The sequence below is a fragment of the Streptomyces sp. NPDC090119 genome (assembly GCF_044747085.1).
Taxonomy (GTDB): domain Bacteria; phylum Actinomycetota; class Actinomycetes; order Streptomycetales; family Streptomycetaceae; genus Streptomyces.
Genome location: NZ_JBIVDK010000004.1, coordinates 559,762 through 617,432, shown reverse-complemented (window position 1 = coordinate 617,432; position 57,671 = coordinate 559,762). Strand labels below are relative to the sequence as shown.

Genomic DNA, 57,671 nt, shown 5'->3' with positions numbered 1-57,671 from the left:
GACCAAGGACGGTCTCCATGTGTGGGAGGACCACTTCTATCCGGAGGTGGTGGACCCGATCACCGGTGAGGTGCTGCCGGAGGGCGAGCGGGGCGAGCTGGTGTTCACCTCGCTGACCAAGGAGGCCATGCCGATCGTCCGCTACCGGACGCGGGACCTGACCCGGCTGCTGCCGGGGACGGCGCGGGTGTTCCGGCGGATGGAGAAGATCACCGGACGCAGCGACGACATGGTGATCCTGCGCGGGGTCAATCTGTTCCCGACCCAGATCGAGGAGATCGTGCTGCGCACCCCCGGTGTGGCGCCGCACTTCCAGCTCCGGCTGACGCGGGAGGGCCGCATGGACGCGCTGACCGTACGGGCTGAGGCGCGTCCGGGTGCCACGCCGAAGGTGCGGGAGGCGGCGGCCCGGTCGATCGCGGCGGCGGCGAAGGACGGGATCGGGGTGTCGGTGTCCGTGGAGATCGTGGAGCCGGAGTCGCTGGAGCGCTCGGTGGGCAAGATCCGCCGCATCGTGGATCTCCGCCCCAGCTAGCCGAGTTGGTCGCGCAGCTCGCGCTTGAGGATCTTGCCGCTGGCGTTGCGCGGGAGACCGTCGACGAAGTGGACGCGCTTCGGGGTTTTGAAGGCGGGGAGGTGCTCGCGGACGTGGACGATCAGCGCGTCCTCGGTGACCTCGCTCCGGGTCACGACGACGGCGGTGACGGCCTCGATCCAGCGCTCGTCGGGCAGCCCGATGACGGCGGCCTCGGCGACCGCGTCGTGGGTGTAGAGGGCGTCCTCGACCTGGCGGGAGGCGACCAGGACGCCGCCGGAGTTGATGACGTCCTTCACCCGGTCGACGATCGTGAAGTAGCCGTCGGCGTCCCGGACCGCGAGGTCGCCGGAGTGGAACCAGCCGTCGCGGAAGGCGTCGGCGGTCTCCTCGGGCTTGTCCCAGTAGCCCTCGCAGAGCTGGGGTGAGCGGTAGACGATCTCGCCGGGGGTGCCGTCGGGCACGTCCTGGCCGTCCTCGTCGACGACGCGGGCGTCGACGAACAGCACGGTGCGACCGCAGGAGTCGAGGCGCCCCTTGTGCTCGTTCGGGGCGAGGACGGTGGCGAGCGGGCCGATCTCGCTCTGCCCGAAGCAGTTGTAGAAGGCGAGCTTGGGCAGGCGTTCGCGCAGCCGCTCCAGGACGGGCACCGGCATGATCGAGGCGCCGTAGTACGCCTTGCGCAGGCCGCTCAGGTCGCGGTCGGCGAAGTCGGGGCGGCCCGCGAGCGCGATCCACACGGTGGGCGGGGCGAACAGGCTGTCGCAGCGGCCCGCTTCGACCAGGTCGAGGAGGCGGTCGCCGTCGGGCGCGTCGAGGATCGTGTTGGTGGCGCCGACGGCGAGGTAGGGCAGCAGGAAGACGTGCAGCTGCGCGGAGTGGTAGAGCGGCAGCGCGTGCGCGGGGAGGTCGCCCGCGCTCAGGTCGAGGGCGGTGATGGCGCTCAGGTACTCGTGGACGAGCGCCCGGTGGGTCATCATCGCGCCCTTGGGCAGCGCGGTCGTGCCGGAGGTGTAGAGCAGTTGGACGAGGTCCTCGGTGCGCGGCTCGGGCCCGTCGTACGGCTCGGTGTCGGCCAGCCGGGCGAGGAGGGAGTCGTCGGCGTCGCGCAGCGGGAGGGTGCGGGTGCCTGCCGGGAGTTGGTCGGCGAGGTCGGGGTCGGTGAGGGTGAGGGCGCTGCCGGACTGGTCGAGCAGATAGGCGAGGTCGGTGCCGGTCAGGTTCTGGTTGACGGGGACGTGGACGAGGCCCGCGCGGGCGCAGCCGAGGAAGGCGATGAGGTAGGCGTCGGAGTTGTGCCCGTAGGCGGCGACCCGGTCGCCCTTCTTGACCCCCTCGGCCAGCAGCAGGGCGGCGGCTCGGGAGACGGCGTCGTCCAGTTCCGCGTAGGTCCAGGAGCGTTCCGCGTACGTGAGCGCCACGCGGGCCGGGGTGCGGCGGGCGCTGCGGCGCAGCACCCCGTCGACGGTGCTGCCGTGTCCCTGTGTCATGAGAGCCGATCCTCGGGCCGCCCGGTCCCGAGGTCAAGATCTTCGGCGGTGGCCGTCACTCCCCCAGTACGGCCATCGCCGCGTTGTGTCCCGGTACTCCGCTGACCCCGCCGCCGCGCACCGCGCCCGCGCCGCACAGCAGGACGTTGGCGTGCCGGGTCTCCACGCCCCAGCGGCCGGTGCCGTCCTGGGCGTAGGGCCAGGTGAGGGTGCGGTGGAAGATGTTGCCGCCGGGCAGGCCGAGGTCGCGTTCCAGGTCGAGCGGGGTCTTGGCCTCGATGCAGGGGCGGCCGTCGGCGGCGGTGGCCAGGCAGTCCGCGAGGGGTTCGGCGAGGTGGGCGTCGAGCTGGGCCAGGGTGGACTTCAGCAGTTCCTCGCGTACGGCGTCGTTGTCGTGGGTGAAGAGCCGGGCGGGGGTGTGCAGGCCGAAGAGGGTGAGGGTCTGGTAGCCGCGTTCGGCGAGGTCGGGGCCGAGGATGGTGGGGTCGGTCAGGGAGTGGCAGTAGATCTCCGAGGGCGGGGCGCTGGGGAGTCGGCCCGCGGCGGCCTCGGTGTGGGCGGTGGCGAGCTGCTGGTAGCCCTCGGCGATGTGGAAGGTCCCGGCGAACGCCTCGCGCGGGTCGACGGAGCTGTCCTTGAGCCGGGGCAGCCGCTTCAGCAGCATGTTGACCTTGAGCTGGGCGCCCTCGGCGGGCTCGGGCGCCACATCGCCGGTGAGGGCGGCCAGTTCGCGCGGGGAGGCGTTGACGAGGACGTGCCGGGCGGCGGCGACGCCCTCGCCTTCGGCGGTGCGGTAGGTGACCTCGACGGTGCGGCCGTCGGTGTCGATCCGGATCGCCTCGTGCCCGGTGGCGATCTCGGCTCCGGCCGCGCGGGCCGCCCCGGCGAGCGCGTCGGTGAGGGCGCCCATGCCGCCGACGGGGACGTCCCAGGCGCCGGTGCCGCCGCCGATGACGTGGTAGAGGAAGCAGCGGTTCTGGGCCAGGGAGGGGTCGTGGGCGTCGGCGAAGGTGCCGATCAGCGCGTCGGTGAGGACGACACCCCGGACCAGGTCGTCGTGGAAGTTCTCCTCGACGGCGACCCCGATCGGCTCCTCGAACAGGGCCCGCCAGGCGGCCCCGTCGGCGACGCGGGTGCGCAACTCGGCGCGGCTGGGCAGCGGTTCGGTGAGGGTGGGGAAGACCCGCCGGGCGACCTCGCCGGTCATGCCGTAGAAGCGCTGCCAGGCGCTGAACTCGCGCTCGTCGCCGGTCAGTTCGGCGAAGGCCCGCCGGGTGCGCTCCTCGCCGCCCCCGACGAGCAGCCCGGTGGCGCGGCCGCCGCGCTCGACGGGGGTGTACGAGGAGATGGTGCGGCCCTGGACCCGGAAGTCCAGCCCGAGGTCGCGGACGATCTTGTCCGGCAGCAGGCTGACGAGGTAGGAGTACCGGGACAGCCGGGCGTCGACCCCGGCGAACGGGCGGCTGGACACGGCCGCGCCCCCGGTGTTGCCGAGGCGCTCCAGCAGGAGGACCGAGCGTCCGGCGCGGGCCAGATAGGCGGCCGCGACCAGGCCGTTGTGTCCCCCGCCGACGATGACGGCGTCGTACGTCCGAGTTCCCTCGTGTGCAGGCATGGTTCTTGGTAGCACGGTTGATCTTCGCGGGGTAGGGGCCGGCACCACACCGGTCCTGGTGACGGTCGCCGTACTAGAAGGCGCCGCGGATGTGGCCGCCGTCCACACGGAGGGTGGCCCCGGAGATGTAGGCAGCCTGCTCGCCCGCCAGGTAGGCGACGGCGGAGGCGATCTCCTCGGGGCGGCCGAACCGGTCGGCGTCGTTGGGAATCCACTCCCGGGCGGCGGCGGCTTCGATGTCCGGCCAGTCGCCCGTCCAGCCATGGTCGGGGGCGATGGCGCTGACCAGCTCCCGCACCGCGTCCACCAGGATCGCTCCGGGTGAGACGACGTTGGACGTGACGCCGGTGCCCTTGAGCTCTCGGGCGAGGGAGACGGCCAGGTTGTGCCGGGCGGCGAGCGACGCGTTGTAGTGCGGTTGCGTGGCCGTCGGCTGCACGGCCAGGCCGCCTCCGATGGTGATGACCCGCCCCCACCCCCGCTCACGCATCGCGGGAACGAGCCGCTGGATCATCCGGACACCGGACACCACATTGATCTCGTACGTCTCGGTCCACTTCCGCGCCGTGGCCTCCTGCCACGGAAGCTGGTCGTAGACACCGGCGTTGTTGACCAGGATGTCCACGGGCCCGGCGCTCAGGGCCGCGTGCGCGACCACGTCGGCCCCCTCGTCGGTGGCCAGATCCCCGATGGCCGTCGTCGCCGTCCCGCCCGAGGCGGTGATCGCCTCGGCCACGTCCTGGGCGCGCCGTTCGTCCCGGCCGTGCACGACGACGTCCACGCCCTCGGCCGCGAGCCGCTGCGCCATGGCCGCTCCCAGCCCGCTGCTCGCGCCCGTGACCAGGGCGCGCCTGCCCTTCAGCTGAAGATCCATCGCACTGCCTTCCCACTTGTTTACAGCTGTATACATCTCTCAGTCTACACTCGTATACATGGCAACGGATTCTGCGGACGACGCGCCCCGCCCCTCGGACCGGCCGCGTCGCCGCGACGCCGCGGCAACCCGGACCGCGATCCTCGACTCGGCCGTACGGGCCTTCTCCCGGCATGGCTACGACGGTGTCGGCGTCCGGGAGATCGCGGCGGACGCGGGGTGTTCCGCGATGCTCGTCAACCGCTACTTCGGCTCGAAGGAAGGACTCTTCGAGGAGGCGGTGCACGCCGCCTTCGCGCCCCGCACCGTCATCCCCGAGTCGGACGCGCCGCTGGCACGCTCACTGGCCCGCCGACTGGTCGAGCGCACCGATCCGGACGCCGAGACGCTGTCGCCGTTCCTCCTGCTGCTGCGCTCCGCCGCCAATCCGCGTGCGGCGGCGATCATGGCGCGCGCGATCGAGCGGCATCCCCAACGCGCCCTGCGTGACCAGCTCGACGGCGAGCACCTCGATCAACGGGCCATGCTCGCCGACGCGCTCATCGCCGGAGTGTGGCTGATGCGCGCGGTGCTGGACGTCGCCGGTTCCGACGACGACGCGGACAGCCTCGCGCCCTACATCGAGCGCATGCTGGCCCCGGTCCTGGGCGAGGACGCCACGGCCGCGCCACGGGACTGAGAGCATCCGGGCGGCAGCGGAGCGCGGGAGCGGCTGGAGAGTTGCCGAAAAGGCCGGTCACGGCGGTCGAGAGTCCAAGAGCTGAAGCCTCGTCATGGTCGACACCGTCGCTGCACTAGTCCGTACAGCTTGCGAGTGTGTCGCTGCCGTCGGCGTTGGAACCGACCGTGACCTCGTAGCCGATGCCCTTGCCGGGGTCGGGTGCGGGTGACCGGGCGTCGAGCTGGAAGTCGACGGCGAGCACCAGATGGCGGCCGTCGGCGGTACGGGTCCAGCACGTGGCGTCGGCGCGGGAGACGGGGTCGCGGCGCCAGCCCTGGGCGGCGGCGACGCGGGCGTAGTGGTCGACGACGGCCCGGCGGGTGCCGGTGAAGGCGTAGACGCGGTCCGCGTGCAGCCACGCCGGACCCGGACTGTCGTCGTCGCAGCCGGTGGAGACGCCCACGCCCCGGTAGTTGGCGGGGTCGGTGGCGCCGTCGGGGGGTGAGGACAGCACCGGCTGGGCGGCGAGGTCCTTGCGCGCGGCGCCGGAGTCGTCGCAGCTCCCGCCGCTGTCGACGAGGGAACACCCACCGAGCAGGGCGGCGGCGAGGACAAGGACCACAGTGAGGGCGGTCCGACGAAGGGTGGGGAACAACTCTGCTCCTGAGGCCGGCTGTTGGGCGTGGTCCGCGTAGTCTCGCGTAGTGCATGCTCACAGGACTTTCCGGAACCCTCCCGCCCTCCCTCGCGAGGTGGTCGCCGAGACGCTGGAGCGGGCTCTGCGTGACCGCTCGGCGGAGGGCGAGGCGGCGGAAGTCCTGGTCGGGACCGCGCTGAACGACGACGACGTGGAGTTCGTCGAGCACTGGTGCGTGCGGGTGGGGACGCGGGCGGTGCCGGGAAGCCCCTTGCTCGGGCTGGCCGGTCTGTGTCTGGGCCACACCGCTCGACGCTTCGGACGTCTCAATGACAAGGCCCTGGCCCTGGCGGAGTCGCTCGCCGCGCGAGCCGAGGCGGACCCGACGGACGTGGACGGCCGCGCCCTCGACGGCTACGACGACGTCCGGAGCTTCCTGCACCTCTGGTGACGGCGTCGGCCCTGCCCGCGGGATGCCGCTAGCGGGGCACGCGCGCCGGATCGGGGCGGGCCGCCGGCCCAAGGCGGGCGACCGCGTGCAGGAGGTGCCGGGGTGGGGTCTGGCGGCGCAGGGTGCCGGGGATCGCGCGCAGGAGGTGGCCCGTGGTGCGGAGGTGGCGGGTGACCGTGGCGGGCGGGGGTGCGGGGCGGCCGTACAGGGCGTGGGCCCAGGTCGGCAGGGAGGCGTAGGCGAGTCGGGCGACGTGGCGCCAGAGCAGGGCGCGGGCCGGGACCAGGAGGGGGTGGGTCGGCGGGCGGAGCAGGAAGTCGTCGACCTCGCGGGCCTCGGGTCCGGCGGCCAGTTCGGGGCGGACCTGGTCGAAGTAGGCGTCGAGTGCGGCGCGGTCGGCGGGGACGTCGGCCGGGTCGAGGCCGACCAGGCGGGCGCTGACGCGGTGCTCGGCGAGGTAGCGGTCGGCCTGTGTGCCGGTGAGGGGGAATCCGGAGCGGCGCAGGACGTACAGGTAGGAGCTGATCTCGGCGCAGTGCACCCAGAGCAGCAGTTCCGGTTCGCCGATCCCGTAGCGCTCGCCGGTGGCGGGGTCGGTGGCGGTGAGCATGCCGTGGATCTTGCGTACGCGTTCCCCGGCGCGTTCGGCGTCCTCGGTGGTGCCGTACGTCGTGACGCCGACGAAATCGGCGGTGCGCAGCAGGCGCCCCCAGGCGTCGCGCCGGAAGTCGGAGTTCTGCAGGACGCCGCGTACCGCGCGCGGGTGCAGGGCCTGGAGGTAGAGGGCGCGGATTCCGGCGATCCACATCATCGGGTCGGCGTGCAGCTGCCAGGTCACCGAGGCGGGGGTGAACAGGCCGGGATCGCGTGCCCGGGCGTCGTCCATGCCCGCAGGCTACGCCGTGCGCCGTACCCCGGGACAGGGTCAGGCGGCGAGGGCCGCCATGAAGTCCACGCACGCCTGGGCGCAGGTGCGGCAGGCGGTGGCGGCGTTCTCGGCGCCGGGCTGGCCCTCGAACGCCTCGGCGGCCTCGACGCAGAGCGAGCGGCACCATTCCAGCTGGAGTCGGATCTCGTCCTCGGTGCCCTCGCCGTCCGCGCGGCCCTCCTCGGACAGCGCGCGGCAGGTGGTGTCGCACACCTCGGCGCACATGATGCCGAGGCGCCGGGCGCGCTCCTGCCCGGCGGTGCCGTACGAGCCGACGAGGCTGGCGCGCACCGCGCAGGCCCGCGCGCAGTCGGAGCACGCCTGGGCGCAGGCGAACCGGTCTTCCAGGAACTGGTAGAGCTGCTCTCGTGAGGGGGGCGGAGGTGTCACAGGGGGCGGGTAGCCGTGGCGCGGCGGCGTAAACGCGTGGGCAACGGCCCGGTGGGGGTGGGAGGTTCCAGGGCACGGCCGGTATGCGCATGGCCACGCAAGGTGTCCGATTCGTGCTGTTTGTACGGGGTACACAGCTGTTATGGACACCGCAATGACACAGTTGGCGGCACCGAGCGGGCTGATCAGCCTGGTGCTCTTCGTCGTGGCCGTTGGCGTGCTGGCGTTGCTCGCGGGCGGCTTCTGGATCAACGGCCGGATCAAGGACCGGGAGCCACTCCGCCCCAGCGCCGAGGAACAGCCGCATCTTCCGCCGGAGGGTGTGACCAGGGAGGTGCAGGAGAACCGGGAGCCGGACGAGATCCCGCGCACCCCCAAGGGCGGGCGCGCGCTCACCCCGTACGAACTGACCAACATGGGCACGAGAACGAGTGAGAACAAGGACCGTCCACGCTGGAGCAAGGGGTCGAGCGGCTCCTTCGGCGGAGGCGGCCTGGGCGCCCACTGACTTCTCGAGGCCCCCTCCTGCGGGACCGCCTCAGCGTGGCCGTGCGTCGAGCGAGTCGACGTGGGCCACGTTGCGGCGGTCCTCCTCGTCCTGGCTCGGCGCGGCCGCGAACCACGCGTCGAGGATCTCCCTCAGCAGCGGCTCCGAGGTGAGTCGCAGGCTGAGCGCGAGGACGTTGGCGTCGTTCCAGCGGCGCGCCCCGTCCGCCGTGGCCGCGTCCACGCAGAGCGCGGCGCGCACCCCCGGCACCTTGTTCGCGGCGATCGAGGCGCCGGTGCCGGTCCAGCAGCAGACGACCGCCTGCTCTGCCGATCCCTCGACCACGTCCCGCGCGGCGGCCGCCGAGCACACCGCCCACTGAGGGTCGGCCCCGGCCCGCAGCGCGCCGTGCTCGCGCACCTCGTGCCCCCGGCCGCGCAGCTCCGCCACGAGGAGACGGGCCACGGGTTCGTCCATGTCGGAGGAGACGGAGATCCGCACGAGCCAACCTCTTTCCGTTTCGCCTGCTCAGACCCCCACGCTACCCAACTAGGCCCCTCGGTCCGACAGATGGGATCGACGAGACCGGCAGATGGGATTGACGCCACCTCTTTTACTTAGAGTAGCCTTGCCTAAGTTGACCGGTTTCCGGAGGGTGGCTGGTGGGATCAGGGGAACCGTCGGGGCGCGATGTCCTGACACGCTCGGTCAGGGGGCAGGCGCGGCGCGTCGCGCTCGGCGCGGGGTTCGGCTGTGTGCACCAGCTGGGGGAAGCCCTGGTCCCGGTGCTCATCGGCGTCGTCATCGACCAGGCCGTGGCCGGGCAGGACGCCGGACGGCTGGTGGGGTGGCTGGCGGTGCTCGCGGTCATGTACGTGGTCTTGTCCTGGAGCTTCCGGCTGGGCGCGCGCTCGGGCGAGCGCGCCGCCGAGGAGGCCGCGCACACGCTGCGGCTCGCGGTGGTGCGCCGGGTGCTGGACCCGCGCGGCGGCGCGGAGGCGGGGCTGCTCCCCGGCGAGCTGGCGAACGTGGCCACCGAGGACGCCAAGCGGGTCGGCGCGGTCAACATGGCGCTGATGAGCGGCATATGGGCCGTCGCGGGCATCGCGGTGAGCGCGGTCGCGCTCCTGGTCACGTCCGTGCCGCTGGGGCTGATCGTGCTGGTCGGCACGCCGGTGCTGCTGTGGCTGGGGCATCTGCTCAGCAAGCCGCTGGAGCGGCGCAGCGAGGCCGAGCAGGATCGGGCCGCGCACGCCTCGGGGGTGGCCGCCGACCTGGTGGCCGGGCTGCGGGTGCTGAAGGGGCTGGGCGCCGAGCGGGCCGCCGTGGAGCGGTACCGCCGCACCAGCCGGGTGTCGCTGGCGGCGACGCTGCGCGCGGCCCGCGCCGAGTCCTGGCAGACCGGGCTCGTGCTGGCCCTGACGGGCGGCTTCATCGCGCTGATCGCCCTGGTGGGCGGGCGGCTGGCCCTCCAAGGGTCGCTGTCGCTCGGCCAGTTGGTGTCGGCGGTGGGACTGGCACTGTTCCTGCTGGGCCCGTTGGAGACCTTCGCCTGGGTGAACGCCGAGCTGGCGCAGGGACGCGCCTCCGCCGCCCGGATCGCCGGGGTGCTGGCCGCCGCGCCGGGTGTGAGCGGCGGTGACGACGCGATGCCGGAGCCGGTCCGCGGGGCGCTGCGGCTGCGCGGGGTCCGGCTCGGTGGCCCGGAGGGCGTCGACCTCGATCTGCCGGCCGGGCTCGTGACCGGCATCGCGGTGACCGACCCGGCCGGTGCCGAGGCCCTGCTGCGGCTCCTGGGCCGGGAGCACGACCCGGAGACCGGCTCGGTCGAGCTGGACGGCGTACCCCTGACCCGGCTGGACCCCGCCGCCCTGCGGGTCTCCGTCCTGGTCGCCGCGCACGACGCGGCACTGTTCGGCGGGTCGCTCGCGGCGAACGTGACACCGGACGGGGAGACCGACGGGCCCGACCCGCTCACCGAGCGGGTGCTCGCCGCCGCCCGCGTGGACGAGGTGGCCCGCTCCCTGCCGCACGGCACCGCGACCGAGGTCGGCGAGGGCGGTCGCTCCCTATCCGGCGGTCAGCGTCAACGCGTGCTGCTGGCAAGGGCGTTGCGCGCCGAGCCGCCCGTGCTGGTGCTGCACGATCCGACCACCGCCGTGGACGCGGTCACCGAGGCGCGGATCGCGGAGGGACTGCGGGAGCTGCGGCGCGGACGCACCACGGTCGTGGTGACCAACAGCCCCGCGCTGCTCGCCGTCACCGACCGCGTCGTCCTCCTCGACGGCGGCCGGATCGGCGCCGAGGGCACCCATGAACAGCTCGTACGGACGGACGCCGACTACCGGACGGCGGTGCTCACGTGACGGAGACCGAAGGCGCGGCGCTGCTGCCGACCGCCACCCCCGCCCGTACCCGTGCCGTGGTGCGTGAACTGCTGCGCCCGCACCGGGGGTTGGCGTTCGCCGGGTTCGGGCTGCTGGTGCTGGCCACCTCCGTGGGGCTGGTCACCCAGCCGCTGCTGGGGTACATCGTGGACCTGGTCACCGAGCACCGCGCCCCGGCCACGCTGACCTGGCCGGTGGCCGCGCTGGCCGGGGTGGCGGTGGCGCAGGGCGTACTGACCGCGCTCGGCATGTCGCTGGTGTCCCGGCTCGGCGAGACCGTGCTCGCCCGGCTGCGCGAACTCTTCGTGGAGCGGGCCCTCGCGCTGCCGCTGGAGCGGGTGGAGCGGGCGGGCTCCGGCGACCTGAACGCCCGTGTCACCCGCGACGTCTCCCGGGTCGCGGACGCGGTGCGCGGGGCGCTGCCCGAGCTGGCCCGCTCGGCGCTGTCGATCGTGCTGACCCTGGGCGCGCTGGCCCTGCTGGACTGGCGGTTCCTGCTGGCCGCGCTGCTCGCGGTGCCGGTGCAGGCGCACACCGCCCGCTGGTACGTGCGCAACGCGGTCCCGCTGTACGGACGCGAGCGGATCGCGGCCGGGGCTCAGCAGCAGCAGTTGCTGGACACCATCGGCGGCGCCCGGACGGTACGCGCGCACCGGCTCCAGGACGGCCACACCGAGCGGGTGACCGTCCGTTCGCGGGCGGCGGTGGAGCTGACGATGCGCGGGGTGCGGCTGGTGCTGCGCTTCTACTCCCGGCTGCACATCGCGGAGTACCTGGGCCTGGCCGCCGTGCTGGTCACCGGGTTCCTGTTGGTGCGCTCCGGTTCGGCGTCGGTGGGTACGGCCACGGCGGCCGCCCTGTACTTCCACAGCCTCTTCGGCCCGGTCAACACCGCGCTGGTGCTGCTGGACGACGCCCAGTCAGCGACCGCCGGACTGGCCCGCCTGGTCGGCGTGGTGGACGAGCCCATGGCGGAGGAGGCCGGGGCGGCGGACCTCGCGGTGCCGGACCCGTCGGTGACGCTCACCGGGGTGTCGCACGCGTATGTGCCGGGCCGTCCGGTGCTGCACGGGGTGGACCTCGAGGTGCGGCCCAAGGAGCGGGTCGCGCTGGTGGGCACCACCGGCGCCGGCAAGACGACGCTGGCCAAGCTGGTGGCCGGGCTGCACTCCCCCACGGCGGGCAGTGTCGACATCGGCGGCGCCGGACCGGACGTCTCCGGCCGTCTGGTGGGGCTGGTGACCCAGGAGGTCCATGTCTTCGCCGGACCCCTCGCCGACGACCTGCGGCTGGCCCGCCCGGAGGCGGGCGACGAGGAGCTGCGCGAGGCGCTGACTGCGGTGGGCGCCCTGGGCTGGGCCGAAGCGCTGCCCGAGGGCTTGGACACGGTCGTCGGCGACGGCGGGCACCGGCTCACCACCGACCGCGCCCAGCAGCTCGCGCTGGCCCGGCTGCTGCTCGCCGACCGGCCCGTGGTCGTCCTGGACGAGGCGACGGCGGAGGCGGGCAGTTCGGGCGCCCGGCTGCTGGACGAGGCGGCGGAGCGTGCGCTGCGCGGCCGTACCGCGCTCGTGGTCGCCCACCGGCTCAGCCAGGCGGCCGCCGCCGACCGGATCGTCGTCCTGAGTGACGGCCGGGTGGCGGAGAGCGGCACGCACGCCGAACTCCTCGCCGCCGAGGGCGCGTACGCCGCCCTGTGGCACGCCTGGTCCGGCAGCCGCTCCCCCGCCGAGGCGGGCCCCTGACCCCGCACCCCCACGCACAGGACCTTTCACCACGAAGAGAAGGATCACCGATGCCCCGCGCCACCAGAGCCTCCCGGCTGACCGGCCTGCTCACCTCCGTACTCCTGCTCGCCGTGACCGCGGTCGCCTGCGGCTCCTCCGACTCCGGCTCGGACTCGTCCGGCTCCGGCGCCAAGGGCTCCGCGAACACCGCGTTCCCGGTGACGATCGCCCACAAGTACGGCAGTACGACGATCAAGTCCGAGCCGAAGCGGATCGTCACCGTCGGCCTCACCGACCAGGACGCCGTGCTCGCGCTGGGCAAGGTGCCGGTGGGCACGACCGAGTGGCTGGGCGGCTACAAGGGCGCCATCGGGCCCTGGGCGAAGGACAAGCTGGGCTCCTCCCCCGCGCCGACCGTCCTGAAGGACACCGGCACCGGCCCCCAGGTGGAGAAGATCGCCGCGCTGCGCCCCGATCTGATCCTCGCCGTCTACTCGGGGCTGACCAAGTCGCAGTACGCGAACCTGTCGAAGTTCGCGCCGGTCGTGGCCCAGCCGAAGGAGTTCAACGACTTCGGGGTGCCGTGGCAGCGGCAGACCGAGGTGATCGGGAAGGCACTCGGCAAGGAGACCGAGGCGAAGAAGCTGGTGGCGGGCGTGCAGGACAAGTTCGCCGCGGCCCGCCAGGCCAACCCCGGCTTCACGAAGTCGGCCGCGGTGGTGGCCACTCCGTACGAGGGCACGTTCGTGTTCGGCAGCCAGGACCCGCGTTCCCGGCTGCTGTCCGACCTCGGGTTCGCGCTGCCGAAGGACCTGGACAAGGTGATCGGGGACAAGTTCGGCGCCAACATCAGCAAGGAGCGCCTCGACCTGCTCGACCAGGGCGTGGCCCTCTGGATCGTGCCGGACCTCACCACCGCCGTCACCAAGCTGCACCGTGACCCGGTCTACGGCGACCTGAACGTGGTGAAGCAGGGCCGCGAGGTGTTCGTGAAGGAGACCAGCGACTACGGCAACGCGGTCTCCCTGTCCACGGTGTTGAGCATTCCCTACGTCCTTGACCGCCTGGTCCCGCAGCTCGCGGCCGCCTCGGACGGCAAGCCGGAGACGAAGGTGGCGCAGCCCGCGTCCTGACACGCCTCCAGGCAGGGGGGCGGGCCCATGACGGGTCCGCCCCCCCTGGCTTTTTCAGGCTCCGTCGGCCATGGCCTCGATCAGGCTCTTGGGGCGCATGTCCGTCCAGTGGGTCTCGATGTGGTCGAGGCAGTCCTGGCGGGGCGCGGGGCCGTGGACGACGGTCCAGCCGGGCGGGACGGCGACGAAGTCGGGCCACAGGCTGTGCTGGCCCTCGTCGTTGACGAGGACGGTGTAGACGCCGTCGGGGTTCTCGAACGGGTTGCTCATGGCGGGCTCCTTGCCTTCCGGTCGGGGTGGGGCGGTCAGGGGCGGTGCTGGGCGGCTCGGCGTACCAGCGCCTCCAGCGCCCGGAACCAGGTGTGGGCCAGGTCGCGGACCTGCTCCTCGGTGAGGAGGCCGGCCGCGTAGGCCCAGTGGGCGCTGAGTTCGGGCCCTTCCGGGCGGTCCTCGGTGAGGGCGTTGAGGGTCAGGGCGTGCGACATCGGCATACCGGGGTCGGCGTCGAGGTCGGCGGCGGACTCCTCGGCCGCGTAGGACCAGTCGGCGGCCTCGGGGCGGTCGAAGCGGCCCATGTAGTTGAACTCGATCTGCGGATCGTCCAGTTGGGCCAGCTTCGGCGCGGTCTCCGGGTTGAGGTGGCGCAGCAGGCCGTGGCCGATTCCGGCCGCGGGGAGGGCGGCGAGATGCTCCCGGACGCGGGCCAGGGCGGCGTCCAGCGCGGGGCCGTCGTCGAGGGTGGCGTCCGGGCCGGGGTCGAGCCGTACCGGTACGACGCTGGTGAACCAGCCGACGGTACGGGACAGGTCGGCGTCGCCCGCGATCTCCTCCTCGCGGCCGTGCCCCTCCAGATCGACCAGTACGGGCCCGCCGGGACGGTCGGCGCCCAGGACGCGGGCCCGCCAGTCGCCCACGGCCAGGGCAAACGCGGTGAGCAGCACGTCGTTGACTCCGGCGCCGAACGCGGCCGGGGCCCGGCTGAGCAGGGGCTCGGTGATCTCCGGGGGCAGGGTCAGGGAGAGGTACCGGGTGGCGGCCACGGTGTCGCGGGCGGGGTCCAGGGGGCGGGCCAGCGGCAGCCCCGCGCCCTCGGCCAGGGTGCCGGTCCACCAGGGCAGTTCGTCCTCGGTGGCGGGGTCGGCGGCCCGGCGTTCCAGCAGCCGTGCCCAGCGGGCGAACGACATCTCGACGGGCGCGAGTTCGGGGGTCCGGCCGTCCCGGACGGCGGTCCACGCGGTGGCGAGGTCGGGCAACAGGGTGCGCCAGGAGACGCCGTCGATCACCAGGTGGTGGACGAGGAGCAGCAGCCGTCCGGGGTGGCCGGGCCCGGCGTCGAACCAGACGGCCCGCACCATCGCCCCGTCGTCGGGGTCGAGTCCGTCGCGGGCTGTCGCGGCGTACCGGGCGATGGCGGCCCGCAGCGCGGTCCCGTCCGCGCCGCGCACGTCGGCCCGGGTGAGCCAGTCACGGGTGTCGGCGGCGGGCGGCACGTGGAGAGCGGGGCTCGGTGTGCGGACGAGCCGGGCACGGAGCATGTCGTGCCGCTGGGCCAGCGCCTCCAGCACGGCCAGCAGTCCGGGTTCGGTGAGGTCGGCGGGGGTGCGCAGCAGCGCGGCCTGGTGGTAGGCGGTGAAGGGACCGCCGCGGGCCAGGAGGGCCCGCATGATCGGGGTGAGCGGGACGGTTCCGGTGCCGTCGTCGTGGGTGGCGTGCCGCCGGCCCGGATCGAGGATTACGGCGACGGCGGCCAGGGCGGCGACGGTGCGGTGCCGGAAGACCTGGCGCGGAGTGATCCGCAGTCCGCCGGTGCGGGCGCGGGCGACGAGCTGCATGGCGACGATGCTGTCCCCGCCGAACGCGAAGAAGTCGTCGTCCGTGCCGACGGCCTCGGCGGGCAGCCCGAGGGTCTCGGCGAACAGGTCGCGCAGGGTGCGCTCGGTGTCGTTCTCCGGGGCGCGTCCACCCCCGGTGAAGGTCGGCGCGGGCAGGGCGGTGCGGTCGAGTTTGCCGTTGGACAGCGACGGCAGCCGGTCCAGCACCACGACGGCGGCCGGGACCATGTAGTCGGGCAGGGTGGCGGCGGTGTGGGCGCGCAGTTCGCCCGGCTCCGCCGCCATCCCGTCGCGGGGGACGGCATAGGCGATCAACTGGCGGATGCCGGGCCGGTGTTCGCGGGCCACGACCACCGAGTGCGCGACGGCCGGGTGGCTGTCCAGCGCGGCTTCGATCTCGGCGAGTTCGACGCGGTAGCCGCGGATCTTGACCTGGTCGTCGGTGCGGCCGGCGAACTCCAGCAGGCCGTCCTCGGTCCAGCGGGCCAGGTCTCCGGTGCGGTACATGCGTGCGCCGGGTGCGCCGAAGGGGTCGGCGACGAAGCGTTCGGCGGTGAGTTCCGGGCGGCCGAGGTAGCCGCGGGCGAGGCCGGGTCCGGACAGGTACAGCTCGCCGGTGACACCGGGCGGGACGGGGCGCAGGGCGGTGTCGAGGACGTAGGCGCGGGTGTGGTGGACGGGCCGTCCGACGACCGGTCGGGCGCTGTCCCGGACGTGGCCGACGAGCGCGTCCACGGTGGCCTCGGTGGGGCCGTACAGGTTGACGGCCTCGGTGCGCGGCAGCGCGGCGAGCCGGGTCCACAGCGACTCAGGGACGGCCTCGCCGCCGAAGCCGACCAGGGCGAGCGGGCAGTCGCCGTCGGGGCCGATCAGGCCGCTGTCGGCCATGCGGGCGAGCAGGGACGGGGTGACCTCGATGAAGTCGATGCCGTGTGCGCGGATGAAGGCGGCGAGGAGTTCGGGGTCGCGGCGGGTCTCGTCGTCGGCGATGTGCAGGGCGTGTCCGTCGAGCAGCCAGAGCTGGGGCTGCCAGGAGGCGTCGAAGGAGAACGACCAGGCGTGGCCGACGCGCAGTTGGTCGCGTCCGGTGCTGCGGCGGGCGGCCGCGTGCAGGTCGTGGCGGTGGCTGTGGAAGAGGTTGGCGAGGCCGCGCTGGGTGACGACGACGCCCTTGGGGCGGCCGGTGGAGCCGGAGGTGTGGATGACGTAGGCGGGGTGGTCGGGGCGCGGGGCGGTGGGCTCGGCCTGCGGGAGGGCGTCCGTGGGGGCGTCGAGGAGCAGGACGGGAATGTCGGTGGCGGGCAGGGCGGTGTCCTCGGTGGTGAGGATGAGGACCGGGTGGGTGTCGGTGAGCATGCCGGTGAGCCGGGCCTCGGGCAGGTCGGGGTCGAGGGGCAGGTAGGCGGCGCCCGCCTTCTGTACGGCCAGGATGGCGGCGATGTGGTCGGCGGTGCGGGGCAGGGCGAGGGCGACGATGCGCTCGGGTCCGGCGCCCTGTCCGGCGAGGGTGCGCGCCAACGCGTCGGTCCGGGCGTCGAGTTCGGCGAAGGTCCAGGTGGTGCGGCCGTCCGTGACGGCGACCGCGTCCGGGCTCGCGGCGACCTGTGCCGCGAACAACTCCGGCACGGTGCCGAGGCGTTCGGCCGGTGGCAGGGCGTTGTCGTTCCACCGCTCCAGCACGGTGTGCCGGTCGTCCGGGCCGAGCAGGCCGAGCCTGCCGACGGGGCTGTCGGGGTCGGCGGCCATGCCGGTGAGGAGGTGGCGGAGGGCGTCGGTGATACGGCGCACGGTGGCCGCGTCGAGGAGGTCGGGGCGGAACTCGGCGGTGAGACGCAGCCGTTCGGCGGGCTCGACCGCCCAGGCGAACGGATAGTGCGTGGAGTCCTGATGTTCGCGGACGGTGGCGCGGGGTGCCTCGCCGTCCTCGCTGCTGTCGGCCACGGGGTACGACTCGAACACCACCAGGGTGTCGAAGAGTTCACCGAGTCCGGTGGCGCGCTGGATGTCGGCGAGACCGAGGTGCTGGTGGCGGATGAGCCCGGACTGCTCGTCCTGCAGCCGGTGCAGCAGCTCGGCGGTGCTCTCCTGGGCCCGCAGCCGCACCCGTACGGGCACGGTGTTGATGAAGAGGCCGATCATCGCCTCGGACCTGGCGAGTTCGGGTGAGCGTCCGGCGACGGTGGCGCCGAACACGACGTCGTCGCGTCCGGTGAGCCTGCCCAACAGCACGCCCCAGGCGGCCTGCACCAGGGTGTTGAGGGTGACGCCCTGGCTCCGGGCGAATGCCTCCAGCCCGGCGGTGCGGTCCGCGTCCAGTTCGACGGTGTGGGTGTGCGGGACCGCGGCGGCCCGGTCGGGGTCGGCGGGCGCGATACGGGTGGGCTCGGCGAGCCCGGCGAGGGCGCCGGCCCACGCTGCGGTGGAGGCGGCCTGGTCCTGAGCGGCCAGCAGCCGCAGATGCGCCCGGTACGGGGCGGGCGGGGCCGGGGTGCGGCCCTCGTAGCGTGCCCACAGTTCGGCGGTGAGCAGCGGCAGCGACCAGCCGTCGAGCAGCAGGTGCTGGTGGGAGAGGACGAGCCGGTGCCGGTCCGGGCCGGTCCGGGCCAGCAACAGCCGCAGCAGCGGTGGCTGTTCGGGGTCGAACCGGCGCCGCTCCTGCCCGAGCAGCCGCTCCCAGTCGCCGTCGGCCGCATCGGTGAGGTCGAGCTGCCGCCAGGGCAGTACGGCGGTGCGCGGGACAACGGCGACGGGCCGCCCGGAGGACAGGTGCCGGAAGCCGCTGCGCAGGTTCTCGTGGGCGTCGAGCACACCCTGCGCGGCGGCGCGCAGCCGGTCGGCGTCGAGGGGGCCGTCGAGGTCGTAGGAGACCTGGACGGTGTACACGTCCGGCCCCTCGTCGCCGGAGTCGAGGGCGGCGTGGAAGAGCAGCCCGGCCTGGAGCGGCGAGACGGGGAGCACCTCGGTGCCGGGCGGGAGGGCGGCGAGTTCGGCGCGTTCGGTGTCGGTGAGGTCGGGCAGCAGCGGAGTGTCGTCGGCCCGGTGCTCGGCGGCGGCAGTGCTGGTGGCGACGGCGGCGAGTCCGGCGGCCGACTTGTGCCGGAACACGTCACGGGGGCTGAACGCCAGCCCGGCGGCGCGGGCCCGCGCGACGAGTTGCATGGCGACGATGCTGTCCCCGCCGAGGGAGAAGAAGTCGTCCTCGACGCCCACGCGTTCGAGGCCGAGCACCTCGGCGACGAGGGCACACAGCGTCTCCTCCCGCTCGGTGCGCGGCCGGGTGCCGCCGACCTCGGCGGCGAAGTCCGGCGCGGGCAGCGCACGGCGGTCGAGCTTGCCGTTGGGGGTGAGCGGGAGCGTGTCGAGCAGGACGACGGCGGCCGGGACCATGTGGCCGGGCAGGGTGGCGGCGGTGTGCGCGCGCAGCTCGGCGGGGTCCGGGTGCGGGCCCTCGGCGGGGACGGCGTAGGCCACGAGCCGGTCCTCGCGCAGCACGACGACCGCCTGGGCGACCCGCGTGTGCCCGGTGAGCGCGGCCTCGATCTCGCCCGGCTCGATACGGAAGCCACGCAGCTTGACCTGGTCGTCGACCCGGCCGAGGTACTCCAGTTCCCCGGCCGGCGTCCAGCGGGCGAGGTCCCCGGTGCGGTACATCCGGGCACCGGGCGCCCCGAAGGGGTCGGCGACGAACCGCTCGGCGGTCAGGCCGGGCCGGTTCAGGTAGCCACGGGCCAACTGGGCTCCCGCCAGATACAGTTCACCGGCCACGCCGGGCGGCACCGGGCCGAGGACCGCATCGAGGACGTAGGCGCGGGTGTTCCACACCGGGCGGCCGATGGGCACGGTGGCCGGGTCGGCGGGGACTTCGTGAGCCGTGACGTCGACGGACGCCTCGGTGGGACCGTAGAGGTTGTGCAGGCGGCTGCCGGGCAGCACGCGGTGGAAGCGGGCGGCGAGGGGTACGGGCAGGGCCTCGCCGCTGGACATGACCTGGCGCAGTCCGGTGCAGTGCGCGGCGGCGGGTTCGTCCAGGAAGGCGCGCAGCATGGACGGCACGAAGTGGGCCGTGGTGACGCCCTGTTCGCGGATCAGCGCGGCCAGGTAGGCGGGGTCCTGGTGTCCCTCGGGGCGGGCCACGACCAGGGTCGCGCCGGTGATCAGCGGCCAGAAGAACTCCCACACCGACACGTCGAACCCGGCCGGGGTCTTCTGCAACACCCGGTCGATGGACGTCAGTTCATGAGCTTCCTGCATCCACAGCAGCCGGTTGACGATGCCCGCCTGCGGGACGACGACACCCTTGGGGCGGCCGGTGGAGCCCGAGGTGTAGATGACGTAGGCGGGATGACGGGGGTCGTACGAGGTGGGGAGCGGGGCGTCGGCCGGGTCCTCCGGCGTGCCGTCCGCGTCCACGCGCAGGTGGCGGGTGCCCGTGTCGGGGACATCGATGCCGTCGCTGGTGACCAGGCAGGCCGGGTCGGCGTCGGCGAGCAGGTGGGCGAGCCGGTCGGCGGGGTGGGCGGGGTCCAGGGGCAGGTAGGCGGCGCCCGCGCGGTGCACCGCGAGCAGGGTGACGACGAGGGCCACGGATCGGGGCAGGGCGACGGCCACGGTGGTCTCGGGGCGGGCGCCGTGCGCGGCCAGGGTACAAGCCAGGCGTTCCACGCGCCGGTCCAGTTCGGCGTAGGTGAGGGCGGTGCCCTCGAAGACGACGGCGGTGGCCTCCGGGGTACGGGCCGCCTGGGCGCGGACCAGCTCGGGCAGGGTGCCGTCGGGGACGGTCCGGGCGGTGTCGTTCCAGCCGGTGAGGACCAGGGCGCGTTCGTCGTCCCGAAGGACGTCGAGCGTGCCGACGCGGCGGCCGGGGTCGGCGGCGGCCTGGGCGAGGAGGGACTCCAGCCGACGGGCGAGGAGTTGGACGGTCGGCTCGTCGAACAGGTCGGCGCTGTACTCGATCCAGCCCTGGATGCCGTCCTCCTGCTCGACGAAGTCGAAGCTGAGGTCGAACTTGGCGCTGTCCTGGCCCACGGTCTCGCGGGTAGCCGTGAGACCGGGAAGTACCGGCCCGTCGCTGCGGCCCGCGAGGTGGACGACCATGACCTGGAACAACGGGTGCCGCGCGAGGGAGCGTTCGGGGTTGAGGGCCTCCACCAGCCGCTCGAAGGGCAGGTCCTGGTGTTCGTAGGCGGCGAGGCCGGTCTCCCGGACGCGGGCGAAGAGTTCGGCGAAGGTCGGGTCGCCGGACAGATCGGTGCGCAGGACGAGGGAGTTGACGAAGAACCCGACCAGGTCCTCCAGCGATTCGTCCGCGCGGCCGGACACCGGGGCGCCGAGCGGGATGTCGTCACCCGCGCCGAGCCGGTGCAGCAGTGCGGCCACGGCGGCCTGGGACACCATGAACATGCTGACCCCGTGATCGCGGGCGAGGGTCCGGAGGGCGCGCGCCTGCGCGGGCGGCACGGTGAAGCCGACGGTGCCGCCGCGCCCGCTGGACTCGGCCGGGCGGGGGCGGTCGGTGGGCAGGTTCAGCTCGGCCGGGATACCGGCGAGCGCCTCCGTCCAGTGGGCCAGCAGGTCGGCTTCGGCGACCGCCAGCAGATCACGCTGCCACAGGGTGAAATCGGCGTAACTCACCGGCAGCGGAGCCCAGTCGGGGGTGCGTCCCTCGGTGCGGGCCGCGTAGGCGGTGCCGAGGTCGGCGAGCAGCGGGCGTTCGGACCACTCGTCGGTGGCGATGTGGTGGAGCAGGAGCAGCAGGACGTGTTCCCGCGGACCAGCCTCGAACAACACAGCCCGCAACGGGAGTTCCGCTGTCAGGTCGAAGGGGTGCGCGGCCTCGGCCGCCAGGTCGGCACCGTCCAGCAGCGGAACCCTGACCTCGTCCAGCACCTGCTGGTACGGGACTCCGTCCACGGCCGGGAACACGGTCCGAAGCGGGGCGTGCCGTGCGGCCACGTCGTTCAGGGCGGCTTGCAGGGCGTTCCGGTCCAGGGCGCCGGTGAGGCGCCACACGGCCGGGATGTTGTAGGCGGGGTCGGGGCCGTTGACCTGGTGCAGCAGCCACAGCCGCCGCTGGGCGGAGGACAGGGGCAGCCGTTCCGGCTGCGGGCGCCCGGCGGTGAGCGCGGGCCGACCGGGGGAACGGGAGGCGTCCAGGCGGGCGGCGAGCCGGGCCGGGGTGGGGGCGTCGAAGACCGTGCGCAGCGAGAGGTCGGCGCCGAGGGCGGCGCGGACCCGGCTGACCAGGCGCATGGCGGCCAGGGAGTGACCGCCGAGGGCGAAGAAGTCGTCGTGGACGCCGACCTCCTCCAGACCGAGCACATCGGCGAAGAGGCCGCAGAGGATCTCCTCGCGCGGGGTGCGCGGCCGGGCGCCGTCGGTGCGGAAGTCGGGGTCGGGCAGGGCCCGGCGGTCGAGCTTGCCGTTCGGAGTGAGTGGCAGCGCGTCGAGCGTGACGTAGGCGGCCGGGACCATGTGCGCCGGGAGGGTGGCGGCCACATGTGCGCGCAGCACAGTGGTGTCCGGCATTTCACCGCTCGGGACCACATAGGCGACGAGTGCCTGGTCACGGACGACGACCGCCGCACCCGTGACGGACGGGTGGGCGGTGAGCACGGCCTCGATCTCGCCGGGCTCGACCCGGAAGCCACGCACCTTGGCCTGGTCGTCGGTGCGTCCCAGGTACTCGAGCGCCCCGTCCGCCGTCCAGCGGGCCCGGTCCCCGGTGCGGTACATCCGGGCACCGGGCGTCTGCGCGTACGGATCGGCCACGAACCGCTCGGCGGTCAGCGCGGGCCGGTCCAGATAGCCACGGGCCAACTGCACACCGGCCAAGTACAGTTCACCGGCCACTCCGGGCGGCACCGGATTGAGCCCGGCATCCAGGACGTAGGTCCGGGTGTTCCACACCGGGCGGCCGATCGGCACGGTGGTCGCGCCGGGGCCGATCTGGGCCGCGGTGACGTCGACGGACGCCTCGGTGGGGCCGTAGAGGTTGTGGAGTCCGGCGGTCAGCGTCTCGTGGAAGCGGCGGGTGAGGGCCGCGGGCAGGGCCTCGCCGCTGCACAGCACCCGGCGCAGCCCGGTGCACTCGGTGGCGGACGCCTCCTCCAGGAACAGCTGGAGCATGGACGGCACGAAGTGGACGGTGGTGACGTCCTGGCCCCGGATGAGCCGGGCCAGGTAGGCGGGGTCGCGGTGCCCCTCGGGCCGGGCGACCACCAGTGCGGCGCCGGTGATCAGCGGCCAGAAGAACTCCCACACCGACACGTCGAAACTGGACGGCGTCTTCTGCAGCACCCGGTCCTCGCCGGTCAGACCGTAGGTGTCCTGCATCCACAGCAGCCGGTTGACGATGCCCGCCTGCGGGACGACGACGCCCTTGGGGCGGCCGGTGGAGCCGGAGGTGTAGATGATGTACGCGGGGCTCCGGGGGTCGTACGACGTGGGCAGGTCGGCCTCGGGGCCGGTGGGCAGGGCGTCGCGGATCACGCACACCGGGTGGGCGTCCTCGACCATGAGGGCGAGGCGGTCGGCCGGATAGTCGGGGTCCAGCGGGAGGTAGGCGGCTCCGGCACGGTGGGTGGCGAGCAGGGCGACGACGAGGTCTGCCGAGCGTGGCAGGGCGACGGCGACCGTCTCCTCCGGCCCGGCACCGAGACCGGCCAGGACGCGGGCCGTGTGCTCCACGCGGGCGTCCAGCTCGGCGTACGTCAGCCGCTCCCCCTCGAAGACCAGCGCGGTGGCGTCCGGGGTGCGGGCGGCCTGGGCGCGGAACAGCTCGGGCAGAGTGGTGTCGGGAACGGCCGTGGCGGTGTCGTTCCAGTCGGTGAGGACACGTGCCCGCTCGGCGCTTTCCAGAACCTCCAACTCCCGTACAGGCAGGGCGGGTTCAGCAGCCGCCCGTTCCAGCACGCGCAGCATCCGTCCCGCCAGCCGCTCGACCGTGCCGTGGTCGAACAGGTCGGTCGCGTACTCCAGCAGGAGCACGATCCCGTCGGCCTCGTCGACGAAGGTGAAGTGCAGGTCGAACTTGGCGGCGCCGGTGTCCATGTCGTACCACTCGGCGGGCAGTCCGAGCAGGGTGCTCGGGTCGCCGTCGGGGCGGTGGTGGTAGCCCATCATGACCTGGAAGAGCGGGTTGCGCCCGGCCACGCGCGGCGGGTTCACGGCCTCCACGACCCGGTCGAAGGGGAGGTCCTGGTGCTCGAAGGCGGCGAGCGACGACTCCCGCACCCGGCCCAGGAGTTCGGTGAAGGTGGGGTCCCCGGACAGGTCGGTGCGCAGTACGAGGGTGTTGACGAAGAAGCCGACCAGGTCGTCCAGCCCGCTGTCGGTGCGGCCCGCGATGGGGGCGCCGAGGGGGATGTCGTCGCCCGCGCCGAGCCGGTGCAGCAGCGTGGCGGTAGCGGCCTGGAGCAGCATGAACATGCTGGTGCCGGTGGTGGCGGACAGCTCGCGCAGCGCCCGCCCGGTCTCCACGGACACCGCCCGGCGTACGACCGCTCCCCGCCCGCTGGGCTCGGCGGGGCGTACCCGGTCGAGGGGCAGCGGCAGTTCCTCCGGCAGTCCGCTCAACGCCTGGGTCCAGTAGGCGATTTGCTGCTCTCCGAGCTGCGCCAGGAGTTGTTCCTGCCAGAGGGTGTAGTCCGCGTACTGGACCGGCAGCGGCGTCCAGTCGGGGGCGGTTCCGGCCGCGCGGGCCGCGTACGCGGTGTCCAGGTCGGCCAGGAAGGGGCGGTCGGACCACTCGTCGGTGGTGATGTGGTGCAGGACGACCGCGACGACATGGTCCTCGGCGCCGATCCGGAACACCTCGGCGCGCAGCGGGAGTTCACGGGTCAGATCGAAGGGGCGGCGCTGTGCGGCCTCGATCAGCGCGGGGAGCCCGGCCTCCGCGGCGTCGGCCACCGTGCACGGCACCTCTACCTCCTCGGCGCCGACGACACGCTGGTACGGCTCACCCTCGTGCTCCCCGACAAGGGTGCGCAGCGACTCGTGCCGGGCGGTGACATCACGCAGCGCAGCCCGCAGCGCGGGCAGGTCCAGCGGGCCGCGCAGCCGCAGGACGAGCGGGAAGTTGTACGCCACTCCCCCGGCCCGCTCGGCGAGGCGGTCCACCAGCCAAAGCCGCCGTTGCGCGGCGGACAGCGGAACCCGCTCGGGGCGCCGCACGGCCGCGGCGAGCCGGGGCCGGGCGGGCTTGCCGCTGTCGGCGCGGCCTGCGAGCAGCGCCGGGGTGGGGGCCTCGAACAGGTCGCGGATGGCGAGTTCGGCGTCCAGCTCGGTGCGGGCGCGGCTGACCAGCCGGGTGGCGAGGAGCGAGTGGCCGCCCAGGTCGAAGAAGTTGTCCTCGGCGCCGACCTCGGGCAGCCCGAGCACCTCGGCGAAGAGGCGGCACAGGACTTCCTCGCGCCGGGTACGCGGTCCTCGTCCGCCGCCGAGGGCGACGGCGGGTTCGGCGTCGGGCAGGGCGCGCACGTCGAGCTTGCCGTTGGCGTTCATCGGCAGGGTGTCCACGGTGACGAAGGCGGCCGGGACCATGTAGTCGGGCAGCTCGCGGCCCAGTTCCTCGCGCAGCCTGCGCACCAGGGCGCTGGTCTCGCGGGCGGCCGTGGGGTCGTTGGCGTGGGGATGGGTGCCGTCGGGCCGGAACAGCCCTGCGGTGAGGCGGGGTTCGGCGGGCAGGAACACCGCGTCGTAGGTGCCGGTCGCGGCCGACCAGGTGGTGAGCACCCGCTGTCCGGACCGGGTGGCGAGGTGGTGCAGGTCGTCGGGGTCGACGCCTCCCTCCACGGTCCGCCCGTCGGGGATGCCGGTGACGCGGAGGCCCTCGGGCCGGGCGCCGCGCGGTCGGTCCCCGAAGCGTCCGGTGGTCGCGGGGATGCCGGTGAGCAGCTCGCCCATGTCCTCCGTCGTACGGTCCCCGCGCACGAGGTCGCCGACCACGTGGGCGGTGGTCCAGTCGACGGTCGGCAAGTCCGCCAGGTCCATGTCCGGTTGACCGGCGTACAGGACGACGTCGTAGCGGTGCCGGGTGAGTTCGTTGTGGTGGTGGCCGCGCTTGGTGCGGAGGTCGACGCCGTGGCCGAGGGTGGTGAAGTAGTCCGGGTCGACCAGGAGTTCCTTCTCCAGCCGCAGCCCGCGTTCCACCGCACGCTCCAGGTCCTCGTCGGCGGTGCCCCGGGCGCGCTGGATCTCGGTGTGGAAGACGCGGGCGTGCCGCAGGTTCCGTACATCCCCGACGAACAGGGCGCCACCGGGCGCGAGCAGATCGAGGGCGCCGTGCAGCACTCCGGTCAGGTGCTCGACGCTGGGGAAGTACTGGATGACGGAGTTGATGACGATGGTGTCGAAGTAGCCGGTCGGCAGCCCGCTCAGATCCTCGGCGGGCTGGCAGCGCAACTCCACCTTGGCGGCCAACTCGGGCTCACGGATCAGCTCTTGACCGATCTTGCGGATGACGGGGGCGGCGAAGTCGGTCGCCCAGTACGCCTCGGCCTCCGGGGCGAGCCGGGAGAGCAGCAGGCCGGAGCCGACGCCGATCTCCAGGACGCGGCGGGGGTTCAGGGAGCGGATGCGGGCGACGGTGGCCTCGCGCCACTCGTGCATCTCCTCGAACGGGATGGGCTGCCCGTCGTAGGAGCTGTCCCAGCCCGCGTACTCCTCGGTGAAGACGGCGGTGCCGATCTCCTCGTACTCGTCGGAGTAGATCTCCTGCCACTCCCCTACCTGCGCGGCCTCGGCGGCGGTGCGGTCGGCGGTACCGGCGGGGGCGGGAACGACGTAGCCGACGAGGCGTTCGTCGCGGACCACGACGGCGGCCTGGGCGACCTGGGGATGGCGGCTGAGGGCGGCTTCGATCTCGCCGGGTTCGATGCGGTAGCCGCGGATCTTGACCTGGTCGTCGGTGCGGCCGAGGAAGTCGAGGTTGCCGTCGGGGTTCCGGCGCACCAGGTCGCCGGTGCGGTACATGCGCTCGCCGGGCGCGCCGAACGGGTCGGCGACGAAGCGTTCCGCGCTGAGCGCGGGCCGGTCCAGGTAGCCGCGGGCCAGGCCGATCCCGGCGATGTACAGCTCGCCGGGCACGCCGTCGGGTACCGGGCGCAGCCAGGCGTCCAGGATGTGGGCGCGGGTGCCCCGGATGGGACGTCCGACAGTGGGCGTGGCGCTGTCGAGGGTGCCGCCGCCGAGGGTGTTGATCGTGTACTCGGTGGGGCCGTACAGGTTGTAGCCGTACGTACCCTCGGTGTCCCGCAGCGCCGTCCACACCGTCTCCGGCACGGCCTCGCCGCCGAGCAGCACCAGCGGGGGTACGTGGCCTTCGAGGAGGCCCTGTTCGATCAGCAGGCGGGCGTAGGTGGGGGTGACGTTGACGACGTCGACCCGGTGCCGTTCGCAGTAGGCGACCAGCGCCTCGGCATCGCGACGCAACTCCTCGTCGCAGACGTGCACTTCGTGGCCCTCGACCAGCCAGAGCAGCTCTTCCCAGGACATGTCGAAGGCGAAGGACACGGTGTGCGCGATGCGCAGCCGCCGTCCGCCCGCCGAGGCGATGGCCGGGGCGAAGATCTCCTTCTGGTGGTTGAGCTGCATGTTGGTCAGCCCCCGGTACGGGGTGACGACACCCTTGGGGCGGCCGGTGGAGCCGGAGGTGTAGATGACGTAGGCGGGGTGTCCGAGGCTGAACCGGCGGCGTACCGGGGTGTCCGGCAGTGCGGCCAGGTCGGCACGCGTGTCGGGGTCGTCGAGCAGTACGCGGGGTGTGTCGGCGTCGAGGGTGGCGGAGACGGCGCGGGTGGTGAGCAGGAGCAGCGGGCGGGCGTCGGCGAGCATCCCGGACAGCCGGTCGGCGGGGTGGTCCAGCTCCAGCGGCAGATAGGCGGCGCCGGTGCGCAGTACGGCGAAGAGGGCGACAACGGTGTCCAGGGAGCGTGGCAGGCCGAGTGCGACGATCCGCTCCGGCCCGGCGCCCCGCTCGATGAGCAGCCTCGCCAACTGGTTCACGGAGGCGTCGAGTTCGGCGTAGGTCAGCGTCTGCTCGCCGCACACCAGGGCGCGGGCGTCCGGGGTGCGGGCGGCCTGGGCGGCGAGGAGGTCGGCGATGGTGTCCTCGGGTTCGGGGACCCGGCTCGCCTCCTGTTCGTGGCGCAGGGCGGTGTGCTCGGCGGGCAGCAGCGGGTCGAGTGAGCCGACCGGGGCGTGGAGGTCGGTGGTGAGTCGGTCCAGGAGCAGGGTGAACCGGTCGAGGAGGGCGCGGGCCCGGTCGGTGGGGACGAGGTCGGGCCGGTGGGTGAGGGTGACCGTGATGCGGTGGCCGGGGGTAACGACGAGGTTGGCCGGGTAGTGGGTGGCGTCCACGTTGGCGACGGCGGTGGCGCCGTGCCGGGTGCGCAGTCCGGCGAGGCGTTCCTCGGTGTCGTTGTTGCGCAGCACGAACAGCGTGTCGAACAGTTTGCGGTGCCCGGTCTCGGCCTGGAGCACGCCGAGGCTGAGGTGCTCGTAGGGCATGAGGTCGAGGCGTTCGCCCTGGACCCGGTGGAGCAGGCCGAGGACCGGTTCGGCGGGGTCGAGCGCGATGCGGGTGGGGACGGTGTTGAGGAAGAGGCCGATGATGTCGCCGACGTGCGGGACCTCGCTGGGCCGTCCGGCGACGGTGGTGCCGAAGACGACGTCCGCGCGGCCGGTCGCGGTGGCGAGGGTGAGCCCCCAGGCCGCGTTGAGCAGGGTGTTCAGGGTGAGGCCGTGCGCGCGGCCGGTGTCCCGCAGCCGCTCGCCCAGCTCGGTGCTCAGCAGGGTGTCGAGCTGGTCGGGGATGACCGGTTCGAGGCCGTCGGGGGCGGTGGGGGCGAGGAGGGTGGGCTCGTCGAGTCCGGCGAGCGCGGTGCGCCAGGCGGCGGTGGCCTCGGTGTCGTCCTGCGCGGCGAGCCAGGTGAGGTAGTCGCGGTAACTGCCGGGCGCGGCAAGGGAACCGGCATCGCCGCCGGTCTCGTACAGCCCGAACAGCTCGTCCAGGAAGAGCCACGCGGACCAGCCGTCCCAGAGGATCAGATGGCGGCCGATGACGAGCCGGTCGCCGCGCCCGTCACCGAGCCGGAGCAGGAGCAGCCGGAACAGCGGCGGCTTGGACAGATCGAACTTGCGGGTCCGCTCCGCGCCGGTCAACTCCGCCACGCGGGCTTCCTGTTCGGCGGCCGTGAGGTGGGAGAGGTCGACCGTCTCCAGCGGGATCTCCGGGTCCGCGACGATGAACTGCACCGGCTGGTCGAGGCCGTCGCTGGTGAAGCCCGCGCACAGGCCGGGGTTGCGGTCGAGCAGGGTGCGTACGGCGGCGCGCAGCCGGGTGGTGTCCAGCGGGGTGGCGAAGTCGAAGGTCTCGTGGACGGTGTAGACGTCCAGGGCGCCCTCGTCGTACGCCGAGTGGAAGAACAGGCCCTCCTGGAGCGGGGCCAGCGGCCAGACGTCGGCGACCTGGGCCGGGGCGGCCAGGGTGCGGACGCGGGCGTGTTCGGCGTCGGTGAGGGTGAAGGCGGCGGCCGTACCGGCCGGGGTGGCGGTGGTGGTCCCGGTCCCGGCGGCGAGGGCGGCCGGGGTGCGGTGGGTGAAGACGTCGCGGGGGCTGACGTCGAGTCCGGCCGCGCGGGCGCGGGCGGCGACGCCGATCGAGCTGATGCTGTCGCCGCCGAGCCGGAAGAAGTCGTCGTCGGGGCCGACGTCCGGGATGCCGAGGACGGCCGCGAAGATCCCGGTCAGCGTCTGCTCCACCGGCCCGGAAGGCTCGCGGCGGACGGCGCGCTCGGCCTCGGGGGCGGGCAGCGCGGCCTGGTCCAGCTTGCCGCTGGGGGTGAGCGGGAGGTCGTCGAGGAGGACGTACGCGTCGGGAACGAGTGGCGCGGGCAGCGCCTCGGCCAGGGTGCCGCGCAGCTCGGCGGGGTCGACGGTGGCGCCGGGTGCGGGGACGGCGTAGGCGACGAGGCGGTGGTCGCGGACGACGACCGCGCCCCGGGCGATGTCCGGGTGCCGGGTCAGGGCGGCCTCGATCTCGCCGGGCTCGATCCGGTTGCCGCGCAGCTTGACCTGGCGGTCGGTGCGGCCGAGGTAGTCGAGGGTGCCGTCGGCGCGGCGGCTCACCAGGTCGCCGGTGCGGTACATGCGGGTGCCGGGCGCGCCGTAGGGGTCGGCGACGAAGCGGTCCGCGGTCAGCGCGGGGCGCCGGTGGTAGCCGCGGGCCAGCTGGACGCCGGTGAGGTACAGCTCGCCGGGGACGCCGTCGGGTACCGGCCGCAGGTAGGAGTCCAGCACGCGCAGGCCGGTGTTCCACACGGGTCGGCCGATGGGCACGACGGTGTCGGGGGCGTCGTCGCAGGCGTGGTGGGTGACGTCGACGGCGGCCTCGGTGGGCCCGTACAGGTTGTGCAGCGGGACCCCGGTCAGCTCGCGCCAACGGCGGGCGGCCGCTCCGGGCAGCGCCTCGCCGCTGCTGAACACGCGGCGCAGACCGGCCGCCCAGGCGGGATCGGCGGTGACCTCGTCGGAGCCGAGGAACGCCTCCAGCATCGAGGGCACGAAGTGCAGGGTGGTCACGCCCGCGTCCCGGATGAGGCGAGCCAGATAGGCGGGGTCGCGGTGGCCGTCCGGCGCGGCGAGCACCACGGCGGCGCCCTCGCACAGCGCCCAGAAGAACTCCCACACCGACACGTCGAACCCGGCCGGGGTCTTCTGCAGCACCCGGTCGTCGGGCATGAGTCCGTACGCGCCCTGCATCCACGCCAGCCGGTTCACGATGGCCCGATGGGTGACGACGACGCCCTTGGGGCGGCCGGTGGAGCCGGAGGTGTAGATGAGGTAGGCGGGGTCGTCGGGTCGGGCGGGGTCGGCGGGCGGGACGTCTCCGGGCGGTTCCTCGGCACCGTCGTCCACCATGAGCACGTCGAGCCCGTCGGCCGAGGGCAGCCGTCCGGCGTCCCGGCTGGTGGTGAGGATGGTGGTCGCGCCCGAGTCGGCCAGGGTGTACGCCAGCCGCTCGGCGGGATAGTCCAGGTCGAGCGGCAGATACGCGGCGCCCGCCTTCAGCACGGCCAGCAGCGCCACCATCAGCTCGGCCGACCGGGGTACGGCGACGGCGACGAACCGCTCCCGGCCGATGCCCCGCGCTCGCAGCCGGGCCGCCAAGTGCTCGGCACGGGCGTCGAGTTCGGCGTAGGTCAGCGTGGTGCCCTCGTACACGACGGCGGTGGCGTCCGGGGTGCGGGCGGCCTGCGCGGTGACGGCGGCGGCGAGGGTGGTGTCCGGGACGGTACGGGTCTCCCCCGCCGGGTGGGCCTGGGCCAGCTCGCGCGGGGTCAGCAGGGTGAGGTCGGCGACGCGGGTGCCGGGGTCGTCGGCGAGGGTGTGCAGCAGCAGGGTGAGCCGGTCGGCGAGGGCCCGCACGGCGTCGGCGTCCAGGCGCCGGGCGTGGTGCTTGAGCCGCAGGTCGAGCCGCCGGCCGGGCTTGACGATGAGGGCCAGCGGATAGTGCACGGCGTCATGGAACGCGTGCCCGGCGACGGTGATCGCGCCGCTCGGGTCGGTGCTGCCTGAAGTTCCTTCGCCGCCGGGGTAGTTCTCGAACACCACCAGTGTGTCGAAGAGTTCACCGCCACCCGCGTGTCCAGCGGCCCGCTGGATGTCGGCGAGACCCAGGTGCTGGTGGTCGAGGAGGGCGCTCTGCTCCTCCTGCAGCCGGTCCAGCACCATGCCCAGGGTGTCGCCGGGCGCCCAGCGCAGCCGGGTCGGCAGGGTGTTGATGAACAGCCCGATCATCGATTCGACACCGTCCACCGCCGCGTCCCGCCCGGCGACAGTGGTACCGAAGACGATGTCCTGACGATGCGTCAGTTGCCCGAGGAGCAATCCCCACGCTCCCTGGACGAGGGTGCCGAGCGTGACCCCGCGTTCCCGGGCGCGGGCGACCAGGCGGGCGGTGACGCGCTCGGTCAACTCGACCCGGATCTGCCCCGGTTCGACGGGTCCGGGGGTGGCCGGGGTGCGCACCAGCAGGGTGGGTTCCTCGACCCCGGCGAGCGCGTCGCCCCAGGCCGCGCGGGCGGCCTCGCGGTCGGCGCCCGCGATCCGGCGGAGGTAGGCGCGATACGGGGTGACCTCGGGCAGCGGCTCGGGGTGTTCACCGTACAGGGCGAGCAGTTCACGGTGGAGGACGGGCAGGGACCAGCCGTCCGCGACGATGTGATGGAACGTCAGAATCAGTCGGTGGCGTTCGTCCGTGAGCCGGATCAGCGCGCAGCGCACCAGCGGTGGCCGGGCGAGGTCGAAGCGCCGGGCCCGTTCCTCGGCGGCCACGGCGTCGGCGCGGGTCTCCCGGGTGGCGGGGTCGGGCTCGGTGGTGAGGTCGGTCTCGTGCCAGGGCAGCGCGAGCCCGGACGCGACGAGCTGGACGGGGCGGCCGTCGGGGGTCTGCCGGAAGCAGGCGCGCAGCGGGGCGTGCCGGTCCAGCAGCCGTTCGGCGGCGGTGCGCAGCAGGGTGCCGTCGACGGGTCCGGTCAGCTCGATGACCTGCTGCACCACGTACGCGTCGTGTTCGGCACCGTCGACCAGGGCGTGGAAGAAGAAGCCCTCCTGGAGCGGGCCGAGCGGGAGGACCTCCTCGACGGTGAGATCGGCCGCGACCTCTCCGAGTGCCGGGACCTCCCAGGGCACGGTCTCGCCGTCCGTCTCCGCCGTGCCGGTGCGGGCGACGGTGGCGAGTTCGGCGGCGGTGCGGTGGCGGAACACGTCGCGCGGGGTGAGCTCCAGTCCGGCGCGGCGGGCGAGGACGAGGAGGCGGACGGCCACGATGCTGTCTCCGCCGAGCGCGAAGAAGTCGTCGTCGGCGCCGACCGAGGGCACGTCGAGGGCGCGGGCGTACAGCTCGCACAGCAGCCGTTCGCGGGCGGTGGCCGGTGGGCGGCCGCCGGTGGGGAGGGTGCGGTCCGGGACGGGCAGCGCGGCGGCGTCGAGCTTGCCGCTGGGGGTGACGGGCAGCCGGTCCAGCGGGACGAAGGGGGCCGGGACCATGTAGTCGGGCAGCGCGGCGACGGCGTGGGCGCGCAGGGCGGCCATGAGCGCGGAGACGTTGCGGAAGGGTGCCGGGCGGTTGGTGAGGGGGCGGCCGGTGCCCCTGCGGTACGGGGCCGGGGCGTCCTCGGAGGTGAAGAGGGCGTCGAGGGCGCCGTCCTCGGCGTCGCCGTCCCAGGTGAGGTGCGCGCGGCGGCCGTGCCGGGCGGCGATCTCGTGCAGGGTCTCGGGGTCGATGCCGTAGGGGCCGGTGGCGGGCCTGCTGCTGTCGTCCAGGGCGGAGAGGGCGCTCAGGTCGTCGGCGAGGCGGGCGTTGGGGATGCCGGTGACGCGCAGCGGGCGGTCGGTGGTGGCCAGCAGGTCGGACAGGGCTTCGTGCGAGCCGAGGTCGGGCCAGGGCGTCTCGGGTGCGTCGTCGGGCTCGGGTCGCATGCCCGGTCGCAGGACCACGTCGTACCGGTAGCGGGTGAGTTCGTTGTGGTGGGTGCCGCGCTTGATCCGGATGTCGGCGGTGAAGCCGTCCAGGATGGCGAAGAAGTCGGGGTCGACGAGGAGTTCACCTTCCCAGGCGACGGCCCGGTCCACGGCCGCCCGCAGCGCCTCCTTGTCGTCGCCCTCGGCCCGGTGCCCTTCAACGGCGGCGCTCAGGGTGCGCAGCAGCCGCAGATTGCGTACGTCCCCGATGAACAGGGAACCGCCGGGCGCGAGCAGCGCCGCCGCGTCGCGGAGCACACGGGTGAGGTAGTCGCCGCCGGGGAAGTACTGCACGACGGAGTTGACGACGACGGTGTCGAAGTACCCTTCCGGCAGCCCGATGAGGTCGTGCGCGGGCCGGGCCAGCAGGGTCACCCGGTCGGCGAGTGCGGGGACCTCGGCCACCTGGGCGGTGAGTGCGCGTACGGCTTCCTCGGAAAGGTCGGTGCCCCAGTACGCCTCGCACTCCGGGGCGAGCCGGGACAGCAGCAGACCGGAGCCGACGCCGATCTCCAGCACCCGGCGGGGCCGCAGTCCACGGATGCGGGCGACGGTCGCCTCCCGCCACTCGCGCATGTCGGCGAGCGGGATGGGCTGGCCGTCGTACATGCTGTTCCAGCCCGCGAAGTTCTCCGCGAAGTCCTCGGCACCGGCCGCCGAGTACAGCAGTTCGTGCAGGTCCTTCCAGTCCGCGACCCCGTCCTCCGAGGTGTCGTCCAGAGCGGGCACGACATAGGCGGCGAGGCGGCGTTCGCCGGGCCGGTCCTCGCGGACGACGACAGCGGCCTGGTCGACGGCCGGGTGGGCGCGCAGCACGGACTCGATCTCGCCGGGCTCGATGCGGAAGCCGCGGATCTTGACCTGACTGTCCGCGCGGCCGTGGAACTCCAGCCGCCCGTCGGACTTCCAGCGGACGAGGTCGCCGGTGCGGTAGAGCCGTTCACCGGGGGCGCCGAAGGGGTCGGCGACGAAGCGTTCGGCGGTCAGGCCGGGGCGGCCGAGGTAGCCGCGGGCGAGTCCGGCGCCGCCGAGGTACAGCTCGCCGGTGACCCCGGCGGGGACGGGCCGCAGCCGGTCGTCGAGGACGTAGGCGCGGGTGCCGGGGTCGGGGACGCCGATGGGCACGATGGTGCCGGGCGGGGTGTGCGGGTCGCAGCGGCCGAGCGTGGAGTTGGTGGTGGCCTCGGTGGGGCCGTAGGCGTTGAACATCATCCGGCCGCCCGCGTACCGGCCGACAAGCTCCGGCGAGACGCGTTCGGTGCCCGCCAGGAGGGTTGCCTCTGGCGGGAGTTGGACGTTCTCCGGCATCGCGGCCAGCAGGGCGGGCGGCAGGATCATGAAGGTGATGCCGTGCTCGCGGGCGTACTCCGCGAGGGGTTCGCCCGGCAGTCGGCGCTCGGTGGGCACGACGACGAGGCGGCCGCCGGAGAGCAGGCCGAGGCACAGGTCCCAGAAGGCCACGTCGAAGCTGGGCGAGGCGAACTGGAGGACCCGGCTGTGCGGGCCGATCCCGAACCGCTCGCGCTGGGTGGCGACGAGCTTGGCGACACCCGCGTGCGAGAGGACGACACCCTTGGGGCGGCCGGTGGAGCCGGAGGTGTAGATGACATAGGCGGCGTGCGCTGCCGTCAACTTCCGAGCCGCCGCGGGGTCGTGGGTCGGCTGGACGGCCAGCTCGGCGAGGGTCGCGGGGGCGTCCGGGACGAGCGGGTCGGTGCCCGGCGGCAGGTCGGGCAGGACCTCGGCGGTGGTGACCAGGCAGACCGGCCGGGCGTCGTCCAGCATGTAGGCGATGCGGTCGGCCGGGTAGTCGGTGTCGACGGGCAGATAGGCGGCGCCCGCCTTCAGGACGGCGACCTGCGCCACGATCATGTCGGCGGATCGGGGCACCGCCAGCGCCACGACCTGCTCGGGCCCGGCACCCCGCGCGACCAGGAGGTGTGCCAACCGGGCCGCTCGGGCGTCGAGTTCGGCGTAGGTGAGGCGGACGTCCTCGTGGATGAGCGCCACTTCCTGCCCCCGGGCGGCGACCTGGGCGGCGAACATGCGTGGCCAGGTGTGCGCGGGCACGTCGTGCGCGGTGTCGTTCCAGCCGGTCAGAATCCGGTGCCGCTCGTCGTCGGTGAGGAGTTCGAGGTCGGCCACGGCGGTGTCCGGGCGGGCCACCGCGTCGGCGATCAGGGTGCGGTAGTGGCCGAGGAAGCGGTCGGCCGTGTCCGCGTCGAACAGGTCGGTACGGTGGTCGATCCGTACCGTGCCGTCGGCGACGGACAGCGCGAGGTCCAGCGGGCCGCCCTCGGCCCAGGACGCGGGCCCGAACCCGGTGGCGCACAACACCCCTCCCCCTCGGGTCGGTTCGGGGGTGAGCAGCCGGAGCAGTTCGGTGGTGGGCAGCCGGTGAGCCTCGGCCTCGGCCCGCACCTCGGCGACCTCGGCGCACAGCTCGCCGAAGGAGGCGGAGCCGTCGACGGTGACGCGCAGCGGGAGTCCCGCGTACGCCACCGTCACCTCGGCGGCCGGGGCCGCGCCGTAGCGGTGCAGCAGGGCCACGAAGGCGGCGAGGAGGGTGTCCTCGCCGGTGTCGACGCCGAGCCGGGCCGTGCGTTCGGCGCGCGGTGCCGGGGCGTCCGGGCGGCTGGGGTAGGGCCGGTCGAGCGGCAACGGGGTCTCGGGGGCCGGTGCGGCGAACCTCCCCCGCCAGTACGCCTCCCGAGCCGGAGCCGGTACCGAGGAAGGTGTGCGAGAACGAGATGAGTTGTCCGACACAGCTGCCCGTGCCTCCCCTTAGGTGTGGAACGGCTCAGCGGAGCCGCGACCGCTCGCATAGTAAGGTGAGGTTTGCCTAACTTAACAGTCCCCTTGCGGATTCGGCGGCCCACGTCACAGCGGCTGAGGTTATGCTCACCTAAGTCGCCGTCAGGGCTGTCGGTGCGCTCCCCAACTGGGCTTTCCGGTGCGGGAGATGGCACGTAACCCCCTGTTCGGCGGCATCTCGGACCGACGGTATGGAGACCGGTACGTGACCCAAGGAAGAAGGCTCCGCACCACCGGGCTGGTGACCCTGGTCGTCGCGCTGCTCCTGCTGCTGTCCGTGCTGTCGGTGGCGCTGGGCGCGCTCAACGTGCCGCTCGACCAGGTCGTCCGCTCCGTCCTCGGCCATCCGCCGAGCAGGCTCGTGGACAACGTCATCTGGTCGGTGCGCGTGCCCCGTACGCTGCTCGGCCTGACCACGGGGGCGGCGCTCGGCATGTCGGGGGCGCTGATGCAGGCCCTGACCCGCAATCCGCTGGCCGACCCCGGCATCCTCGGGGTCAGCGCGGGCGCGTCGTTCGCCATCGTCGTGGCCGTCGCGGTGTTCGGCGTGGGTTCGCTGTACGGCTATGTGTGGTTCGCGTTCGCGGGGGCGTTCGCCGCGAGTGTGCTGGTGTTCTTCCTGGGGCGGCTGGGCCGGTCCGGGGCGACTCCGGTGAAGCTGGCGCTGGCCGGGGTGGCGGTCACCTCGATGCTGTCCTCGCTGACCAGTGCCGTGGTCCTCACCGACCAGGACGCGCTGGACCGGTACCGCTTCTGGTCGGCGGGGTCGCTGGCCGACAAGGACTCCGGCGAACTGCTGCGCATCCTGCCCTTCCTCGCGGCTGGCGCCGTCCTCGCCCTGGCCTGCGCGCCCGCGCTCAACAGCATGGCGCTGGGCGACGACGTGGCCGCCTCCCTGGGTCGGCGGCTCGGTCTGGTCCGGCTCCAGGGGGTCGCGGCGGTGGTGCTGCTGACCGGCGCGTCGGTGGCGGTCATCGGCCCTGTCGTCTTCCTCGGGCTGGTCGTCCCGCACATCGCCCGGCTGCTCGCCCAGTTCGCCGGGATCGGCCCGGACCACCGCTGGCTGCTGCCGCTGTCCGCCGCGATCGCGCCCGCCCTGCTGCTCGCCGCCGACATCCTGGGCCGGACGGTGGCCCGCCCCACCGAGATCCAGGCCGGTGTGCTGGTCGCCTTCCTCGGTGGCCCGTTCTTCATCGCCCTGGTCCGCCGCCGCAAGCTCGCGGAGGTGTGAGCATGGCCGTCCCCACGAAGATCTCCGTCCCCGGGAAGCCCACCGCGTCCCCCGTCCTGCGCGACCGGCCCTTCCGGCTCGCCGTCCCCCCGGTCTCCGGGATGCTGCGCCCCCGGCTGCTGCTGACCGGAGCGGGCGTCGCCGTCGGCGCGTTCCTGCTGTTCTGCTGGGGCCTGACCCTCGGCGACTACCCGATGACCCTGTCCGACGTGGTGCGGGCGCTCGTCGGCGCGGGCGACCCCGGCACGGTCATCGTCGTCCAGGATCTCCGGCTGCCGCGCGCCCTGACCGGACTGCTGGTCGGGGTGACCTTCGGGGTGTCCGGCGCGGTGTTCCAGACGATGACCCGCAACCCGCTGGCCAGCCCCGACATGATCGGGCTCACCGAGGGCGCGGGCACCGCGGTGGTGGCCGCCGTGGTCCTCGGCTGGACGGGCGGCCTCGGCCTGTCGACGCTGGGCCTGCTGGGCGCGTTGGCGACCGCGCTGCTGGTGTACGCGCTGGCGTGGAGGGGCGGGGCCACCGGGTACCGGATCATCCTCGTCGGCATCGGCGTCTCCTGGATCTGCACCAGCGCCACCGACTTCCTGGTGGCGCGGGGTGACCGGTTCCAGGCGCAGGAGGCCGTGGGCTGGCTGGTCGGCAACCTCAACGGGCGCACCTGGGACCAGGTGGACACCCTCGCCCTGGCCACGCTCGTCCTGCTGCCGCCCGCGCTGGCGCTGGGCCGCCTGATGCGCACGCTCCAGCTCGGCGACGACGTGGCGGCCGGGCTCGGTACGCCCGTGCAGGCGGTCCGGCTGGCGCTGCTGCTGACCGGAGTGGGCCTGGTCGCCTTCGGCACGGCCGCGGCGGGGCCGGTGGCGTTCGTCGCCCTGGCCTGTCCGCAGATCGCCCAGCGGGTGGCGGGCACCTCGTCGCCGCCCCCTCTCGTCTCCGGTCTCACCGGCGCGTTCACCGTGCTCGGCGCCGACCTCCTCGCCCGCGAGGCGGTGCCGGGTACGGAACTGCCGGTCGGGATCGTCACCGGCGCCCTCGGCGCGCCGGTCCTGCTGTGGCTGCTCATCCGCGCCAACCGCGCGGGCTCTGGAGGCTGATGCACATGTCGACCACCGAACCGCGCACCAAGTCCCTGTCCTCGGGGCCGGAGTTGGGTGCCCGTGGCCTGCGGCTCGCCTACGACGGGCGGACGGTCGTGGAGAACCTGGACCTCACCGTGCCGACCGGCCGCATCACGGCCATCGTCGGCGCCAACGCCTGCGGGAAGTCCACCCTGTTGCGGGCGCTCGCCCGACTGCTGACCCCACGTCAGGGCGTGGTGGAGCTGGACGGGGTGGCCCTGCGCGAGGTGCCGACGCGGGAGCTGGCCCGCAAGCTGGGCATCCTGCCGCAGACCCCGGTGGCGCCGGAGGGGCTGACCGTGTCCGACCTGGTGGGCCGGGGGCGTTCACCGCACCAGACGTGGTGGCGGCAGTGGTCGGCGGCGGACGAGGAGGCGGTGCGCGGGGCGCTCACCGCGACCGGGCTCACCGACCTCGCGGACCGTCCGGTGGACGAGCTGTCCGGCGGGCAGCGGCAGCGGGCCTGGATCGCCATGGCCGTCGCCCAGGGCACCCCGGTGCTGCTGCTGGACGAGCCGACGACCTATCTCGATCTCGCCCACCAGATCGACGTACTGGACCTGATCACCGACCTCAACCGGCGGGAGGGCCGGACCGTGGTGATGGTGCTGCACGACCTCAACCAGGCGTGCCGGTACGCCGACCACGTCATCGCCATGAAGGCCGGCCGCATCGTCGCCGAGGGCGCGCCCGCCGAGGTGGTGACGGAGGCGACCGTGGCGGACGTGTTCGGGCTGCGCTGCCGGATCGCCCCCGACCCGGTCAGCGGCACCCCGCTGGTCATCCCGCTTGGCCGGCACCACGACGACGGCGCCGGTCTGGCCGAGGCCGTCCCGGCGGCAGCCGTCGACTGACCGGCCGCCACCGCGAGGCTCAGGGGCGCCAGGCTTCAGAGGCGCAAGGCTTCAGGGGCGCAAGGCTTCAGGGGCGCGAGGTGAGGTAACCGCCCATGGTGCGGAAGTAGTCGGCGGCCGCGTACTCGGTGCCGTCGTCCGTGCGCACCCGCCTCACCAGCAGCCCCCGGCAGCGCCCGGTGTGCGCGTCGGCGCCCGCCACCACGACCACGCCGTCACCCTCGCGGATGAAGATCCGCCCCGGTGTGCCGCCGTACCTCCCCTCGGAGACGGCGGCGGAGACGATCCGCAGCCGCTCCCCGCGGTGGAAGGCGTAGGCGTTGGGGTACGGGTCCGACTGGGCGCGTACGAGGCGCTCCAGGCGCTCGGCGGGCCAGCTGAAGTCGATGCGGCTGTCCTCGGCGGAGCGCTTGTGGAAGAAGCTGGCGCGGGAGCGGTCCTGCGGTATCCACTGCCCGGCGTCCCGGCCGGAGGCGATGAGGTCCAGCGACTCGCGCACCAGCGGGGCGATGAGGTCGACGGTGCGGTGGAACAGGTCGGTCGCGGTGTCGGTCGGGCCGACCGGTACCGAGCGCTGCACCAGGACGTCCCCGGCGTCGAGTTCGCCGTTCATCCGGTGCGCGGTCACCCCGACGCGCTCCTCCCCGTTGAGCAGCGCCCAGATGATCGGGGAGAACCCGGCGTACGAGGGCAGCAGCGAGTCGTGGATGTTGAGGGTGCCGTGCTCCGGCAGGTCGAACAGCTCCGGGGGCAGCCAGGTGCGCCAGTTGTTGGCGACGATGATGTCCGGACGCGACTCCCGTACGGCGGCGAGGAGTTCGGCGTCGTCGGGGCGGTTGCGCAGCAGTACGGGGACGCCGTGCTTCTCGGCGAGTTCGGCGACGTTGTCGTCCCAGATCTTCTCGTAGGCGTGTTCGCTCTTCGGATGGGTGAGGACGAGGACGACCTCGTGCTCGGAGTCGAGCAGCGCCTGCAGCGTGCGGTGACCCCAGGTCTGGTAGCCGAGCATGACGACCCGCATACAGCCCTTCCCTTCACAGACTCCATTGCTAGGTAAGCCTTACCTTATCTAGCATGGGCCTGCCTGAGGGAGGCGATGCCAAGGTGAAGTCACCGCGCATGGGTTCCGACGTCGTCCACGACGTGCTCGGTATCGGTTTCGGACCGTCAAATCTCGCTCTGTCCATAGCGGTTGAGGAACACAACGCGGGCCTCTCGGCAGGTCACCGTCTCAACGCGCTGTTCCTGGAACGCCAGCCGGGCTTCGGCTGGCACCGGGGCATGCTGATCGACGACGCCACGATGCAGGTGTCCTTCCTGAAGGACCTCGTCACGCTGCGCAACCCGACCAGCGACTACAGTTTCCTGTGCTTCCTGCGCGAACGGGGCAGGCTGATCGACTTCCTGAACCAGAAGACGCTGTTCCCGCTGCGCATGGAGTTCCACGAGTACTTCGAGTGGGCGGCCGAGCGGGTGTCCCACCTGGTCACGTACGGCAGCGAGGCGATCGCCGTCGACCCGGTGCGCGACGACGACGGACAGGTGGCGTACTTCGACGTCACCTGCCGCGACACCGCCGGTTCCGGCGGGACGGTGACCCACCGGGCCCGCAACATCAGCCTGGCGATGGGACTGGAACCGCATGTGCCGCCCGGTCTGGAACTGGGCGAACACGTCTGGCACAACAGCCAGTTGATCCCGCGTGCGGTCCAACTGGCCAATTCCGGGGCCCCGATACGGCGTGTCGTCGTGCTCGGCGCCGGACAGAGCGGGGCCGAGGCGGTGGACTACATGCACCGCACCTTCCCGGAGGCGGAGGTGTGCTCGGTCTTCGCCAAGTACGGCTACACCCCGGCCGACGACAGCCCGTTCGCCAACCGCATCTTCGACCCCGAGGCGGTCGACGTCTACTTCTCGGCGCCGTCGGAGGTGAAGCAGTCCCTGTTCGACTACCACCGCTCGACCAACTACTCCGTGGTCGACATGGAGTTGATCGAGGCGCTGTACGCCACCGCGTACCGGGAGAAGGTGTCCGGGCGGGAGCGGCTGCGCTTCCTGAACGTCTCCCGCGTCCGCGCGGTCGACCCGGGCGCGGGCGGCGCGCTGGACGTCACCGTGGAGTTCCTGCCCACCGGTGAGCGCCAGGTGCTCCCCACCGACGTGCTGGTCCTCGCCACCGGCTACCGCCCCCGCGATCTGACCCCGCTGCTCGGCGAGGCCGCCAAGCTGTGCCTGCGGGACGACGAGGACGAGATCCGGGTGGGCCGCGACCACCGGGTCGAGACGGCGCCGGAGGTCACGGCGGGCATCTACCTCCAGGGCGGCACCGAGCACACCCACGGCCTGACCAGCACCCTGCTGTCGACGGTCGCGGTCCGCGCGGAGGAGATCCACCGCTCGGTGCTTTCCGGCCGAGTCCCAGCCTGACTCCCCCGCCTGACTCCCGGAGCCCCGGCGGACGGTCCCGCCGGGGCTCCGGGGCTTCACTCACCGAACGATCCCTGGCCTTGACCTAGTTGCCGCCCCCGAAGTCCCTCCGAGCCGCGGCGATATTGCTGATCGAATCGAGCAGGACTTGCCTCAAGGCATCCAGCTCGGAATCGAATGATCCCGCCTTCCTCCCGCAGGCGTCGTACGCGCCGATGAACGAGGTCCATGCCTCGTAGACATGGCGGTGCTGTTCGTTCGTGGTCAGCGACAGGAGTGCCAACTCCTCGGGGGATGCGGTTCTCTTGGCTTCCGACCCGAACCAGATGCTGAAGCGGGCACTCTCGCTGAGCAGCCGGCCCACGAGATCGATGAGGTCATTGCCCAGCGCGCCGCTCGACAGCATCCTGATCGGCAGGTCGGTGCTGAGTATGCCTGTCGGCACTCTCAGTTCTTCTGGGGGAACCCATCCGGACGGGACGTCATCCAGCCACTCCCAACCCTCTGGCAGGGTCATCCCACTCCTCTCCGCGCCGCCTCGTCATGGCGCGTACTCCTCAGACCGAGGGCGCCCCGCCGAAAGCATCCACCATGCCCCGTACGCTCCGTACCGCCCCGCAGGTCGTGGCGATCCAGTCGAGGGCCATCCGGTGCTGGTCGGGTGCCCGGTCGGCGACCGCGTCCGCGACGACGAAGGGTTCCATGTCCTGCATCGCGGCGTCCGCCGCGGTGAGCAGCACCTGGGTCCGCGCGAACACCCCGGCGATCACCGGCTGGTCCCGGCCGAGTTCGGCGAGGCGGTGACGCAGCCGGGTTCCGGCGAAGGCGCTGAACCGCTTGGCGGTCAGCAGACTGTCCCCCACCTGGGGCCGGATCTCCGCCGCCACCTCACGCGAGTCCCCGCCCCGGAGCAGCGCGGGATGCCCGAAAGCGGTCCCCCGCCCGGCCGGCCGCCCGTCGGCGCAGGCCAGGGTGTAGAGGACGGGGATGCCCGCCGCCCGCGCCGACTCGCACAGCTGGGCCATGCCGGAGACGAGTGGGGACACCGGGGCTGACCGCTCCCGCAGGACGCGCAGGAAATGGTTCTGCGGGTTGAGGACCAGCAGCGCCGCGCGGGCCGGTTCGACGACCCAGCCGGACCGGTCGGGCGGCAGCGCGGCCGGGCCCGGCATCACATAGGGAGCGAGCCGCTGGGCTTCGCTGGTCTCGGGGGACGGCATGCGCATCGGCCTCTCACTCGTCCTCGGACGTCGTCAGGACGGCGACGGAAGTCCTGGTGCGGCCCTCTGCTCAGCAGGGCCCATGCGTCCAGCGGCCGTCCGTCATCGTGGCGTGCACGGGCATCGCGCGCAGCGTGTCCGCGTCCGCCTCCAGCGGGTCCACGTCCACGACCACCAGGTCGGCGGGGTCCCCGACCCGGATGCCGCGCCGCCCTCGCGCGGCCGCGACCAGCGCGTCCGGCACGGAGAGGCGCTGCTCGGGATGCCAGGCGGGACGCGCGTCGTCGGTCCGGGTGACGGCCGAGGCGATGGCCAGCCAAGGGTCCAGCGGGGACACCGGGGCGTCCGACCCGAACTCCAGCCGGGCCCCGGCGGCGAGGAGGTCGGCGTAGGCGAAGGCGCGGCCGGTGCGCCCGGCCCAGTGGTGGTCGGCCACATCGCGGTCGTCGGTGGCGTGCCGGGGCTGTACGCCGACCGTGACGCCCAACTCGGCGAAGCGTGGCAGGTCTTCGGGGTCGAGCAGCTGGGCGTGCTCGATCCGGCCCCGGCAGCGGACGGCGGCGAACGCGTCCAGGGCCACGGTGTTGGCGCGGTCCCCGATGGCGTGTACGGCGGGCTCGATGCCGTGGGCGGCGGCCCGGCGCATCAGCCGTATCAGCTCGTCGGGCGCGGTCTCCTCGATGCCATGGGCGCCGTCGGTGCCCTCCAGCCCCGGATAGGGGTCGTGGCAGAGGGCGGTACGGGTGTTGAGGGAGCCGTCGGTGAACAGCTTGAGCGGGCCGACGCGCACCAGTCCCCCACCCGCGCCGATCTCGCTCCCGGTGCGCAGTCCCCGAGCCAGGGCCGCGTCCAGCCGACTCGGGTAGACGGCGGCCGCGACGCGCACGGCGGGCGGGCTGTCGGCGGACCGGCGCTCCCAGTCCGTGACCGTGTCTCCGTACTGGAAGTCGATGACGCCGGTGACGCCGCGCGCGGCGGCGGCCCGGCAGGCGTCGGCGATCCAGCGGTCCACCGTCGCGGCCGGGGCGGTGGGCAGCGCGGACAGCGCCTCGTGGGCCTCGTGCTCCCGGATCAGTCCGGTGGGGTGATCGGCCCGGCCGGCGAGGGCGAGGCAGGCGGAGTTCAGCCAGACGGCGTGCAGGTCGGCGCTGACGAGGGCCACCGGCCGGTCGGGCAGCACCGCGTCGAGGAGGCTCTTGTGCGGGGCGTCGGGCCAGAGCCCGTCGCGGAAGCCGTAACCGTAGAGCACCGTAGGGTCGTTGTTCCCACCGCGTGACTTCACGAGGTCGGCCACGGCCCGCGCGGAACCGGTCCCGGCCAGGGCGAGCCGGTGCCGGGCGGCGGCCCACTCCGCGAGGTGGACGTGGGCGTCCCAGAGGCCGGGCAGGAGCACGCGGCCGTCCATGCCGAGCACCCGGTCGCCGTCCTCGACGGGGCTCGTGTGCGCGTCCAGGTGGATGTGCGTCACCCGGCCGTCGGCGACCCGCACACGGGCGAGCGGTCCGCCCGCACCGAGCCATACCTGATGAAGCGTCAATGCACGGCGCTCATCGTCCGCTTGACCGAAACGCTCCCGCTCGACGCTCACGAAGTCCGTCATCAAGCCTCCATCCGCACCGAGGTTCACCTTGCGAGAACTAAAGTTAGCCTTACCTTATCCATCCGTCATCACCTCATCATGTCCGCGCCGGATTAGCCGAGTTGGGGCCGATTCGGGCTGACAGTTTGTTGAAATTCCGCGAAGAATTCTTTGACATGGACTGTTCATTCGATGGAGCGGTGGTCCAAGCTGACCCCGCCTCGCGAACCCCGCGAGGCTTGCTGGGCCCCACACTCCGGAGGTCTTCCATGCGCCGTCCCCACGCCGTCTCCCTCGCCGCCGCCAGTGCCGCACTGGCGCTCCCCGCGGTGCTGGTACTCGCCAGTGACGCCTCGGCGGCGCCCGCCGACAAGCCGCAGGTGCTCAGCTCCTGGACCCAGACCAGCGCCGCCAGCTACAACTCCTGGGTGTCCGCGCGGGGCAACCAGGGCGCCTGGGCCGCCTACGGCTTCGACTGGTCGACGGACTACTGCAGTTCCTCGCCCGACAACCCCTTCGGCTTCCCCTTCCAGACCGCCTGTGCCCGTCACGACTTCGGCTACCGCAACTACAAGGCCGCGGGCACCTTCTCTGCGAACAAGTCCCGTATCGACTCGGCCTTCTACGAGGACCTCAAGCGGGTCTGCAACAACTACTCCGGCGCCACCAAGACCTCCTGCAACTCGACGGCGTGGACCTACTACCACGCGGTCGACATCTTCGGTCTGAAGGGCGCGGACACCGCCCGCTCCTGAACCGACTCCGCCGGGCATGCAGACTGACGGCATGCCCGGCGGAGGTGTCCGGCGCTACGCCCCGCCGAACCGCGCCAGCAGCAGCGCCACATCGTCGGCCGAGGAGTGGTCGACCGTGTCCAGGAGCATCTCGCAGGTCTGCTCGAGGGAACCGGTCGCGCCCTCCAACGCCCGGCGGAGGGAGTTAAGCCCCACGTCGATGGCGTCGTACCTGGTCTCGACCAGACCATCGGTGTACAGGGCCAGCAGGGAGCCCTCGGGCAGTTCGACCTCCAGCGTGCCGAAGGGCACGCCGCCGACACCCAGCGGGGCGGCGGTGGGGAGGGTGAGGAGGGTGGCCTCGTGGCCCGGCTGGACGAGGACCGGCGGGAGGTGGCCCGCGCTGGAGAAGGTGCAGGTGCCGCGCTTGGGGTCGCAGACCGCGTACACGCAGGTGGCGAAGGACTCGCTGAGCGTGGCGGCGGTCTCGTCCAGATGGCCGAGCAGTTCGGCGGGCGGCAGGTCGAGCCGGGCCAACGCCCGGGTGGTGGTGCGCAGTTGCCCCATGATGGCGGCAGCCCGGACACCGCTGCCCATCACGTCGCCGACCACCAGGCCCACCTTGCCGTCGCTGAGCGGCAGTACGTCGTACCAGTCGCCGCCGACCTCGGTGCCGCTGCCCGCGGGACGGTAGCCCACGGCGATCTCCAGGCCGTCCGGCTGGTCGGGCGGGGTCTGCGGGAGCAGGCTGCGCTGGAGGGTGAGCGCGGTGTCCCGCTCCCGGCCGTACAGCAGGGCGTTGTCCACACTGATGGCCGCGCGGCCGACGATCTCGCACACCATCTGGAGGTCGCGGCTGTCGAAGGGGCGGGTGTTGCCGGTGCGGTACAGGCTGAGCACGCCGAGCACGGTGCCGCGCGCGACCAGCGGCGCCACGAGGTAACTGCGCACGCCCGCCTTGCGGAGCGCCGCGACGGCCTGTTCGTCGCCGGAGATCCGGCGCAGCGCGGCGCCGTCCACGCGGGAGATCATGCCCGGCGTCCCGGCGCGGACGCTGCGGCGCATCATCGGGGCCGGTTCCTCCGTCGCGAGGTCGTCCCAGAGCGCGGCGCCCCCCAAGTCGTCGTCCGGTTCGGCCGGGGCGACGGCGACGGCGACGAACCGGGCCTGGTCGCCCGCGGCGGTCCGCCGGCCGGTGGCGACGGACTCCAGCAGGTCGACGGTGGCCAGGTCGGCGAACCGGGGCACGACGGCCTCGGCCAGTTCCCGCGCGGTCTGCCGCAGGTCGAGCGTGCTGCCGATGTCGGCGCTGGCCTCGGAGAGGGTGGCCAGGTGCCGGTGCGCGGCCGCGACCTCGGCGGCGGCGAGGTGACGGGCGGTGACGTCCACGACGGACACCGCGACCCCCAGCACCTTCCCGTGCCGGTCCTCGATCCGGTAGTACGACTCCGACCAGGCGTGATCGTGGTCCGGGTCGGCCGGGACGCGGCCGATGGTGCGGTGGTCGAGGATCGGCTCGCCGGTGCGCAGCACCTGCCGCATGGCGGTCTCGATGGCCTCGGTGTCCACCCCGGGCAGCGTGTCCGCCAGGCGTCGGCCGACCACCTCCTCCTCGGTCACCCCGTTGGCGGTGGTCAGCGCGGAATTGATCCGCATCCAGCGCAGCTCGGTGTCGAACACGGCGAGCCCGACGGGCGACTGGTTGATCAGCAGCTCGGACAGGGCGAGATCGCTCTCCACCCGACGCACGGTGTCCACGTCGGCGGCGAGCGCCAGCCCGAGCACGTTCCCGTCGGGGTCGTGCAGACGACCCTTGCGGTATTCGACCGAACGGGTCGAACCGTCCTTGCACCGGGCGCGGAAGACCCCCGCGAAACTGGTGCCGACCTGCGCCTGCTCGAACAGTTCGCGGATGTGCCGGGCGTCCTCCGGCAGCGCCAGCAGCTCCTCGACCGACCGGCCGAGCGCCTCGGCCGCGTCGTAGCCGAACAGCTGCTCGGCCTCGGGGCTCCACAGGACGAAGCGGCCCTCGGCGTCCAGGACCACGGCGGAGGCGTGCAGCAGGTCGAGCAGGCCGCCGGGCACCCTGACCGCCCGGTCCTCGGCCGGGCCGGGCCCGTGGTCCCACAGGTCCTTGGCACCCATACCTGTCGCCTTCCCGTCGACCGGCCCGGTACGGGTACACGGGCCGCGTCTTTTGCATCAGCTCATACCACTATGCCGTGCGCCCCCGAACCGCTCCTGCCCGAGCGGATCGGGGTACCGGACGGGCCGGACCCGGGTACCAGGCCGACCGGGCCCCGGTACGCCCCTTGTGTTAGCGTGAAACTTTTGCACGGTAGTGACGGTCGGTGACCCCGCCCGTCCGGTCGCCGTACCTCGTCCTACCGGGCCTTCCTCGGTACGTCCCCTCTTGCGGAAGGCTTGTCATGAACCACCCGGACCCCGCCGAGTCGCAGCCGTCGGTCACCTCTTTCGCCGACCTGGACCTGCCGCCCGCGGTGCAGCGCAAGCTCGCGGAGCTGGACGTGCGCGAGCCCTTCCCGATCCAGGCGGCCACGATCCCCGACGCCCTCGCGGGACGTGACGTCCTCGGGCGCGCCCGCACCGGCTCCGGCAAGACCCTCGCCTTCGGCCTCCCGCTGCTCGCGCGTACGGCGGGCCGCCGGGCCGAATCCAAGCAGCCGCTGGCCCTGATCCTGGTACCCACCCGTGAACTGGCCCAGCAGGTGTGCGAGGCGCTCACCCCGTACGCCGACGCGCTGGGGCTGCGGATGGCCGCGGTGGTCGGCGGCATGTCGATCGGCCGCCAGATCGCCGCGCTGCGCGACGGCGCCGAGGTCGTCGTCGCCACCCCCGGCCGCCTGCACGACCTCATCGAGCGCAAGGCGTGCCGTCTGGGCCGGGTCCGGATCACCGTCCTAGACGAGGCCGACCAGATGTGCGACATGGGCTTCCTGCCGCAGGTCACCGAGGCGCTGGAGCAGGTACGGCCGGACGGTCAGCGGATGCTGTTCTCCGCGACCCTGGAGCACGACGTCGCCGACCTCGTCCGCGACCACCTGAAGGACCCGGCCTCGCACTCCGTCGACCCGTCGGCGGGCGCCGTCACGACGATGGACCACCACGTCCTGGTCGTGCACGGTCCCGACCGGTACGCCGTGACGACGGAGATCGCCGCCCGCGACGGCCGTGTCCTGCTGTTCCTGGACACCAAGCACGGGGTCGACCAGCTCACCCGGCATCTGCGGGCCAGCGGGGTGCACGCGGCGGCCCTGCACAGCGGCAAGTCGCAGCCGCAGCGCACCAAGACCCTCGCACAGTTCAAGGACGGGCAGATCACCGCACTGGTGGCGACCAACGTCGCGGCGCGCGGCCTGCACATCGACGACCTCGATCTCGTGGTCAACGTCGACCCGCCCGCCGACGCCAAGGACTACCTGCACCGCGCGGGCCGCACCGCGCGCGGCGGCGGCTCGGGCAGCGTGGTCACCCTGGCGCTGTCGGGTCAGCGGCGCGAACTGAGCAAGGTGACCTCGGAGGCCGGAATCGAGCCGACGGTCACCAAGGTGCGCTCGGGGGAGGCCGCGCTGTCCCGGATCACCGGCGCGCGCAAGCCGTCCGGCACCCCGCTCGACGGCGGCCCGTCGTCACGCCCCAAGAACACCAACGCGCCGTTCCGCGGCATGGGCTCCAGCAAGGACACCTCGGGCGGCGGCCGTCCGTCCCGCAAGACGAGCGAGGCGCGCAAGCTCGCCGAGGCCCGGCGGGCGGCGCAGGTCCGGCGCGGCGGCCGCTGAGGTCAGACGCGGGTGAGCCGGTGCAGCGCCCAGTCGACCATGGGCGCGTAGACCAGGGGCACCGGGGCGGGCGCCGTCAGATGGACGGCGACCCGGGTGCCCGTGCCGTCGGGGGCCATGGTGTGGCCCACCTCCACGGGGATGCCGAGGAACTTCACCTTCCAGGTCCAGGCGCCCTTCGGCTGGTCGACCTCGGTGACCACGAAGCTCCCGCGCAGGAACCCCGCTACCTCCACCTCACCCCGGGCGCCCGGCCGGATGACGTCGCCCTCCGTCCGGACGGCCCGTAGATGCGGCGCCCAGTGGGCCCACTCCTCGTAGCGCGCGTACCGCTCCCAGACCACATCGGGCGCTGCGGGGCCCGCGACCGTGACGGTGTGCCGCATGTCTGACCTCCCGGCGGTGTCCGGCCCAATGTACGGGGGTTCGCGGAGGGGTGCGCGACGAGCGCCGCGGGGACGCTCGGAGTAGACCACGCGGCGCCCGTCGCCGCGTGGTCTAGCTGTCGCTGCCCGACTTGCGGGCGTGCTCGGGCGTCGGTGAGTCGATCCGGCCGGAGCGGCCCTGGAGGCGGGGATCGCTCGCGTCCACGACGCCCACCGGTGTGCCACTCTCGATGACGGCGACCTGCCGGACCGAGTTCTCCTCCATCAGCCGGGCGACGGAGTCGAGACCGTCGTCGATGTCCACGGTGACGAGACCGCCGTGCACCACCTCGGCCACGGTCATCCGGTCGGCGTCCGCCGCGTCCGCGAGCGCCCGTACGACGAGGTCGTGGTCGCTGACCAGCCCCCGCAGGCTGCCGCCCTCCACCACGAGCACGACATCGACCCCGTCGTCACGCATCGTCCGCGCCACGGACGTCACCGACTCCCGGCCGTCCACCGTCGTGGGGTTCCCGGTCATGATCTCGCGCACGCTGTCCATCGCCACTTCCTCCTTGATCGGCCACGGTCCTACGCCCCACCGTGTACCCCCGGAACCGCCCCCGACCCCGCTCCCAGGTGCGAACGGGCTAGCGTCCGGCCAGGGTGGGAGGAAACCCAGTCCCCGAGGAGCCCCGCATGAACGCCTCCGGCAAGGACCGCCCGAGCAAGGGCGACAAGGTCGCCTGGAGCACCCACGGCACCGAGACCACCGGCAAGGTCGAACGGAAGATCACCCGCAAGACCGAGGCCGCCGGCCGCACGGTCGACGCCTCTCCCGACGACCCCCAGTACGAGGTCCGCAGCGACAAGTCCGGCAAGACGGCGGTGCACAAGCCTTCGGCACTGAAGAAGAAGGGCAGGTCCTGACGCCCGCCACCGCCCCGCCAGGAGGCCACCCCCTGGACAAAAGCCCACCCCGTGAAGGTGATTCATCAGGTTTCCTCACCCCTCGTCCGATCGGCGGTCTACCGTGAGGGCGTGCCGCGCGGACCGGCGCGGCCCCGTGAGAGGAGTTCCGTGTCCTCACCCTGCGATCCCTCGCAAGCGCCCGTCGGCGATGTGGGTGCAGCGCTCCTGATGATCGACTCTCGGCTCCAGGCCATCTACGACGACAAGTCCGAGGTCGACCCCGAATACCAGCGTCTGCTCGACCAGTTCGCCGCGTCCCTGGGACCGACGGGACTCGACGCGCTGCTGGAGGGCACCTGCACGCTGATCTACCTGTTCATGAAGTGGCTGCGGCTGGCCTGCGAGGCGCACGACCAGGACGTCATCGAGTCCGTGGTGCCCACCATCGTGACCACGATGCGCAACATGCCCAAGACCTTCCGTCCCGAGGTCATCCCCATCATGGCGGGCCTGCTCATCTCCTCGGGCCTCGGCCTGAGCCCCAGCCTGTGGCGTGCGCAGTACGGGCGTTGGACCGACGCCGAGATGAACCCGCTGGAAGGGACGGCCGTCCTGCTCGCGGAGCACATCAACCGGATGTCCGACGACCGTGACTTCGCCACCCGCATGGTCACCGAGGCCCTGACCGGCGCCGACAAGGACTAGGGCCGACAAGGACATAGGACGGACGAGGACCGGGGCGGTCCCGCCCTGGTGCGCGCCTCGGGGCAGCCCCGGACCGGAGCTGCCCCGAGGGCCGGTCACTTGCGCCAGAACAGGTGGTGCGTCACCCCGCTCGGGCTGGGCACCACGTCCAGGTGGAACCGGTCGAGCAGTTCGTCCGGGGACTCCCAGAGCCGGGCCCCGGACCCGAACTTCACCGGCGACACCGTCACATGCAGGGTGTCGACCAGGTCGGCGTCGAGGAACTCCCGGATGGTGGTGGCTCCGCCCCCGAGCCGGACGTCCTTCCCCTGCGCTGCCTCCTTGGCCTGCGCGAGCACCTCCGCCGGTTCCGCCTCCACGAAGTGGAACGTGGTGTCGGACAGCGTGATCGAGGGGCGCTTGTGGTGGGTCAGGACGAACACCGGTGTGTGGAACGGTGGTTCGTCACCCCACCACCCCTGCCACTCGAGGTCCTCCCAAGGCCCGCGCTGCGGACCGAACTTGTTCCGGCCCATGATCTCCGCGCCGATGTTCCGCGCGTAGTCCCGTACGAGGAAGTCGTCCAGCCCCCGGCTCCCACCGGGTTCGGTACGCATGGGCCAGCTCGCCGTGGCCCCGGCCCACGCGAACAGCCGCCCGGGATCGACATGTCCGAACGGCCGCTCCAGCGTCTGTTCCTCCCCGGCGCCGATCCCGTCGCTGGAGACATTGAAGTTCTGCACCCGCAAGAGCTGAGTCACGCGTTCCTCCTGAACTGTCGACAACGGTGGTGAGACTGGCCGGGCCGGCAAAACTCATCGCGGACCGAGGAGGAATCCCGGAGGTCGGGGGCGCTGTTCCCGCTACAGCACCGCCAGCCGGTCCAGCAGCCGTTCGGCCTGCTGGATCTCCGCGCTCAGTGGATGATCCTCGGTCACGTGCGGAAGTCCCGCCGAGGCCATGGCGAACGCCTGACGGAGCGGCGTGTCGGGGAGCACCGCGTCGGACATCCGCAACGCCCTTACCGCACCCAGGAGTTCACAGGCCAGCACCGTACGGTACGCCGCCGTCGCCGCGACCGTGCTGCGAACCGCGTGGGTGGAGAAGCTGGCGTGGTCCTCCAGGCCGCGGGAGATGACCGCGGTGCCCAGGGTGACCGGGGAGGCCGCGTGGCGCAGGGTGCCGAGGGCGTCATGGGCGACGTACTCGAGGATCATGACGCCGGAGCTGCCCGCGGGGCCCTCGGCCAGGAACGGCGGGAGGCCGCTGATCTCGGGCTCGACGAGGTCGCTGAGGCGCGCGGCGGACAGTTCCGCGGTGTGGTGCAGCGCGGCCCGCAGGTAGTCGAAGGCCAGCGCGACCGGCGCGGTGGAGAACTGGCCGTGATGGTAGGCCTGTTGGCTCTCGGTGTCGATGAGCGGGTTCTCCGCCGCCGCGTTCAGGTCGACCTCCAGCACCTGTTCCACATGGGCGGCGGCCTCCAGCGCGGGCCCCTGCACCTGGGGGAAGGCCCGCAGGCCGAACGGGTCCTGGAGGCGTCGGCCGGGCGGCAGGTCACCGCCCGCGGTGAGCAGGCGGCGCAGCTCCGCGGCACACCGTACGGCGCCGGGGTGCGGCCGGGAGGCGTGCACGCGCTCGTCGTACGCCTCGGCCGAGCCGCCCAGCGCGCAGAAGGTCAGCGCGGTCACCACATGGCTGGCCGCCAGCAGCCGGGACAGGTCGTGCCAGGCGAGCACGGCCTCGGCGAGGGTGGCGGCGTTGCTGGAGATGAAGGCGAGCGCGTCGCCGGGGCTGATCGCGACGGGGTCGATGCCCCCGGACTCCCAGGGCAGTTCACCGGCGAGGGTCAGCGCGATCTCGGCGAGCGCGGTCAGGTCGCCGGTGCCGATCGCGCCGCGGGTGTGCACGAGGGGCAGCGCTCCGACGCGCAGGGCCTGCTCCAGCGCCCGCAGCAGCCGCGGATGCACCCCGCTGCCCGCGGCGGCGAGCTGGTTGAGGCGGACGGCCATGACGGCGCGTACCGCGTCGACGGGCAGCGGGGCACCGGTGCCCCCGGCGTGGCTGCGCAGCAGGCGCAGCCCGTGCAGGTCGGCGCCGTCGGGGTCGACGACGATGTGGCGGTTGGCGCCGACGCCGGTCGTCCTGCCGTAGACCGCGCCCTTGGCGCCCAGTTCGACGGCGAGTTCGTAACTCTGTTCCGCCCTGGTCAGCGCGTCGGGTGCCAGCTTCGGCCAGGCGCTGCGGCGCGCCACGCGGACCACGTCGGCGCACTTCAGTCCGGCGCCGCTGATCAGGATGCGGCTGGAGTCCGTCATCGCCACCTCTCTTGACAACAGTTCATTCATTCCTGCGAATAGCATGTAACTCTTGATTCAGCACGCTGGCAAGAACCGCGTCGGCGAGAAGTCGGCGAGAAGGAGAACAGGGTGACCCGGTCGCTGCACGAGCTGCTCACGGCGCACCGCCTCACGCCCGCGCAGCGGCGCATCGCCAGCTACCTGGCCGAACGCCCGCGCGACGCCGCGTCGCTGACCAGCGCCGAGCTGGCGGAGCACGCCCAGGTGAGCCAGCCGTCGGTGACCCGGTTCGTCGCACTGCTCGGCTTCGACGGGTACGGGGAGTTCCGGCGCTATCTGCGGACCGCGACGACCGAGCCGGTGATCGAGCGCGGTGGCAACAAGTTCCAGGCCGCCGTCGACGCCGACCTGCGCAACCTCGCCGCGCTGCGCGCCCAGCTCGCCGACGACACCCGGCTGCGCGCCATCGCCGGGCGGCTGATGGCATCCGTTCCGCTGGTCGTCGTCGGGTACCGCGTGTCCGCCGCGCAGGCCGCCTCGTTCGCCTACCTTGCCACCAAGATCCATCCGGATGTCCGGCTGCTGACCGACTCGGGCAGTGTGTTAGGCGACCACCTGCGGCACGCCCACCGGTGTGGCGCCCGCACGCTGGTGATGGTCGCGCTCCCCCGCTACCCGCGGGAGAGCGAGGCCGCCCTCATACAGGCCAGGTCCCTGGGCCTGCACACGCTTCTGATCACGGACCGGCTCGTCTCGGCGCTCACCCCGCTCGCCGACGACGTGCTGAGCGCGGGGGTCGCCTCCGAGTTCGTGTTCGACTCGCACGCCGCGGTCGTCTCGCTGTCCGTGGCACTGGTGGAGGCGATGGCCGACGCGGCCGGCGCCTCCGCCCGGCAACGGCTGGAAGGTTTCGAAGACTATGCCGCAGAGCAGGACCTCTTCCTCCGGGAGTGAGAACCCCGGCCCCTCCGGGAGCGACGAGGCGGCCACCGCGTTCGACGACGCCCCGCTCAACCGCTTCCATCTACGGATCACCGCGCTGACGTTCTGCGCCAACTACTCCGACGGCTACGAACTCGGCATCATCAGCATCGCCCTGCCGGTGATCGCGAGCCAGCTGGGATTCGGCTCCGTGTGGGAGGGACTGCTCGGCGCGGCGGCGCTGATCGGCATCTTCCTCGGCAGCGTCGTCATCGGCTGGGCCGCCGACCGGATCGGCCGCCAGCGCCTCTACACGTACAACTTCCTGCTCATCGCGGTCGCGTCGGCGGCCGAGTTCTTCGTGGGCGGCCCCGCCGAGCTGTTCGTACTGCGGCTGCTGATCGGTATCGGTATCGGGGCCGACTACGCGCTGGGCCCGACCCTGGTCGCCGAGTTCGTGCCACGCCGCTACCGGGGCGGACTGCTCGCCTCCCTGACCGTCATGTGGACGGTGGGGTACGTCGTGGCGTTCTTCCTCGGCAACTGGGTGGTCGGTCTCGGCGGCGAGGCGTGGCGCTGGCTGCTCGCCTCCAGCAGTCTGCCCGCTCTGGCGGTGGTGCTGCTGCGGCTCGGTGTGCCCGAGTCGCCGCGCTGGCTGCTCGCCCGCGGGCGTGTCGACCAGGCGCGGGCCGTGGTGCGCCGCCTCGGCGGCGACGAGGGCGCGCTCGCGTCCCTGGCGAAGATCACGCACGCCGACGCCGGGAAGCCCCGGGCGCGCTACCGCGATCTGTTCGGCCGCGAGTACTGGCGGCGCACCGCGTTCGGCATCGTCTTCTACAACGCCCAGGTGGTGCCGTACTTCGCCATCTACACGTTCCTGCCGCTGGTGCTGTCCAAGATCGGGGTGGGTGAGGAGGACACCACCAGCGACGGCATCCTGAACCTGTTCCTGCTGGGCGGCAGCGTGGCGGGCCTGTGGTTCGTGGCGAAGATGAGTCGGCGCGGGCTGACGATCTGGTCGTTCGTCGTGCTGATCGCCGCGCTCGCCCCCATGGCGGTCTGGCCCGACGCGCCCAAGGGCCTGCTCTTCCCGCTGTTCCTGGTGTTCACGTTCACCATGTCGGCGGCGGTCAACCTCGACCAGGTCTACCCGGCCGAGCTGTTCCCGACCGATCTGCGCAGTTCGGGTGTCGGCCTGCTCAACGGGATGAGCCGCATCGGCTCCGCGATCGGCACGTTCCTGCTGCCGCTCGGCCTCGAACACGCCGGGTTCTCCCCCACCATGCTGGCGCTGACCGTCGTCCTCGCCTGCGGCCTGGCCGCGTCGGTGGCGTGGGCCCCGGAGACGAAGAACGTGGCCCTGGACTGACCACCCGGCCCGCGGACGGCGGGGCGTCCGCGGGCGGGCCGGGAACCGGTGCCCCCGAAGCCGCCTCGGCCGCGCGGCGGATGAAGGTGGTGCGCCTGAGCGGCCGGTTCAGGCGCGGGGCGGCCGGGTGGCGGTCTCCAGGTAGAAGGCGTCGATGCTCTGCACGGCCTGCTCGAACTCCGCGAGGTTGACGGGCTTGGTCACGTAGGCGTTGGCGTGGCCCTGGTAGGCGCCGGCGACGTCGTCGGGGGCGGAGGACGTGGTGAGGACGACGACGGGGATGGTCTGCAGCTCCTCGTCCGCCTTGAGGATCTGGAGCAGTTCGCGGCCGTTCATCCGCGGCATGTTGAGGTCGAGCACGATGAGGTCGGGACGCACGCTGTCCGGGGCCCGCAGGTGCTCCAGCGCGGCGACTCCGTCGGTGACCTGGACCAGGTTGCGGGCGCCGCGCTCGGAGAGGGCTTCCTCGATGAGGAGGGCGTCGGCGACGTCGTCTTCGACGAGCAGGACGTCGAAGGGGCGGGTGGGGGTGGTCATCATCGGATGCTCCGTGGGTGCTTCATTGGAGTGGGTGAAGAGTCCCGGCCAGCGGCGTCGGGCGCCCTGGCGCGTCATGTCGCTGGCCTCGCCGAGCTGGGGGTAACCGGCGCCCGCGCGGGCGGCGTCCACGGCCGCCGCGCGCTGGAGGCGCTCGGCGGCCCGCTGGAGATGTGTCAGCACATGCAGCCGGGTCAGCGCGTGCGAGGCGTCGTCCGGCGACGGAACCCGGGAACCGCCCTCCGCCACCTCACGGACGATGCGCCGCGCGACCTCATCGACCGCGGCGTCCGCGAGCGCGGCCATCTCCTGCGGGGCGGTCGGCACGACGAAGTTCTTGCCAGGCATGACCAGCAGGGTAAGCCCTCGACATCACCCACGACAACAACAGTTGTCGCCGTCCCTTAAGGTATGCCTGCGCCGCTGTGATCGCGGCCGTCACCGCGGAGGAGAACTGAGGATGACCGTCGAGAAGCCGCCGCACACGCGGGAGCCGTCAGGTTGGACGACTCGGCGCTGGCTTCGCCTCGGAGTCACCGTGGCGATGTCCGTCCTGGTGCTCCTGGGCGCGACCGGCGCCTGGGCCCTGGGCCGGACCGCTTCGATCAGCGACAACCTCGTGGACGTGAAGTCCCCCGCGATGACGACCTCGATCCGGCTGGAGTCCGCGCTGCTCAACCAGGAGACGGGCATCCGCGGCTACGGACTCACCGGGACCGCCGACTTCCTCGACCCGTACCGGCAGGGGCTCAGCCAGCAGAAGACCTACACGAAGACCCTGTCGGACCTCCTGCGGGGCAACTCCGCGCGCCTGCGTGACCTGAAGACCGTCGAGGACCGGATCGAGACGTGGCAGGCGCAGATCGCACGGCCGATCGCGGCCTCACCGGCCGGTAAGCCCTCCCCCCTGGCCACCGAGAGCGCGACCAGGGGCAAGACGGCCTTCGACGCGATGCGCGCGGCCATGGCCACCCAGCAGGACCGGCTGCGCACCGACCGCGCGTCGGCCAGGGCGGATCTGGCTGCCACGATGCGCCTGCGCAACTGGATCTTCACCACCATCGCGGCCGTCATCGTGGCGCTCGCCGTGATCGTCTCCGAGGCGCTGCGGCGGGGCATCACCGGGCCGCTGGAGCGGATCGGCGCGGACGCCCGGACCATCGCGGAGGGCGACTTCGGGCATCCGATCACCCCGACCGGCCCCGCCGACCTGCGGCAGCTGAGCGGCGAGATCGAGTCCATGCGCAGGCGGCTGGTGCGCGCACTGGACTTCAGCGAGGAGGCGCGGCTGCGTCTGGACGAGCAGTCCGCCGACCTCAAGCGGTCCAACGCGGAGCTGGAGCAGTTCGCGTACGTCGCCTCGCACGACCTCCAGGAACCGCTGCGCAAGGTGTCCAGCTTCACGCAGCTGCTCCAGCGGCGGTACGGCGGTCAGCTCGACGAACGGGCGGACCAGTACATCGACTTCGCCGTCGACGGCGCGAACCGCATGCAGACCCTCATCAACGACCTGCTCGACTTCTCGCGCGTGGGCCGCGTCCACAACACCCACCAGAGCGTCGACCTCAACGTCGTGATGAAGCGGACCCTCACCGCGATCAGCGTCAGCGTCGAGGAGTCGGGCGCGGTGATCACCCGGGACGAACTGCCCACCCTGATCGCCGACTCCACGCAGATGGGCATGCTGTGGCAGAACCTGATCGGCAACGCCATCAAGTTCCGGCACCCCGGTGAGACACCGGCGGTCCACATCTCCGCCGAGCAGGACGGTGACTTCTGGCGCTTCGCCGTCACGGACAACGGCATCGGCATCGCCGCCGAGTACGCCGAGAAGGTGTTCGTCATCTTCCAGCGGCTGCACACCAAGGACAGGTACCAGGGCAGCGGCATCGGCCTCGCGATGTGCAAGAAGATCGTCGAGTTCCACGGCGGCACCATCTTCGTCGACCTCGAGCACACCGGCGGCACCCGCATCGTCTTCACCCTGGCGAGCAGGCCCATGGCACCGATCGAGTCCGAAGAGCTGAACTCCGGGGCGGCGGCCCTCTAGAGCCCGTCGCGCCGGAGACAGGGCACATGTCAGGTGCTCATCATGCGGGCGAATCGGTGTGCTGACATCCGCCCGGCGAATCCGTA

General features: G+C 72.9%; 37 protein-coding genes (1 of these 37 running past the window's edge). 18 read left to right on the top strand and 19 right to left on the bottom strand.

Translation table 11 applies throughout. From position 1 onward, the window contains the following. A protein-coding gene (gene paaK / locus ACIPPM_RS20515; protein ID WP_401449706.1) for a phenylacetate--CoA ligase PaaK crosses the window boundary here: on the top strand, nucleotides 1-535 show its end. 761 nt of this gene lie to the left of the window's left edge; only the last 535 of its 1,296 coding nucleotides appear in the window; its start codon lies off the left edge, out of view; the stop codon is at nucleotides 533-535. Here the strand turns inward: paaK and ACIPPM_RS20510 are convergent. The 3 genes from ACIPPM_RS20510 to ACIPPM_RS20500 form a co-directional block, all read right to left on the bottom strand. Then, a complete protein-coding gene (locus ACIPPM_RS20510; protein WP_401449704.1) occupies nucleotides 532-2,025 on the bottom strand; it encodes an acyl-CoA synthetase in 1,494 nt (497 codons plus the stop codon). The genes paaK and ACIPPM_RS20510 overlap by 4 nt on opposite strands. Nucleotides 2,026-2,080: 55 nt before the next feature. Further along, the gene (locus ACIPPM_RS20505; protein ID WP_401449701.1) at nucleotides 2,081-3,640 is read right to left on the bottom strand and encodes a phytoene desaturase family protein; all 1,560 of its coding nucleotides are present in this window, start codon (nucleotides 3,638-3,640) and stop codon (nucleotides 2,081-2,083) included. Between the two features lie 73 nt (nucleotides 3,641-3,713). Beyond that, nucleotides 3,714-4,514, bottom strand: coding sequence for an SDR family NAD(P)-dependent oxidoreductase (locus ACIPPM_RS20500; protein ID WP_401449699.1), 801 nt, complete (start codon nucleotides 4,512-4,514; stop codon nucleotides 3,714-3,716). 58 nt (nucleotides 4,515-4,572) lie between these two features. Between ACIPPM_RS20500 and ACIPPM_RS20495 the strand changes: the two genes are divergently transcribed. Continuing rightward, nucleotides 4,573-5,193 carry a TetR family transcriptional regulator gene (locus tag ACIPPM_RS20495; RefSeq protein WP_401449697.1) on the top strand — a complete coding sequence of 207 codons (621 nt, stop codon included), beginning with the start codon at nucleotides 4,573-4,575 and terminating at the stop codon, nucleotides 5,191-5,193. A 115-nt stretch (nucleotides 5,194-5,308) separates the two neighbouring features. Here the strand turns inward: ACIPPM_RS20495 and ACIPPM_RS20490 are convergent, their stop codons facing one another. After that, nucleotides 5,309-5,830: a hypothetical protein gene (locus ACIPPM_RS20490; protein WP_401449695.1), complete on the bottom strand. Its 522-nt coding sequence runs from the start codon at nucleotides 5,828-5,830 to the stop codon at nucleotides 5,309-5,311. Between the two features lie 97 nt (nucleotides 5,831-5,927). Here ACIPPM_RS20490 and ACIPPM_RS20485 point away from each other — a divergent pair, with 97 nt between their 5' ends. Further along, nucleotides 5,928-6,263, top strand: a complete 336-nt coding sequence (locus tag ACIPPM_RS20485) for a hypothetical protein (RefSeq protein WP_401449693.1) — start codon at nucleotides 5,928-5,930, stop codon at nucleotides 6,261-6,263. Between the two features lie 28 nt (nucleotides 6,264-6,291). Here ACIPPM_RS20485 and ACIPPM_RS20480 read toward each other — a convergent pair whose 3' ends face one another. Beyond that, complete coding sequence (locus ACIPPM_RS20480; RefSeq protein WP_401449691.1) at nucleotides 6,292-7,149, bottom strand: oxygenase MpaB family protein; 858 nt, start codon at nucleotides 7,147-7,149, stop codon at nucleotides 6,292-6,294. Between the two features lie 39 nt (nucleotides 7,150-7,188). Further along, nucleotides 7,189-7,581: a ferredoxin gene (locus ACIPPM_RS20475; RefSeq protein ID WP_401449689.1), complete on the bottom strand. Its 393-nt coding sequence runs from the start codon at nucleotides 7,579-7,581 to the stop codon at nucleotides 7,189-7,191. 142 nt (nucleotides 7,582-7,723) lie between these two features. Here ACIPPM_RS20475 and ACIPPM_RS20470 point away from each other — a divergent pair, with 142 nt between their 5' ends. Then, the gene (locus ACIPPM_RS20470) at nucleotides 7,724-8,089 is read left to right on the top strand and encodes a DUF6479 family protein (protein WP_401449687.1); all 366 of its coding nucleotides are present in this window, start codon (nucleotides 7,724-7,726) and stop codon (nucleotides 8,087-8,089) included. 30 nt (nucleotides 8,090-8,119) lie between these two features. Here ACIPPM_RS20470 and ACIPPM_RS20465 read toward each other — a convergent pair whose 3' ends face one another. After that, nucleotides 8,120-8,569 (bottom strand): RpiB/LacA/LacB family sugar-phosphate isomerase, encoded by a 450-nt coding sequence (locus ACIPPM_RS20465; RefSeq protein ID WP_401449684.1) that lies wholly within the window; start codon nucleotides 8,567-8,569, stop codon nucleotides 8,120-8,122. Nucleotides 8,570-8,730: 161 nt separating this feature from the next. Here ACIPPM_RS20465 and ACIPPM_RS20460 point away from each other — a divergent pair, with 161 nt between their 5' ends. Genes ACIPPM_RS20460 through ACIPPM_RS20450 form a run of 3 tightly spaced genes read left to right on the top strand, consistent with a single transcriptional unit; the run spans nucleotide 8,731 to nucleotide 13,315 of the window. After that, a complete protein-coding gene (locus ACIPPM_RS20460; RefSeq protein WP_401449681.1) occupies nucleotides 8,731-10,434 on the top strand; it encodes an ABC transporter ATP-binding protein in 1,704 nt (567 codons plus the stop codon). Further along, nucleotides 10,431-12,200, top strand: a complete 1,770-nt coding sequence (locus tag ACIPPM_RS20455; protein ID WP_401449679.1) for an ABC transporter ATP-binding protein — start codon at nucleotides 10,431-10,433, stop codon at nucleotides 12,198-12,200. Before ACIPPM_RS20460 ends, ACIPPM_RS20455 begins: the two co-directional genes overlap by 4 nt. 50 nt (nucleotides 12,201-12,250) lie before the next feature. After that, the gene (locus ACIPPM_RS20450) at nucleotides 12,251-13,315 is read left to right on the top strand and encodes an iron-siderophore ABC transporter substrate-binding protein (protein ID WP_401449677.1); all 1,065 of its coding nucleotides are present in this window, start codon (nucleotides 12,251-12,253) and stop codon (nucleotides 13,313-13,315) included. A 54-nt stretch (nucleotides 13,316-13,369) separates the two neighbouring features. On the opposite strand, the gene ACIPPM_RS20445 is transcribed toward ACIPPM_RS20450, so the two are convergent. Together ACIPPM_RS20445 and ACIPPM_RS20440 are read right to left on the bottom strand one after the other, a co-directional pair. Beyond that, complete coding sequence (locus ACIPPM_RS20445) at nucleotides 13,370-13,585, bottom strand: MbtH family protein (protein WP_388998100.1); 216 nt, start codon at nucleotides 13,583-13,585, stop codon at nucleotides 13,370-13,372. Between the two features lie 35 nt (nucleotides 13,586-13,620). Beyond that, nucleotides 13,621-35,436, bottom strand: a complete 21,816-nt coding sequence (locus ACIPPM_RS20440) for a non-ribosomal peptide synthase/polyketide synthase (protein ID WP_401449673.1) — start codon at nucleotides 35,434-35,436, stop codon at nucleotides 13,621-13,623. Between the two features lie 253 nt (nucleotides 35,437-35,689). On the opposite strand from ACIPPM_RS20440, the gene ACIPPM_RS20435 reads away from it, so the two are divergent. From ACIPPM_RS20435 to ACIPPM_RS20425, 3 genes are read left to right on the top strand one after another with little or no spacing between them, the layout of a single operon-like run. Next, nucleotides 35,690-36,715 (top strand): FecCD family ABC transporter permease, encoded by a 1,026-nt coding sequence (locus tag ACIPPM_RS20435; RefSeq protein WP_401449670.1) that lies wholly within the window; start codon nucleotides 35,690-35,692, stop codon nucleotides 36,713-36,715. A gap of 2 nt (nucleotides 36,716-36,717) precedes the next feature. After that, a complete protein-coding gene (locus tag ACIPPM_RS20430; protein WP_401449668.1) occupies nucleotides 36,718-37,812 on the top strand; it encodes a FecCD family ABC transporter permease in 1,095 nt (364 codons plus the stop codon). A gap of 5 nt (nucleotides 37,813-37,817) precedes the next feature. Further along, nucleotides 37,818-38,690 carry an ABC transporter ATP-binding protein gene (locus ACIPPM_RS20425; RefSeq protein ID WP_401449666.1) on the top strand — a complete coding sequence of 291 codons (873 nt, stop codon included), beginning with the start codon at nucleotides 37,818-37,820 and terminating at the stop codon, nucleotides 38,688-38,690. A gap of 67 nt (nucleotides 38,691-38,757) precedes the next feature. Here ACIPPM_RS20425 and ACIPPM_RS20420 read toward each other — a convergent pair whose 3' ends face one another. Continuing rightward, a complete protein-coding gene (locus tag ACIPPM_RS20420; RefSeq protein WP_401449664.1) occupies nucleotides 38,758-39,711 on the bottom strand; it encodes a methionyl-tRNA formyltransferase in 954 nt (317 codons plus the stop codon). A gap of 98 nt (nucleotides 39,712-39,809) precedes the next feature. On the opposite strand from ACIPPM_RS20420, the gene ACIPPM_RS20415 reads away from it, so the two are divergent. Next, nucleotides 39,810-41,117 carry a lysine N(6)-hydroxylase/L-ornithine N(5)-oxygenase family protein gene (locus tag ACIPPM_RS20415; RefSeq protein ID WP_401449662.1) on the top strand — a complete coding sequence of 436 codons (1,308 nt, stop codon included), beginning with the start codon at nucleotides 39,810-39,812 and terminating at the stop codon, nucleotides 41,115-41,117. Nucleotides 41,118-41,202: 85 nt separating this feature from the next. On the opposite strand, the gene ACIPPM_RS20410 is transcribed toward ACIPPM_RS20415, so the two are convergent. From ACIPPM_RS20410 to ACIPPM_RS20400, 3 genes are all read right to left on the bottom strand, one after another. Then, the gene (locus ACIPPM_RS20410; protein ID WP_401449660.1) at nucleotides 41,203-41,634 is read right to left on the bottom strand and encodes a hypothetical protein; all 432 of its coding nucleotides are present in this window, start codon (nucleotides 41,632-41,634) and stop codon (nucleotides 41,203-41,205) included. Nucleotides 41,635-41,674: 40 nt separating this feature from the next. Then, the gene (locus ACIPPM_RS20405) at nucleotides 41,675-42,343 is read right to left on the bottom strand and encodes an isochorismatase family protein (RefSeq protein WP_401449657.1); all 669 of its coding nucleotides are present in this window, start codon (nucleotides 42,341-42,343) and stop codon (nucleotides 41,675-41,677) included. A 64-nt stretch (nucleotides 42,344-42,407) separates the two neighbouring features. After that, complete coding sequence (locus ACIPPM_RS20400; protein WP_401449655.1) at nucleotides 42,408-43,937, bottom strand: amidohydrolase; 1,530 nt, start codon at nucleotides 43,935-43,937, stop codon at nucleotides 42,408-42,410. 248 nt (nucleotides 43,938-44,185) lie between these two features. On the opposite strand from ACIPPM_RS20400, the gene ACIPPM_RS20395 reads away from it, so the two are divergent. After that, nucleotides 44,186-44,671 (top strand): phospholipase, encoded by a 486-nt coding sequence (locus ACIPPM_RS20395; RefSeq protein WP_388998126.1) that lies wholly within the window; start codon nucleotides 44,186-44,188, stop codon nucleotides 44,669-44,671. Nucleotides 44,672-44,725: 54 nt separating this feature from the next. On the opposite strand, the gene ACIPPM_RS20390 is transcribed toward ACIPPM_RS20395, so the two are convergent. After that, complete coding sequence (locus tag ACIPPM_RS20390) at nucleotides 44,726-46,795, bottom strand: SpoIIE family protein phosphatase (RefSeq protein ID WP_401449652.1); 2,070 nt, start codon at nucleotides 46,793-46,795, stop codon at nucleotides 44,726-44,728. Between the two features lie 284 nt (nucleotides 46,796-47,079). On the opposite strand from ACIPPM_RS20390, the gene ACIPPM_RS20385 reads away from it, so the two are divergent. Beyond that, nucleotides 47,080-48,450, top strand: coding sequence for a DEAD/DEAH box helicase (locus ACIPPM_RS20385; protein ID WP_401449650.1), 1,371 nt, complete (start codon nucleotides 47,080-47,082; stop codon nucleotides 48,448-48,450). 2 nt (nucleotides 48,451-48,452) lie between these two features. Here ACIPPM_RS20385 and ACIPPM_RS20380 read toward each other — a convergent pair whose 3' ends face one another. Together ACIPPM_RS20380 and ACIPPM_RS20375 are read right to left on the bottom strand one after the other, a co-directional pair. Beyond that, a complete protein-coding gene (locus ACIPPM_RS20380) occupies nucleotides 48,453-48,836 on the bottom strand; it encodes an SRPBCC family protein (protein ID WP_393602034.1) in 384 nt (127 codons plus the stop codon). Between the two features lie 112 nt (nucleotides 48,837-48,948). Beyond that, complete coding sequence (locus tag ACIPPM_RS20375) at nucleotides 48,949-49,377, bottom strand: cyclic nucleotide-binding/CBS domain-containing protein (protein ID WP_401449648.1); 429 nt, start codon at nucleotides 49,375-49,377, stop codon at nucleotides 48,949-48,951. 137 nt (nucleotides 49,378-49,514) lie between these two features. Here ACIPPM_RS20375 and ACIPPM_RS20370 point away from each other — a divergent pair, with 137 nt between their 5' ends. Both ACIPPM_RS20370 and ACIPPM_RS20365 read left to right on the top strand, forming a co-directional pair. Next, the gene (locus tag ACIPPM_RS20370; RefSeq protein WP_401449646.1) at nucleotides 49,515-49,745 is read left to right on the top strand and encodes a DUF2945 domain-containing protein; all 231 of its coding nucleotides are present in this window, start codon (nucleotides 49,515-49,517) and stop codon (nucleotides 49,743-49,745) included. A gap of 150 nt (nucleotides 49,746-49,895) precedes the next feature. Continuing rightward, nucleotides 49,896-50,432 (top strand): hypothetical protein, encoded by a 537-nt coding sequence (locus tag ACIPPM_RS20365; RefSeq protein ID WP_401449643.1) that lies wholly within the window; start codon nucleotides 49,896-49,898, stop codon nucleotides 50,430-50,432. Nucleotides 50,433-50,527: 95 nt separating this feature from the next. Here ACIPPM_RS20365 and ACIPPM_RS20360 read toward each other — a convergent pair whose 3' ends face one another. After that, nucleotides 50,528-51,172: a dihydrofolate reductase family protein gene (locus ACIPPM_RS20360; protein WP_401449640.1), complete on the bottom strand. Its 645-nt coding sequence runs from the start codon at nucleotides 51,170-51,172 to the stop codon at nucleotides 50,528-50,530. A 102-nt stretch (nucleotides 51,173-51,274) separates the two neighbouring features. Beyond that, the gene (locus tag ACIPPM_RS20355) at nucleotides 51,275-52,726 is read right to left on the bottom strand and encodes an aromatic amino acid ammonia-lyase (RefSeq protein ID WP_401449638.1); all 1,452 of its coding nucleotides are present in this window, start codon (nucleotides 52,724-52,726) and stop codon (nucleotides 51,275-51,277) included. A 111-nt stretch (nucleotides 52,727-52,837) separates the two neighbouring features. On the opposite strand from ACIPPM_RS20355, the gene ACIPPM_RS20350 reads away from it, so the two are divergent. Further along, nucleotides 52,838-53,662, top strand: a complete 825-nt coding sequence (locus ACIPPM_RS20350) for a MurR/RpiR family transcriptional regulator (RefSeq protein ID WP_401449637.1) — start codon at nucleotides 52,838-52,840, stop codon at nucleotides 53,660-53,662. Then, nucleotides 53,628-54,998, top strand: a complete 1,371-nt coding sequence (locus ACIPPM_RS20345) for an MFS transporter (RefSeq protein WP_401449634.1) — start codon at nucleotides 53,628-53,630, stop codon at nucleotides 54,996-54,998. The genes ACIPPM_RS20350 and ACIPPM_RS20345 overlap by 35 nt, the downstream gene beginning before the upstream one ends. 108 nt (nucleotides 54,999-55,106) lie before the next feature. Here the strand turns inward: ACIPPM_RS20345 and ACIPPM_RS20340 are convergent, their stop codons facing one another. Beyond that, the gene (locus tag ACIPPM_RS20340; RefSeq protein WP_401449631.1) at nucleotides 55,107-55,883 is read right to left on the bottom strand and encodes a response regulator; all 777 of its coding nucleotides are present in this window, start codon (nucleotides 55,881-55,883) and stop codon (nucleotides 55,107-55,109) included. Between the two features lie 112 nt (nucleotides 55,884-55,995). Between ACIPPM_RS20340 and ACIPPM_RS20335 the strand changes: the two genes are divergently transcribed. After that, a complete protein-coding gene (locus ACIPPM_RS20335) occupies nucleotides 55,996-57,585 on the top strand; it encodes an ATP-binding protein (RefSeq protein ID WP_401449629.1) in 1,590 nt (529 codons plus the stop codon). Nucleotides 57,586-57,671: the final 86 nt, after the last annotated feature.

Excerpts from the sequence above, each read along its gene's own strand:
- ACIPPM_RS20505 (WP_401449701.1), bottom strand. The coding sequence starts at position 3,640 with ATGCCTGCACACGAGGGAACTCGGACGTACGACGCCGTCATCGTCGGC.
- ACIPPM_RS20400 (WP_401449655.1), bottom strand. The coding sequence starts at position 43,937 with ATGACGGACTTCGTGAGCGTCGAGCGGGAGCGTTTCGGTCAAGCGGAC.
- ACIPPM_RS20380 (WP_393602034.1), bottom strand. The coding sequence starts at position 48,836 with ATGCGGCACACCGTCACGGTCGCGGGCCCCGCAGCGCCCGATGTGGTC.
- ACIPPM_RS20425 (WP_401449666.1), top strand. The coding sequence starts at position 37,818 with ATGTCGACCACCGAACCGCGCACCAAGTCCCTGTCCTCGGGGCCGGAG.
- ACIPPM_RS20335 (WP_401449629.1), top strand. The coding sequence starts at position 55,996 with ATGACCGTCGAGAAGCCGCCGCACACGCGGGAGCCGTCAGGTTGGACG.
- ACIPPM_RS20385 (WP_401449650.1), top strand. The coding sequence starts at position 47,080 with ATGAACCACCCGGACCCCGCCGAGTCGCAGCCGTCGGTCACCTCTTTC.
- ACIPPM_RS20375 (WP_401449648.1), bottom strand. The coding sequence starts at position 49,377 with ATGGACAGCGTGCGCGAGATCATGACCGGGAACCCCACGACGGTGGAC.
- ACIPPM_RS20395 (WP_388998126.1), top strand. The coding sequence starts at position 44,186 with ATGCGCCGTCCCCACGCCGTCTCCCTCGCCGCCGCCAGTGCCGCACTG.
- ACIPPM_RS20340 (WP_401449631.1), bottom strand. The coding sequence starts at position 55,883 with ATGCCTGGCAAGAACTTCGTCGTGCCGACCGCCCCGCAGGAGATGGCC.
- ACIPPM_RS20430 (WP_401449668.1), top strand. The coding sequence starts at position 36,718 with ATGGCCGTCCCCACGAAGATCTCCGTCCCCGGGAAGCCCACCGCGTCC.
- ACIPPM_RS20390 (WP_401449652.1), bottom strand. The coding sequence starts at position 46,795 with ATGGGTGCCAAGGACCTGTGGGACCACGGGCCCGGCCCGGCCGAGGAC.
- ACIPPM_RS20370 (WP_401449646.1), top strand. The coding sequence starts at position 49,515 with ATGAACGCCTCCGGCAAGGACCGCCCGAGCAAGGGCGACAAGGTCGCC.
- ACIPPM_RS20415 (WP_401449662.1), top strand. The coding sequence starts at position 39,810 with ATGGGTTCCGACGTCGTCCACGACGTGCTCGGTATCGGTTTCGGACCG.
- ACIPPM_RS20450 (WP_401449677.1), top strand. The coding sequence starts at position 12,251 with ATGCCCCGCGCCACCAGAGCCTCCCGGCTGACCGGCCTGCTCACCTCC.
- ACIPPM_RS20405 (WP_401449657.1), bottom strand. The coding sequence starts at position 42,343 with ATGCGCATGCCGTCCCCCGAGACCAGCGAAGCCCAGCGGCTCGCTCCC.
- ACIPPM_RS20445 (WP_388998100.1), bottom strand. The coding sequence starts at position 13,585 with ATGAGCAACCCGTTCGAGAACCCCGACGGCGTCTACACCGTCCTCGTC.
- ACIPPM_RS20500 (WP_401449699.1), bottom strand. The coding sequence starts at position 4,514 with ATGGATCTTCAGCTGAAGGGCAGGCGCGCCCTGGTCACGGGCGCGAGC.
- ACIPPM_RS20470 (WP_401449687.1), top strand. The coding sequence starts at position 7,724 with ATGGACACCGCAATGACACAGTTGGCGGCACCGAGCGGGCTGATCAGC.
- ACIPPM_RS20420 (WP_401449664.1), bottom strand. The coding sequence starts at position 39,711 with ATGCGGGTCGTCATGCTCGGCTACCAGACCTGGGGTCACCGCACGCTG.
- ACIPPM_RS20480 (WP_401449691.1), bottom strand. The coding sequence starts at position 7,149 with ATGGACGACGCCCGGGCACGCGATCCCGGCCTGTTCACCCCCGCCTCG.
- ACIPPM_RS20355 (WP_401449638.1), bottom strand. The coding sequence starts at position 52,726 with ATGACGGACTCCAGCCGCATCCTGATCAGCGGCGCCGGACTGAAGTGC.
- ACIPPM_RS20345 (WP_401449634.1), top strand. The coding sequence starts at position 53,628 with ATGCCGCAGAGCAGGACCTCTTCCTCCGGGAGTGAGAACCCCGGCCCC.
- ACIPPM_RS20510 (WP_401449704.1), bottom strand. The coding sequence starts at position 2,025 with ATGACACAGGGACACGGCAGCACCGTCGACGGGGTGCTGCGCCGCAGC.
- ACIPPM_RS20495 (WP_401449697.1), top strand. The coding sequence starts at position 4,573 with ATGGCAACGGATTCTGCGGACGACGCGCCCCGCCCCTCGGACCGGCCG.
- ACIPPM_RS20410 (WP_401449660.1), bottom strand. The coding sequence starts at position 41,634 with ATGACCCTGCCAGAGGGTTGGGAGTGGCTGGATGACGTCCCGTCCGGA.